Source organism: Methylotenera sp. (assembly GCF_030684185.1).
Taxonomy (GTDB): Bacteria; Pseudomonadota; Gammaproteobacteria; order Burkholderiales; family Methylophilaceae; genus Methylotenera.
In genome coordinates this window covers 1-57,671 of the sequence record NZ_JAUXOY010000014.1, presented here as the reverse complement: position 1 = coordinate 57,671, position 57,671 = coordinate 1, and the positions used below count along the sequence as shown (strand labels likewise).

At 44.0% G+C, this 57,671-nt stretch carries 51 protein-coding genes and 3 tRNA genes (1 of these 54 running past the window's edge); 18 read left to right on the top strand and 36 right to left on the bottom strand.

Features of this window, described 5'->3' with window-relative positions; genetic code table 11:
- From Q8J82_RS02840 to Q8J82_RS02815, 6 genes are all read right to left on the bottom strand, one after another.
- On the bottom strand, positions 1-3,033 hold the 5' portion of the coding sequence (locus Q8J82_RS02840; RefSeq protein WP_305327735.1) for a pilus assembly protein. 636 nt of this gene lie to the left of the window's left edge; the window shows 3,033 of its 3,669 coding nt (coding positions 1-3,033); the start codon lies at positions 3,031-3,033; its stop codon lies beyond the left edge, outside the window.
- Between the two features lie 21 nt (positions 3,034-3,054).
- Complete coding sequence (locus Q8J82_RS02835; RefSeq protein WP_305327734.1) at positions 3,055-3,663, bottom strand: hypothetical protein; 609 nt, start codon at positions 3,661-3,663, stop codon at positions 3,055-3,057.
- A 69-nt stretch (positions 3,664-3,732) separates the two neighbouring features.
- A complete protein-coding gene (locus tag Q8J82_RS02830) occupies positions 3,733-4,914 on the bottom strand; it encodes a PilW family protein (protein ID WP_304891728.1) in 1,182 nt (393 codons plus the stop codon).
- Between the two features lie 100 nt (positions 4,915-5,014).
- The gene (locus tag Q8J82_RS02825; protein WP_304891729.1) at positions 5,015-5,422 is read right to left on the bottom strand and encodes a hypothetical protein; all 408 of its coding nucleotides are present in this window, start codon (positions 5,420-5,422) and stop codon (positions 5,015-5,017) included.
- Position 5,423: 1 nt separating this feature from the next.
- Positions 5,424-5,966: a Tfp pilus assembly protein FimT/FimU gene (locus Q8J82_RS02820; RefSeq protein ID WP_304891730.1), complete on the bottom strand. Its 543-nt coding sequence runs from the start codon at positions 5,964-5,966 to the stop codon at positions 5,424-5,426.
- A gap of 13 nt (positions 5,967-5,979) precedes the next feature.
- The gene (locus Q8J82_RS02815; RefSeq protein WP_304891731.1) at positions 5,980-6,447 is read right to left on the bottom strand and encodes a type IV pilin protein; all 468 of its coding nucleotides are present in this window, start codon (positions 6,445-6,447) and stop codon (positions 5,980-5,982) included.
- A 264-nt stretch (positions 6,448-6,711) separates the two neighbouring features.
- On the opposite strand from Q8J82_RS02815, the gene Q8J82_RS02810 reads away from it, so the two are divergent.
- Positions 6,712-6,840, top strand: coding sequence for a lipoprotein (locus Q8J82_RS02810; RefSeq protein WP_304891732.1), 129 nt, complete (start codon positions 6,712-6,714; stop codon positions 6,838-6,840).
- A 54-nt stretch (positions 6,841-6,894) separates the two neighbouring features.
- Positions 6,895-8,148: a diaminopimelate decarboxylase gene (gene lysA / locus Q8J82_RS02805; protein ID WP_305252687.1), complete on the top strand. Its 1,254-nt coding sequence runs from the start codon at positions 6,895-6,897 to the stop codon at positions 8,146-8,148.
- Between the two features lie 92 nt (positions 8,149-8,240).
- On the opposite strand, the gene purU is transcribed toward lysA, so the two are convergent.
- Positions 8,241-9,125, bottom strand: coding sequence for a formyltetrahydrofolate deformylase (gene purU / locus Q8J82_RS02800; RefSeq protein ID WP_304891734.1), 885 nt, complete (start codon positions 9,123-9,125; stop codon positions 8,241-8,243).
- Between the two features lie 89 nt (positions 9,126-9,214).
- Between purU and ispH the strand changes: the two genes are divergently transcribed.
- The 4 genes from ispH (at position 9,215) to Q8J82_RS02780 (ending at position 12,528) form a co-directional block, all read left to right on the top strand.
- Positions 9,215-10,201 (top strand): 4-hydroxy-3-methylbut-2-enyl diphosphate reductase, encoded by a 987-nt coding sequence (ispH, locus tag Q8J82_RS02795; protein ID WP_304891735.1) that lies wholly within the window; start codon positions 9,215-9,217, stop codon positions 10,199-10,201.
- A gap of 94 nt (positions 10,202-10,295) precedes the next feature.
- Positions 10,296-10,748, top strand: a complete 453-nt coding sequence (gene nudB / locus Q8J82_RS02790; RefSeq protein WP_305327733.1) for a dihydroneopterin triphosphate diphosphatase — start codon at positions 10,296-10,298, stop codon at positions 10,746-10,748.
- Positions 10,749-10,787: 39 nt separating this feature from the next.
- Positions 10,788-11,915, top strand: a complete 1,128-nt coding sequence (nadA, locus tag Q8J82_RS02785; RefSeq protein ID WP_304891737.1) for a quinolinate synthase NadA — start codon at positions 10,788-10,790, stop codon at positions 11,913-11,915.
- A 169-nt stretch (positions 11,916-12,084) separates the two neighbouring features.
- Positions 12,085-12,528: an HIT family protein gene (locus Q8J82_RS02780; protein WP_305327732.1), complete on the top strand. Its 444-nt coding sequence runs from the start codon at positions 12,085-12,087 to the stop codon at positions 12,526-12,528.
- A gap of 14 nt (positions 12,529-12,542) precedes the next feature.
- Here the strand turns inward: Q8J82_RS02780 and Q8J82_RS02775 are convergent, their stop codons facing one another.
- From Q8J82_RS02775 to Q8J82_RS02750, 6 genes are all read right to left on the bottom strand, one after another.
- Complete coding sequence (locus Q8J82_RS02775; protein ID WP_305327731.1) at positions 12,543-12,854, bottom strand: ferredoxin; 312 nt, start codon at positions 12,852-12,854, stop codon at positions 12,543-12,545.
- Positions 12,855-12,856: 2 nt separating this feature from the next.
- The gene (locus tag Q8J82_RS02770; RefSeq protein ID WP_370868608.1) at positions 12,857-13,855 is read right to left on the bottom strand and encodes an energy transducer TonB; all 999 of its coding nucleotides are present in this window, start codon (positions 13,853-13,855) and stop codon (positions 12,857-12,859) included.
- 3 nt (positions 13,856-13,858) lie between these two features.
- On the bottom strand, positions 13,859-15,349 hold the full coding sequence (gene mpl, locus Q8J82_RS02765) for a UDP-N-acetylmuramate:L-alanyl-gamma-D-glutamyl-meso-diaminopimelate ligase (RefSeq protein WP_305327730.1): 1,491 nt from the start codon (positions 15,347-15,349) through the stop codon (positions 13,859-13,861).
- Between the two features lie 19 nt (positions 15,350-15,368).
- Positions 15,369-19,181 (bottom strand): methionine synthase, encoded by a 3,813-nt coding sequence (metH, locus tag Q8J82_RS02760; protein WP_304891741.1) that lies wholly within the window; start codon positions 19,179-19,181, stop codon positions 15,369-15,371.
- A gap of 108 nt (positions 19,182-19,289) precedes the next feature.
- Positions 19,290-20,813, bottom strand: coding sequence for a YifB family Mg chelatase-like AAA ATPase (locus tag Q8J82_RS02755; protein ID WP_305327729.1), 1,524 nt, complete (start codon positions 20,811-20,813; stop codon positions 19,290-19,292).
- On the bottom strand, positions 20,813-21,055 hold the full coding sequence (locus tag Q8J82_RS02750) for an accessory factor UbiK family protein (protein WP_304908114.1): 243 nt from the start codon (positions 21,053-21,055) through the stop codon (positions 20,813-20,815). The genes Q8J82_RS02755 and Q8J82_RS02750 overlap by 1 nt, the downstream gene beginning before the upstream one ends.
- Positions 21,056-21,236: 181 nt before the next feature.
- On the opposite strand from Q8J82_RS02750, the gene Q8J82_RS02745 reads away from it, so the two are divergent.
- From Q8J82_RS02745 to pqqA, 9 genes are all read left to right on the top strand, one after another.
- Positions 21,237-22,016 (top strand): TorF family putative porin, encoded by a 780-nt coding sequence (locus Q8J82_RS02745; RefSeq protein WP_305327728.1) that lies wholly within the window; start codon positions 21,237-21,239, stop codon positions 22,014-22,016.
- Positions 22,017-22,059: 43 nt separating this feature from the next.
- The gene (glnK, locus tag Q8J82_RS02740) at positions 22,060-22,398 is read left to right on the top strand and encodes a P-II family nitrogen regulator (protein WP_304892333.1); all 339 of its coding nucleotides are present in this window, start codon (positions 22,060-22,062) and stop codon (positions 22,396-22,398) included.
- 10 nt (positions 22,399-22,408) lie between these two features.
- Positions 22,409-23,827, top strand: a complete 1,419-nt coding sequence (locus Q8J82_RS02735) for an ammonium transporter (protein ID WP_305327950.1) — start codon at positions 22,409-22,411, stop codon at positions 23,825-23,827.
- Positions 23,828-23,958: 131 nt separating this feature from the next.
- A complete protein-coding gene (locus Q8J82_RS02730; RefSeq protein ID WP_304892334.1) occupies positions 23,959-24,264 on the top strand; it encodes a helix-turn-helix transcriptional regulator in 306 nt (101 codons plus the stop codon).
- A 23-nt stretch (positions 24,265-24,287) separates the two neighbouring features.
- Positions 24,288-26,420 carry a bifunctional acyl-ACP--phospholipid O-acyltransferase/long-chain-fatty-acid--ACP ligase gene (gene aas, locus Q8J82_RS02725; protein WP_305327727.1) on the top strand — a complete coding sequence of 711 codons (2,133 nt, stop codon included), beginning with the start codon at positions 24,288-24,290 and terminating at the stop codon, positions 26,418-26,420.
- Positions 26,421-26,443: 23 nt separating this feature from the next.
- Positions 26,444-29,275, top strand: coding sequence for a DUF2339 domain-containing protein (locus Q8J82_RS02720; protein ID WP_305327726.1), 2,832 nt, complete (start codon positions 26,444-26,446; stop codon positions 29,273-29,275).
- A gap of 2 nt (positions 29,276-29,277) precedes the next feature.
- A complete protein-coding gene (locus Q8J82_RS02715; protein WP_305327725.1) occupies positions 29,278-30,657 on the top strand; it encodes a DUF3999 domain-containing protein in 1,380 nt (459 codons plus the stop codon).
- Between the two features lie 40 nt (positions 30,658-30,697).
- Positions 30,698-32,041, top strand: coding sequence for an MFS transporter (locus tag Q8J82_RS02710; RefSeq protein ID WP_305327724.1), 1,344 nt, complete (start codon positions 30,698-30,700; stop codon positions 32,039-32,041).
- 172 nt (positions 32,042-32,213) lie between these two features.
- Positions 32,214-32,285, top strand: a complete 72-nt coding sequence (gene pqqA / locus Q8J82_RS02705; protein WP_012777389.1) for a pyrroloquinoline quinone precursor peptide PqqA — start codon at positions 32,214-32,216, stop codon at positions 32,283-32,285.
- A gap of 86 nt (positions 32,286-32,371) precedes the next feature.
- On the opposite strand, the gene Q8J82_RS02700 is transcribed toward pqqA, so the two are convergent.
- From Q8J82_RS02700 to thiS, 4 genes are all read right to left on the bottom strand, one after another.
- Positions 32,372-33,676, bottom strand: coding sequence for a murein transglycosylase A (locus Q8J82_RS02700; protein WP_370868623.1), 1,305 nt, complete (start codon positions 33,674-33,676; stop codon positions 32,372-32,374).
- Between the two features lie 61 nt (positions 33,677-33,737).
- Entirely contained in the window at positions 33,738-34,121 is a 384-nt protein-coding gene (gene apaG, locus Q8J82_RS02695; protein ID WP_304892339.1) for a Co2+/Mg2+ efflux protein ApaG, read from the bottom strand.
- 39 nt (positions 34,122-34,160) lie between these two features.
- Positions 34,161-34,943: a thiazole synthase gene (locus tag Q8J82_RS02690; RefSeq protein WP_305326449.1), complete on the bottom strand. Its 783-nt coding sequence runs from the start codon at positions 34,941-34,943 to the stop codon at positions 34,161-34,163.
- A 54-nt stretch (positions 34,944-34,997) separates the two neighbouring features.
- Entirely contained in the window at positions 34,998-35,201 is a 204-nt protein-coding gene (gene thiS / locus Q8J82_RS02685; protein WP_305327723.1) for a sulfur carrier protein ThiS, read from the bottom strand.
- Between the two features lie 310 nt (positions 35,202-35,511).
- On the opposite strand from thiS, the gene Q8J82_RS02680 reads away from it, so the two are divergent.
- Both Q8J82_RS02680 and Q8J82_RS02675 read left to right on the top strand, forming a co-directional pair.
- A complete protein-coding gene (locus tag Q8J82_RS02680; RefSeq protein WP_305327722.1) occupies positions 35,512-35,676 on the top strand; it encodes a hypothetical protein in 165 nt (54 codons plus the stop codon).
- Positions 35,677-35,786: 110 nt separating this feature from the next.
- Positions 35,787-36,536 (top strand): dienelactone hydrolase family protein, encoded by a 750-nt coding sequence (locus Q8J82_RS02675; protein WP_304892343.1) that lies wholly within the window; start codon positions 35,787-35,789, stop codon positions 36,534-36,536.
- Positions 36,537-36,602: 66 nt separating this feature from the next.
- Here Q8J82_RS02675 and Q8J82_RS02670 read toward each other — a convergent pair whose 3' ends face one another.
- The 15 genes from Q8J82_RS02670 to Q8J82_RS02600 form a co-directional block, all read right to left on the bottom strand.
- Positions 36,603-37,376, bottom strand: a complete 774-nt coding sequence (locus tag Q8J82_RS02670; RefSeq protein ID WP_305326510.1) for an MBL fold metallo-hydrolase — start codon at positions 37,374-37,376, stop codon at positions 36,603-36,605.
- Positions 37,377-37,534: 158 nt separating this feature from the next.
- Complete coding sequence (locus Q8J82_RS02665; RefSeq protein ID WP_304892345.1) at positions 37,535-37,723, bottom strand: type II secretion system protein; 189 nt, start codon at positions 37,721-37,723, stop codon at positions 37,535-37,537.
- Between the two features lie 176 nt (positions 37,724-37,899).
- Positions 37,900-38,583, bottom strand: a complete 684-nt coding sequence (locus Q8J82_RS02660) for a hypothetical protein (RefSeq protein WP_304892346.1) — start codon at positions 38,581-38,583, stop codon at positions 37,900-37,902.
- A 36-nt stretch (positions 38,584-38,619) separates the two neighbouring features.
- Positions 38,620-40,674 carry a type II secretion system protein GspD gene (locus Q8J82_RS02655; protein WP_305327721.1) on the bottom strand — a complete coding sequence of 685 codons (2,055 nt, stop codon included), beginning with the start codon at positions 40,672-40,674 and terminating at the stop codon, positions 38,620-38,622.
- 35 nt (positions 40,675-40,709) lie between these two features.
- Positions 40,710-41,186 (bottom strand): hypothetical protein, encoded by a 477-nt coding sequence (locus Q8J82_RS02650; RefSeq protein ID WP_305252748.1) that lies wholly within the window; start codon positions 41,184-41,186, stop codon positions 40,710-40,712.
- A 5-nt stretch (positions 41,187-41,191) separates the two neighbouring features.
- Entirely contained in the window at positions 41,192-42,418 is a 1,227-nt protein-coding gene (locus Q8J82_RS02645; RefSeq protein WP_305327720.1) for a type II secretion system F family protein, read from the bottom strand.
- Between the two features lie 2 nt (positions 42,419-42,420).
- Entirely contained in the window at positions 42,421-44,064 is a 1,644-nt protein-coding gene (locus Q8J82_RS02640) for a GspE/PulE family protein (protein ID WP_304908621.1), read from the bottom strand.
- Positions 44,065-44,339: 275 nt separating this feature from the next.
- Complete coding sequence (locus Q8J82_RS02635; RefSeq protein WP_304908620.1) at positions 44,340-45,083, bottom strand: hypothetical protein; 744 nt, start codon at positions 45,081-45,083, stop codon at positions 44,340-44,342.
- The gene (locus Q8J82_RS02630) at positions 45,083-46,906 is read right to left on the bottom strand and encodes a hypothetical protein (RefSeq protein WP_305327719.1); all 1,824 of its coding nucleotides are present in this window, start codon (positions 46,904-46,906) and stop codon (positions 45,083-45,085) included. Before Q8J82_RS02630 ends, Q8J82_RS02635 begins: the two co-directional genes overlap by 1 nt.
- On the bottom strand, positions 46,907-48,022 hold the full coding sequence (locus Q8J82_RS02625) for a prepilin-type N-terminal cleavage/methylation domain-containing protein (protein WP_305327718.1): 1,116 nt from the start codon (positions 48,020-48,022) through the stop codon (positions 46,907-46,909).
- 358 nt (positions 48,023-48,380) lie between these two features.
- Entirely contained in the window at positions 48,381-48,662 is a 282-nt protein-coding gene (locus Q8J82_RS02620; protein WP_305327717.1) for a hypothetical protein, read from the bottom strand.
- Positions 48,663-48,860: 198 nt separating this feature from the next.
- Positions 48,861-49,793: a type II secretion system protein gene (locus Q8J82_RS02615; RefSeq protein WP_305327716.1), complete on the bottom strand. Its 933-nt coding sequence runs from the start codon at positions 49,791-49,793 to the stop codon at positions 48,861-48,863.
- Positions 49,794-50,178: 385 nt separating this feature from the next.
- On the bottom strand, positions 50,179-50,811 hold the full coding sequence (locus tag Q8J82_RS02610) for a response regulator transcription factor (RefSeq protein WP_304909127.1): 633 nt from the start codon (positions 50,809-50,811) through the stop codon (positions 50,179-50,181).
- On the bottom strand, positions 50,786-52,069 hold the full coding sequence (locus Q8J82_RS02605; protein WP_305327715.1) for a histidine kinase: 1,284 nt from the start codon (positions 52,067-52,069) through the stop codon (positions 50,786-50,788). The genes Q8J82_RS02610 and Q8J82_RS02605 overlap by 26 nt, the downstream gene beginning before the upstream one ends.
- Before the next feature lie 171 nt (positions 52,070-52,240).
- Positions 52,241-54,112 carry a PQQ-binding-like beta-propeller repeat protein gene (locus Q8J82_RS02600; RefSeq protein ID WP_305326519.1) on the bottom strand — a complete coding sequence of 624 codons (1,872 nt, stop codon included), beginning with the start codon at positions 54,110-54,112 and terminating at the stop codon, positions 52,241-52,243.
- A gap of 367 nt (positions 54,113-54,479) precedes the next feature.
- Between Q8J82_RS02600 and Q8J82_RS02595 the strand changes: the two genes are divergently transcribed.
- Positions 54,480-55,964: a PLP-dependent aminotransferase family protein gene (locus Q8J82_RS02595; protein ID WP_305326520.1), complete on the top strand. Its 1,485-nt coding sequence runs from the start codon at positions 54,480-54,482 to the stop codon at positions 55,962-55,964.
- A gap of 382 nt (positions 55,965-56,346) precedes the next feature.
- Here Q8J82_RS02595 and Q8J82_RS02590 read toward each other — a convergent pair whose 3' ends face one another.
- From Q8J82_RS02590 to Q8J82_RS02575, 4 genes are all read right to left on the bottom strand, one after another.
- On the bottom strand, positions 56,347-56,874 hold the full coding sequence (locus Q8J82_RS02590; RefSeq protein WP_305326521.1) for a PepSY domain-containing protein: 528 nt from the start codon (positions 56,872-56,874) through the stop codon (positions 56,347-56,349).
- 445 nt (positions 56,875-57,319) lie between these two features.
- A tRNA-His gene (locus Q8J82_RS02585) sits at positions 57,320-57,395 on the bottom strand.
- Between the two features lie 18 nt (positions 57,396-57,413).
- Positions 57,414-57,490, bottom strand: a tRNA-Arg gene (locus Q8J82_RS02580).
- 101 nt (positions 57,491-57,591) lie between these two features.
- Positions 57,592-57,668 (bottom strand) — tRNA-Pro (locus tag Q8J82_RS02575).
- Positions 57,669-57,671 lie beyond the last annotated feature (3 nt).

Below are 57,671 nucleotides of genomic sequence, written 5' to 3'. Positions count from 1 at the left end.
TGACACCGTAATTGGTTGATTTGAGCCAAAAGCCGCTATTTTGATAGGTGCTGGTATAGTACTGGCATCTGAAAGATCTAAACGCCACACATTGCCCAACGCATCACCAGCATAGGCTGCATCTGCTAATGAGTCTCTGGCATCAGCAACAAATGCATTCACATGTGCCAAACCTGCATCGTTGGTGGTGGATCCTTCGCCAGTTGAAATGGTTTCCAGTAAAGCACCTGTCTCAGGGTTTACTAAGAAAAAGTATCCTTTACCATCAACGTTGTTATAGCCGGAAGTAAGAATCACTGTCCAGCCATATTTTTTTGTTTTAACCACTAACGGCGTATCGTATGTATAGCCCATATCCTTATGGGTAAACTCCCACAACACTTTACTGCTCAAACTGGCTTCGCTGGTAATGCCTGCAGGGTTAGTCACATCTAAGGCATAGTAAGCCTTGCCGCCTTTACCTAAACCGCCGATTAAAAGTGAATGCCAGGTATTATCGGAAAATTTTACGTCTTCAATCGCAGGTGTAGCATCTACATAATATTTATGGTCATATGAAGGTTTTGCAAGTGCCCCTATGCCATTATCATAAGGTGTATTGGTTGGGCCTTTAATGACAGCATTAGGCACATAAGCAAACAACTCGTTACCTCCAGTAGGCACACCGTTAAATGCATGTAACATACCATCATTAGCTCCCACATAAGCCACTGTTGAACGACCTGCATTATCGATTTTAAATTGTTGATAACCAGGATTAAACTCATCAGTATAAGGTGACCGTGGCGGACCAACTGCCACAACTTTAGAGTTCACAATATCACCCAGCACACTAGTACGTGTTCTAAAGCTTGCAGTACCTGACGAACCCGTATTACTTGCATCCCCACGCAAAAAATTCACTGCATTTGCCTGATCCGCAGGAATCGCAGAAAAGTTTGACAAGAGCGCTGCTGTCGTCAGATCAGCCGATCTAAATGGAATTCCTGCTGGTGATGGACAGATTTGAGTTCCATCAGCGCCTGGCACACAATTTGATGTGGCAATTTTTCTGGCAGTATTCCAGCCAGTACCTGCAGCTTGTGCATCTAATTTTGCCGATGCGTTCCATGCCACTGTTTCTACTGGTATATCCCCGGCAAAAGTAACGGTATTACCCACTACATTGCCTGTCCAGGTGTCCGCCTTGTAGCTTGTAGCAAAACTCATAGAGCCTGTTATAACGCTTGGGCTAGCCACGGCAAAGGTGTTAGATGAGCCTGACAACTTGCTTAAAATATCCGCAAAAGCTTTATCCAGGCCAGTTATCATGGCCGCAGGATTGTTGGCTCTATAGTAAGTATCAGGGTCTCCATCACCATTTTTATCCCATGTTGCTACAGGCAAAGCCACGGTTGGTCCTAAATATGGATCAAACCCTGTTGGTACATCAAAACCGCCGAATTTAGTCGCTAGAAAATACTGGCTGTTAGCCACAAACCCGCTTTCGAGCACGTCCAGCCAATAGGTGGTCACAGTCTGTTTACCTGCAAGGTCTGGTCGCATATCAACGGTATGCGAGTCAAACGCCAGCCCTGCCATTAGCCTGGTATTATTGGTTCCACTCCAATATCCGCCAATAGCACCTATACCTTGTAATGCGCCAACTCTATTTGTTGCTGTTCTGGCATTCACTGTGGTATCACCTGCAACTATTGCTGGCATTGCTGCTGAGGGTACCCCAGGCGTAGTACTGCCAGGCAAATTACCATCCACGTGGGTATTGGTATCTCCAACCCCAATAATAAAGTTGGCTTGACATGAATACGAGATAGGGTCATTCCAAGTGTTAATGACTGGAAAACCGTCAATTAATGTTAATCTTTCAGCGGCGGTATATTCAGCCATACTTGAATACGCTGGCACATTTCCTTGGTTCTTTAAATAGCGGATCGCTGTGTAATAAAGCTCACTAACTGGGTCATACTTCTTATAGCTACCTGACGTCAACCCAAATTTATTCAAGTAATTAATGACACCGCTATTTGGAACACCAGAAGCGGTAGCCGCAGCCGTGTCTGGGTTGGTGATGAAAACACCGGTATTGGCATCCCATTCTGGATTAGGGTTTAGAGTATCAGCAGAACCAGGGTTTGCTACCAATGGACCTAACGGTGCCATTTTCGCTCTAAGTACACCACCGTCTATTCGCCTATTCCTGTTGTCATCTACTGTTACAGGCGCTCTACCCGGATCATTGAGATAACCAAATGCTGCAAAATTCAATTTTTTTGAGTTTTTCTGAATCAGTCCTGTTGGTTTATAATTTGCGCCATACTGGGTGCAATTGTCTTCCAGCATGCCTGCCACGCACACGTTAGCCCGCGCATAAAACTCATATATATTGGCATTAGGCGGGGCAACTGGAATGGTGGCAACAGCGGTAGTGCCTATTTCAGTGCCTGCATTAGCAAGAGTGCCAGTATTGGTAATGCGGAACTTTTTACCAAGGCCAGCGATTCTTAAATTCACAGTCGTCCATGTAAAAGGTGTATACAAATTAGCATTTGCGGCAATTGATGGCGTGTTCACTGTGCCACCTTGCCCAGATGCAAACGCCTTTTCAAGCACCGTTAAACTTGCGGTGTCTACGCTTCTATGACCGCCTGTTAAGGCTTTTCTTAACGGGTCTATGGTCTGTGTTAGCGCGTAGTTAAGAAAATTACCGCTCCATGCTGATGCTACCGGACACTGATGATTAACTGCTGCAGCAGCTCTAGGCACAAAGTACCGTAGCTCTACATTTGTATCACCTTTATAGTCATAACATTTTTTATTATCAAAATATCCTATGTAATCAATCGCGTTATTGTAAGCACCGGTATAAGAAGACCCCAGCGCCGTAGGAAACTCTACCGACAAAGCAAGCGTCACATTCCCTTGTACTGAATTGCCCGTTAATATCGGTTTATCTGCTAAGTCTGTCGCCCCTGTTGAGGTCAACGGAAAAACCAAAATGGCTGATAACGTTAATTGTTTTATAAATTTAAACATAATATTCTCGATATAAACTAATTAAATTGTAAAAGTAGACTGCATAAATGCTTCTGTATTTTTAGGGCCGGTAGCTCGTAAACTGATTCTGTACACCACACCGTCTTCACCAGAAAGCTTACCTAAAATTTGCTTTTTACCACCACCTAAGTCAGTTCCAGCCTTGCTAATCGTACAATTACTTGGTGAAATTTCACCCGTTGCTAAACACATGCGGTCTATCACATAGCGAATGGTAATGCCTCCACCTGCATAAGTAATGTTGTTATTAGGCATAGCCGCATCAAAGGTGGTTGTATTGAGCAATATATTCGGAATACCCAATGCGCTACTAGGTTGAATTGTGGCGTAGTAATTGTCATTCACTACGCTATTCACTTGTTTTGAAGCACTGGTTGCTAAGACCCCTGATGTGAACTTGGTTCTAATGCTTGGCATGCTTCTTTCAGCCTGGTTTACAATATCTCTTTTAAAAGCCAAACTTCCTGAAATTAAAAGATTGGTATCTGTAGACCGAATTAAAGCAACACTGGCAATCAGCATAATCACTAATGCGACCAGTGTGATAAATAGCACCACCCCTGACTGCTTAGCGGCGCTTGGTAAATTAAATTTTTGTAGATTAGTCATAGTTAGTATTTTTAAAACTTGAATTTAAGTAATAAGTGCATGGCCCAATTAATTTTATATAGATACAGCCTATTTCAACATCAGTGTATTGCGTAACGGAATCACCGCTTCAAAACTACGATAGCGGAAAGTAACAGGGTTTAAATTTACAGTTACAGGTATTGTTGTATCCTCAAATAACTGCAATGTTGCAGCATTAACAGTTTGATTTTCTAGCAAGGATGTACGCATCACTACACCAATCTTAATGGCTTTAATTCTTTTTAAATTTGTAGCCGCGGTTAATGTGCCTGCAAGCAAATTAGCAGATGAAAACACGCCCGTTGGGGCAACCCACGTTAATGATGAGGTTGCAGGGCTGGTATCAACCCCATAAAGTGCGTGCATTTGATAAACTCCATCTACATAAACACTGGGGTTTGGGTCTGCGGCAGTTGCACTGATTTGTCTGCTCTGCATTAGGTCGTATTTCATCAACGTATTGTTTGCACCCACTGCAAACATATTAAGATTAGGCGCCTGCCCCAAATTAACGACCTGAGAAGTTGCAGTAAAGTCTGCAACAGACCGCGAGTTAATGGTAGCGGTGTAGTAATTTCCCGCTAAAGCAACATTGCTGCCACCAGCAGTTGGAATAAAAGCTGATGCGACTTGCTGCATCAAACACGGCAAAACGTTTGTGGCAGATATATCTGCCAGCAATACAACGTCATTGGCGCGAACGCCAGCATGATTGACTAATTTAAGCAAAGCTGTAGTGGGCGTATTTGAAAAACTAGTGGGTGATTCACCCAAACCCGCATTCCCTGACATGGTAACAATCACATCGCCACCTGCCCCTGCAGCACCATCATATATAAGCACTGGCGCTACTCTGATAGTGGTGCTTACTGTGTTAAAAGGTGCAGGGAAAGCTGTAATTGCCGGAGTAAGCTGCGTACCACTTAAAGCCATATCTAGCCTGCATCCAAAAGCGTAATCAGCTCCGACCTTATCGCCACCACTGGTAAAGCCACTACCTGCACTTCGTACAAGCTTATCTAATTGATATATTGCATAACTGCCAGCTTGATTGATGTCGTTTAATGAAGTGGTGGTTCTTTTTCTACCTTCATTAACGTTCAATACGTTATAAACTACTAACGACATAAGTAAGCCAATGACCAAACCCACCATAAGCTCAATGAGTGAAAAGCCCATTTGCTTTGCTGGTGGCTGCTTAAATAATTGTCTGTTGTCGAGGGTTTTCATTAAAATTTTATTCCTAAACTATCTCTCATCTATGCTTCTTAATATGACTCTTGTCTAGCTTTTATTGCTGAATCTTTATCGTTTACTGTTTGATTCTGCGTTATTGAACAAATACGCTAGTCTCATATTTGTTTACGTTATCCGTGCTGAGCTTAGTAGGTGCTTTCCATGTCACAACCACCGTTGCAAGGCCAGCAACCTCAGTTACATCGCCTGTGGCGTTAGACAATATGGAGTTTTGCACTTTTAACTTCCAAGCTGTTATATCTCCTGATATTGCGGCAGAGGCAATTGTGCTAGTTTTTTTAGCCCACATTTGCGACACCATGTCATTGGCTAAAATCGATGCTACGGCTCTATCTTGCGAGTTAACCGAGTTCTGAGTTGCAACTGTTTGCATGCCCACCAAACCCAATACACCAAAAGCAAAGAGTAGGATAGAAATCAACACCTCTAACAACACAGCACCTGAATTATTTTTTCTTAAATGACTATATTTATTATTCATATCAACACCCATCCGGCGCAGTAGCTATACTTTTACTTGGGTCACACATTCTGACGCTACCTGAACTAGAAACCACCACTCTTAAGGACCTTTCTCCTTTTGGATTAGCAATATCGTAAGTCACTAAACTAGTGCTGTTTGTCAGCCTGCCAATAGAGTTAAATCTAATTTCTGCAGCCGAAGCAGTCACAACAACACTGCCACCCTCACCATTCAACACTGCACCTTGTATGTAGCCATCAGCATCCGCCTGCGTTGGAACAACCACTCTAACACCCCAGTTACTACCCGTAGTTGAAGCTGCTGCGCTAGATGAGGGCTGGGCTGTAGTCACAAAAAAAGCAACCTGACGCCCTTTATTAACTGCCTCCACCTGAGCTATCCGGATACCATTTTGTAAGGATTCAGCGATCGTTCTGGTTTTAGAGTCTTGAATCCAGGTAGAAAAACTTGGCATTGCATATGCCAAAGTGATACCTAACACTGAAACTGCAACCATCAGTTCTATCAATGAAAAGCCTAAATTTTTACTTATTTTCTTCATATTCTTCTACACATTAGCAAGTTGCACCTTTTTTTGTTAGCCAACACGCTACAGGGGTGGTACCCCAACCAGTTTTTACTCCTGTAGTACTTTGGGTATTGGCTTGATCAATTGTGTATGTAAAATCAGCCACAAGTCCACTACCCGTGGCAGTAATGGTATAAGTAGTCGCTGTTAAGTTAGAGCATGCAAAACTGAACTTACCCGCATTTGCAATAGCGGCACATGGAGATGTAAAAGCGCCTACGGTTCGATAGTCACGGTTATCTTGAAAATGCTGCTCTAGCCTCGCCCGGGTTGCAGAGAGGGTGCTTGTTGCATCAGGTAAGCTAGCTCTTATTACGTAATCTGTATAACTTGGCATAGCAATTGATGCCAAAATACCTATTATGGCGACCACTATCATTACCTCAATTAACGTGAAGCCCCGCTGAAAAATAGCCGCCTGCCTTTTGAGTTGAATTTTTGCTTTGTAATACATTTTATTTCCCCTTTTTACTTACATGCATCATGCACAGGCTGTTTGTCAATGTCTAGCGACAGCTGATAGTCGGTGAAACTTGACGGATAAACGGCATGTTCTTGTTATTCCGCATCGTCAAATTAGCCAAAAAATTAAGCTCAAATCAAACCAAGCAAAGCAAAGCAAAGCTTTATGTTAAAATTTACCACGTTATAAATATTAAGTAATAAACATTACGCTTTAAACTTACCTTTGACGCAATCCTTTTGAGACTATAAATATATGCAAAAAAATACTGTTCGCATTTTGTTGTTTTTATCTATATGTTTTGTTTTAAATAGCTGCGGCACTAAAGGCCCTTTGTATATTCCTGAACAGCAATACCCGCAAGATACGCGTGCTAATAACTAGCAAATCGCTAATTTTACTTTCCATAAATACCACTCAACTTTATAAGCCACTTCTGTGAACTCTTTTATATTCAAAAATGATTCTTTACACGCTGAAAACGTGGCCCTTAACACTATTGCGGACACATTTGGCACGCCATGTTATGTGTATTCCAAATCTGCACTTGTTCATGCCTTTGAAAGTTTCAGCGCGGGTTTCAAGGGCAGTAATCACCTGGTGTGTTTTGCAGTTAAAGCTAATCCTAGCCTCGCTATTCTGAACTTGTTTGCTAAGCTTGGTGCGGGGTTTGATATTGTTTCTGGCGGTGAGTTGGCGCGCGTTTTAGCCGCAGGTGGTGACCCAAAGAAAATTGTTTTTTCTGGCGTAGGAAAAACTGAAGCTGAAATGCAGGCTGCACTCAATGCTGGCATTTTTTGCTTTAATGTGGAATCAGCTAGCGAGCTAATACGCCTTAACAAAGTAGCGAGCGACATGGGTAAGGTAGCGCCTGTTTCGCTTCGTGTTAACCCGAACGTAGATGCAAAAACGCACCCTTATATTTCAACAGGCTTGAAAAACAATAAATTCGGTGTGGCCTATGAGGATGCGCTTAATATCTACCTGCAGGCAGCGGCTATGCCTGGCATCTCGATACATGGCGTTGACTGCCATATAGGCTCGCAAATTACCGAACTGTCACCATTTTTAGACGCTTTTGATAAAGTGTTGCTACTGGTTGATGCACTTGAACAACATGGAATTTCTATTCAACACATTGATGCAGGCGGCGGTATAGGCATTTGCTATAGCGATGAAACGCCACCTGAATTTACAGATTACGCTGCAGCCATGCGCGCAAAACTGGGAAACCGCAATACCAAGCTGGTATTTGAGCCGGGGCGGGCATTAGTGGGCAACGCGGGCGTTTTACTGACAAAAGTAGAGTATTTAAAACATACTGAAAGTAAAAACTTTGCGATTGTAGATGCGGCAATGAATGACTTGATGCGCCCTGCGCTATACGACGCTTACCATGATATTAAAGCAGTTCAGCCGCGCAATGACGCGAATGCACTTACCTATGAAATCGTGGGGCCCGTATGTGAAAGCGGTGATTTTTTAGGCCACGACAGAGATTTATCCTTAGTGGAGGGCGATTTGCTGGCGATTATGTCTGCCGGTGCTTACGGCATGAGCATGGCGAGCAACTACAACACGCGTCCACGTGCGGCTGAGGTGATGGTGGATGGCGATACATGCCATTTAATTAGAAAACGCGAAGAAATTGCTAATTTATTTGCTTTAGAAAACATACTGCCAGAAACCTAAGTAGCCACCCTTCGATTTCGTTGCACTGCACGGTTGGTGAGTCCTTCGACAGGCTTGGTTGGTGAGCTTGTCGAACCACAGGGAGCATAAATCTAGTCAAAAATCACTGTTTTATTGGCATAAAGCAAAATACGATTCTCAATATGCCAGCTTACTGCTTTTGAAAGTACAATCCGCTCTAAATCACGTCCTTTTTGGATTAAATCTTCCACCTGATCGCGATGTGATATGCGGTCTATATCCTGCTCAATAATCGGGCCTTCGTCTAACACTTCTGTCACATAATGCGCTGTTGCACCAATTAGCTTCACGCCACGCTCAAAGGCGCGATGGTAAGGCCGCGCACCGATAAACGCGGGTAGAAACGAGTGATGAATATTGATAATCTGCTTAGGATAACGCGCGACAAAATCAGGCGATAATATTTGCATATAACGTGCCAGCACGATTAAATCAATTTCATATTGCGCGAATAAAGCGAACTGCTCGGCCTCTGCTGCAGCTTTATTGTCTTTATTTACCTGAATATAATGAAAATCTACGTTATAAAACTTGGCCAGCGCCTCAGTATCACGATGGTTACTAATAATTAACGGAATGTCGCAGACCAGTTCACCATTTTTATGCCTATGCAACAAATCGGCCAAACAATGGTCATATTGCGAAACCATAATCGCGACGCGCACTGGTTTTTGTGAGAGCTTTAGCTGCCATTCCATATTAAAGCGAATGGCAATTGCCGAAAACTGCTGCTGAAAATCAACTGGCAAAAGTGTAAAGCCCGCTAAATCCCACTCAACACGCATTAAAAACAGGTTGTTTTCGGCATCTTGGTGCTGATCTGCATGCAAAATGTTGGCATTGTGCTGATACAAAAAATCAGCAATCGCGGCAACAATGCCTTTGCTATCAGGACAAGTGATTAATAGTGTTGCCGTATTTTTAGCGGCAGTTTTTTTTGCGTTAATATTGTTCATGTTTCAGCACGCGTGAATTTAAAGCGCACCCTAATTTAGGTTAATATGTGCATTATACCTTAAGTGAATTTAATGAATAAAAAGTGTGTATGGTAGATAACAATTCAACAGAAAAAACTTCAGCCGATATTTTATTAGCCAACCCGCGCGGTTTTTGCGCGGGTGTAGACCGCGCTATTATTATAGTTGAGCAAGCGTTAGAAAAGTTTGGTGCGCCGATTTATGTACGCCATGAAGTTGTACATAACAAATTTGTTGTAGATGAATTACGTGCCAAAGGAGCTGTATTCGTCGAAGAGCTAGATGAAATCCCTACGGGCAGCACTGTAATTTTTAGTGCGCATGGCGTTTCTAAAGCAGTGCGCGCAGAGGCGGAGTCTAGGGGCTTAACTGCCTTTGATGCCACTTGCCCGCTCGTGACCAAAGTGCATATCGAAGTGGCTAAAATGCGTGCTGCCCGCATGGAAATCATCATGATAGGTCATAAAGGGCACCCCGAGGTTGAAGGGACTATGGGACAGATTGAGGGTGACCCAGCGAATGCAGGCATATATTTAGTAGAAACGCCTGAAGATGTGACTAAATTAACTGTTAAGAACCCACTAAAGCTTGCTTTTGTTACGCAAACCACGCTTTCTATGGATGATGCAGCGCAGGTAATCAATGCACTAAAGACTAAGTTTCCAGAAATTAATGCGCCAAAAAGTGATGACATTTGTTACGCCACGCAAAACCGCCAAGATGCGGTAAAAATTATGGCGAAGGATTGCGACTTAGTCATTATCGTTGGCTCACCGAATAGCTCTAACTCAAACCGCCTGCGAGAGGTGGCTGCAAATCAAGGCATTGAAGCCTATATGGTTGATAACGCCAGTTATTTAAAAGCAGAATGGCTTGTCGGCAAGAAAAAAATAGGCGTTTCAGCGGGGGCATCAGCCCCAGAAATACTGGTGAATGAAGTGATTGTTAAATTACAGCAACTTGGTGCCGGCCATGTACAAGAATTACAAGGTGTGATTGAAAGTGTCGTATTTCAATTACCTAAAAACCTAACGCAAGCAAAAAATAATATGTAGGAGCGGATTTATCCGCGATTATATTGCTTTGTTTCACCATGAATCGCGAATAAATTCGCTCCTACAAAAACCGGATGTATTTTGTACTAATCTCATGACAACCTATAAAACGCCAATCTCAGCCTTAGTGCTTATTCATACCTCTGATTTGCAGGTACTGATTATGGAGCGCGCTGATAAAGCAGGCTTTTGGCAATCAGTCACAGGCAGTATAGAAGGCGATGAAACGCCTTTACAAGCCGCCATTCGCGAGGTGTTGGAAGAAACCGGTTTAGATGCACTTGCTTATAATTTGCAGGATTGGCAGGTTTCAAACGTCTATGAAATTTACCCGCACTGGCGTCATCGCTATGCACCGGGCGTTGTTGAAAACACTGAACATTTGTTTGGCTTAGAACTACCTTCTGAATTAGCCATCAAACTAGCACCGGATGAACATGTAAGGTACGAATGGGTAGATTGGCGTGAGGCTGCTAAGCGTGTTTTTTCATGGACAAATGTAGATGCTCTGAGTAAATTAGGTGAACGACGCGGCTTAAAGTTGTAAACTATTGCTTTGAAGTGAAATGCTCATCAAGTAAAAACCATGCAAACAGAAACCATCAATACCAACACTGCAAAAAGTATTCCTATTAAATTTGAACGTTTTCAGGCGAGTGAAGATGCTGACTGCCAACGTCGCATCATTGCCGCAAAAGAAAAGCTTGGCAAACGCTTAGTAATTTTAGGCCATCATTACCAAAATGAGAGCGTATACCGCCATGCTGACTATACAGGCGACTCACTTAAATTATCACGCTATTGTGAAGATTTAGACGCTGAGTATATCGTGTTTTTAGGCGTGCACTTTATGGCTGAGGTGGCTGATATTTTAAGCCGCCCGGATCAAATTGCGATATTACCTGACCTTGCTGCGGGCTGCTCCATGGCGGACATGGCTAATCTTGCCAAAGTTGAACGTAGCTACCGCGAGTTAAGCAAAGTCCTTAATTTTGACGACACCATCACGCCTGTCACTTACATTAACTCAGCAGCAGACCTTAAAGCATTCTGCGGCGAGCATGGCGGCATTGTGTGCACCAGCACCAATGCACCAAAAATCCTTGAATGGAGTTTTAAACAACGTGAAAAAGTGTTGTTTTTCCCTGATCAAAACCTGGGCAGATGGTCTGGCCATAAAATGGGTATTCCACTTGAGCAGATGCCGATTTGGGATCCTGATCAACCGATGGGTGGCTTAACCGAAGAACAAATTAAAAATGCAAAAATCTTGCTGTGGAAAGGCCACTGCGCGGTGCATCAAATGTTTCGTTTGCAAAATATCACTAAATTCCGTGAAGATCATCCTGATGGCTTTGTGATTTCTCACCCTGAAGCGCCGTTTGAAGTGTGTTTGAATTCCGATTATGTTGGTTCAACTGAGTATATTCTTAAAACGGTTACAGATGCCCCACCCAACACCAAATGGCTGGTAGGCACCGAGCTTAACTTAGTGAATCGTTTAGCTGAGCAAATGAAACCGCAAGGTAAGTTGGTGCAATTTATGAGCCATGTGGTCTGCGAATGTTCAACTATGGCGCGTATTGACCCGCAACATTTGGCATGGGTACTAGAAAACTTGGTAGAAGGCAATGTAGTCAATCAAATCAAAGTGCCTGCACATGATGCCAAGCTTGCCAAGCTGACCTTAGATCGCATGTTGGCTGCTTCTTAGATCTCCCTTCGACAAGCTCAGGGAGCAGATTTTGGCGACATGTAAATATTTATAGAAACTTCGTTCCCTGTACCAGTGCTTGGCATCACCGCAGAATATATGAGCTAAAGCTCATTATTCATGCGAGAAGCTTGTCGAAGGGATGCAGCGTTAAATTAAAGCCTATTATATGAATAAAGAATCCTGCGTACTATGTATCCCATCCACTCACAAAATATTATGGCGGGATGATTTTTGTCGCGTGGTGTTACTTGGCGATACTGACTATCCCGCCTATTGCCGCGTTGAACTGCTCGAGCATGTAAAAGAAATGACGGATTTAACGCCACTTAACCGAGCGCGCATGATGAAGGTAGTATTTGCAGTAGAAACTGCGCTGCGAGAACTTGTGAATCCAGATAAAATCAATCTCGCCAGCCTAGGCAATAAAACGCCACATGTGCATTGGCATGTGATTCCACGTTTTGATAACGACAAGCATTTTCCCAATTCCCATTGGGGTGAGGTAATGCGTGAGAGCGCCGCTACCCCACTTAACGAACTCACCATAACATTACTTGCGGAAAAAATTAAGGCGCATATTCAATGCGCCTTGAGTACATCCGCAAGCTAAACAATAAAACAGCACTACACAACGAGCCGCTCTACTACTTTGCCATTGACTAAATGACTTTCAATAATTTCATCGATGTCATCAACATCAACAAATGTGTACCAAACCGCTTGCGGATAAACCACCAAAAGCGGCCCTTCGCCACAGCGGTCAAAACAGCCTGCTCGGTTAATGCGCACTTTATCTTTACCATTTAAACCCAATTTTTTGACGCTGGCTTTCATGTGGTCAAATGCGGCTTCCGCGCCTTTATCCATGCAGCACGCTGACCCGTCTTCGCGTTGGTTAAGGCAGAAGAATACGTGGTATTGAAAGTAGTGGGTCATATTCAATCCGCGCCTTTAGTCGCAAGCATATCTTCTTGTGTAAATGTCCAAGTACGCGTGATGCCCAAAATATCGGTGGTTTTTTTCATTTCTGGCGAAAATGCTGAATAGGGTGCCGCCATATTAACGATATCTCTAGCCGCTTTATCCAATATTTTCGAGCCAGAGCTTTTATCAATCACAATGCTATCAATACTACCATCGGACTTAATTGATACCGTCATGCGCAATTGGCCATATATTTTCTGCGCTTTTGCAGCCTCCGGGTAATTCATATTACCAATACGCTCCACTTTTTGTCGCCATGCATCAAGGTACATTGCATCACTCGCCTCTTTAGCACGTGCGCCCAAAAATCGTTTTTTAGGGCGCTTTTGATACTCGTCTTGCTGTTTTGCAATAATCGCTTCCAGCCTATCCATTTCTAGCGCCATAGTTGTTAAATCACGCATATTAAGCACTTTACTCGGCGACTCCTGGCTACCCATCTCGGCTTCTTTGGCGGCCGCTTTTTGTACTGGCTGAGACTCTACTTTGTTTGAAGAATTAAGTTGCGTCATTAATTCTTGGGCTTGTTTTTCAAGCTCAGCTACATGCTTTTGTTCTTTAGTTTCTTCTGCCGTTAGTTTGGCTGCTTTCTTCCCAGCCTTTACTTCGGCCATGGGCTTAACTGAAAACTCTGCCTTTTGCTGCTTAACAGCGGGTAAAGCAGTTTTCATTTTGCGATTTTGATCCGTATTGCCACCACGATCCAAATTGGCCTGCGCCAGCACATCGGCCTTATCTGGCGCAGTCAAAGTTTTGGAATTAACCAGCATCACTTCTAAAGTTGGTAAGTCATCTCTAAACTTTTTCAGTTCTGGTTCAAAGTGAATTGTCAAGATTGCCGCATGCGCCCATAGTGATAGCCAAATTGCAATAGTCATCACGCCCATTGTTTTTAACTTAACAATAAGCGAGGCCAACGCTTTAGCTTCCATCTCTTTAAGTTTATTAGCCAAGCTTCACTCTACTTGAAATTTAACTCGTAACGCATCTAATATTTTTTGATGCACACCACCAAAACCGCCATTGCTCATCACCAGCACATAATCACCAGCTTGTGCTACTTCTGTAATCGCTGCAACCATGATATTTAAATCTTCATATACCGTAGCTTTGTCTTTAATTGCCGAAAGCGCCTCAACTGCATCCCAGCCTAAATTCGCACCATAGCAAAAAACCAAATCTGCCTCTTGCAAACTGGCGGGTAAAGCGCTCTTCATTACACCCAGCTTCATGGTATTAGAGCGCGGCTCTAACACAGCCAATATGCGCGCGCCTGTTATTTTAAAAGCCCCCACTTTGCTTCGCAAGCCAGCCACTGTAGTAGTAATGGCTGTGGGGTGATGCGCAAAGTCATCATATACCGTGATGCCGTTCACTACGCCTCGGATTTCCATGCGGCGTTTTACATTTTTAAATTCTGTTAATGCAGCAATACTCACTTCAACCGCAACACCAGCATGACGCGCGGCGGCAATGCTCGCCAATGCATTCATGCGGTTGTGTTCCCCTAGTAAACTCCACGCAACATGGCCTTGTAATTTCCCAGAACTTTCATTTTCATTTCTATAGTACACATCAAAACTTCCATCACCTTGGGCATTGGCAGACTGCCAGTCTGTTTCCGTGCCAAATTTCTCGACTGGCGTCCAACAGCCTTTATCAATGACTCGTTGCAGGCTAGTCTCTTTGCCATTCATTACCACCAGGCCTTGCTGCGGAACGGTACGCACCAAATGATGAAACTGTTTTTCAATCGCGCCTAAATCTTCAAAAATATCAGCGTGATCGAATTCCAGATTATTTAATACCGCTGTGCGTGGGCGGTAATGCACGAATTTTGAGCGCTTATCAAAAAATGCTGTATCGTATTCATCTGCCTCAATCACAAAGAACGGTGACCCTTCGACTAGCTCAGGGCGAGCGACAAGCTCAGGGCGAACGACACCTTCTTTATTCCGTTCGTGGTGAGTTTGTCGAACCATAAGCGGCGGCACTAGCGACAGCCGAGCAGAAACTGAAAAATTTTCAGGCACTCCACCGATTAAAAAACCAGGTGCTAAACCTGCATATTCCAGTATCCATGCCAGCATGGATGAAGTCGTTGTTTTACCATGCGTACCCGCAACGGCTAGTACCCACTTACCTTGTAGCACGTTCTCTGCCAGCCATTGCGGACCAGAAATATAGGGTAAACCACGGTTGAGTATCTCCTCCATCAACGGATTACCGCGCGATACGACATTACCAATCACGTAGATGTCAGGATTAAGTTTAATTTGAGCAGGGTCGAATCCTTCAATAAGCTCAATGCCCTGAGATTCTAATTGTGTACTCATCGGCGGGTAAACATTGGCATCACAGCCTGTAACTCGATGCCCTGCCGCTTTTGCCAATACGGCAATGCCGCCCATGAATGTACCGCAGATACCTAAAATGTGAATGTGCATATTATTAATTCTAGTTGTTTTAAGATAGGTTTGGTGCAAGCCAACGTTCTAAATATTGCTTTGTCAGCCCTCTGCGTTTAGTCATATCAACCAATTGGTCTTCGCCGATTTTATCCACGCTGAAATACTTACTTTCTTTGTGTGCAAAATAGAAACCTGAAACCGCAGCGGCTGGTTGCATTGCAAATGACTCTGTTAGCGTCATGCCGATTTCATCGCATTGCAATAGTGCAAACATATCGGTCTTAACCGTGTGGTCCGGGCAGGCTGGGTAGCCAGGAGCAGGGCGAATGCCTTGATATTGCTCTTTAATTAAAGCGCCAACTTCTAGTTTTTCATCTGCTGCGTACCCCCACAAATCCGTACGAATGCGTTCATGCATGTATTCCGCAAAGGCTTCAGCTAGACGGTCAGCAAGGCTTTTGAACATAATTCCGCTGTAATCATCATGCGCATCAATGAAACGCTTTTCGATTTTTTCTAACCCTAAACCTGCGGTTACGGCAAACAGGCCGATGTAATCCGCGGCCAAACCTTTGGGTGCAATAAAATCACTTAGGCATTGGTTTGGCCTAGCAACACCATCAATCACAGGCTTTACGCTTTGCTGACGCATGCCGTAATAGGTGAAGGCGACTTGCTGGCGGCTTTCGTCTGTATAAATTTCAATATCATCGTCATTTACCGTGTTGGCAGGCATGAGCGCAATCACGCCATTAGCGGTAAGCCATCTGCCATCGATGATTTTTTTCAGCATGGCTTGCGCTTCTGCAAACACTCTGCTTGCCGCATCGCCCACTACTTCATCAGTCAAAATCGCAGGGTAGCTACCGGCTAAATCCCAAGTTTGGAAGAAAGGGCTCCAATCAATATATTTAGCAATTAAGTTCAAATCAATGTTCTTAAACACTCGACGGCCGATAAATTTTGGCTTAACGGGTGCAAATTCACCTTCAAAAGATAGTTTGGCTTTATTTGCCCGTGCTTCTGCAACGGTGTGCAGTGGTGTGCCTTTTTTGTTGGCGTGTTGGTCGCGTGCTTTTTGATAATCGGCTTGAATTTCTGCCAAATATGCGCCGCGTGTTTCCGCCGTAAGCAAGTTTTGCATGACGGTGACGCTTCTTGAAGCATCTGGCACGTACACAATTGGGCCTTCGTAATGCGGGGCAATTTTAACGGCGGTGTGCGCACGCGAGCAGGTTGCGCCGCCAATCAGCAGCGGCGTTTGTGCGTTCACAAAGTACGGGTCGCGTTGCATTTCTTTGGCAATGTAGGTCATTTCTTCTAAGCTTGGTGTGATTAAGCCGCTTAGGCCGATAATGTCGGCATTTTCGGCTTTGGCCATGGCTAAAATCTCGGCTGCTGGCACCATCACGCCCATGTTGACCACTTCAAAGTTATTGCATTGCAACACCACGCTAACGATATTTTTGCCAATATCGTGCACATCACCTTTTACGGTGGCAATGACCATTTTTCCTTTAGGCTTAGCAACCACGCCTGTACGCGCTTCTTCTGCGGCTTTTTCGGCCTCGATAAACGGAATTAAATGCGCCACTGCGGTTTTCATCACGCGGGCAGATTTCACCACTTGCGGTAAAAACATTTTGCCTTGACCGAACAAATCACCGACCACATTCATACCATCCATGAGCGGGCCTTCAATCACATGAATGGGGCGGCCTCCACTTGCTTCAGCCGCTGCGCGCGCTTCTTCGGTATCTTCTACAATAAACTCGGTGATGCCATGCACCATGGCATGACTAAGACGTTTTGCTACTGGTGTTGGTGCGTCTGATGTGCCGCGCCACTCTAACGTAGCTGCTTCTTTTTTACCGCCCGCCACCAAGGTGCTGGCAATTTCAATCATGCGCTCCGTTGGGGCGAGTGGGTTATTTGGGTCAATGATGCGGTTCAGCACGACGTCTTCCACACGTTCACGCAATTCAGGTGCGAGGTCATCGTACACGCCCATCATGCCTGCATTGACAATACCCATGGTCATGCCAGCTTTAATCGCATGATAGAGGAACACGGTGTGAATCGCCTCGCGCGCGGGGTCGTTGCCTCTAAAACTGAAACTTACATTAGATACACCGCCGGATATTTTGGCATGCGGTAAGTTTTGCTTGATCCAGCGTGTGGCTTCAATAAAATCCACCGCGTAATTGTTGTGCTCTTCAATCCCGGTAGCAATAGCGAAAATGTTAGGGTCAAAAATAATATCTTCTGGCGGAAAATTAATGCCAACAAGCAAATCATAAGCGCGTTTGCAGATTTCAGTTTTACGCGCATAAGTGTCGGCTTGGCCTTTTTCGTCAAACGCCATTACGATGACCGCTGCGCCATAACGATGACAGAGTTTGGCTTGGCGTAAAAACTCCGCCTCGCCTTCTTTCATTGAGATGGAATTAACAATTGACTTGCCTTGTACGCATTTTAGTCCGGCCTCAATGACGCTCCACTTGCTGGAGTCGATCATAATCGGCACGCGGGCAATATCAGGCTCGCTGGCAATTAGATTTAAAAAATGCGTCATAGCTTGTACTGCATCGAGCATGCCTTCATCCATATTAATATCGATGACCTGCGCGCCGTTCTCTACTTGTTGCCGCGCTACGCTCAAGGCTTCTTCAAACTGACCATTGATAATCATGCGCGCAAAGGCTTTACTGCCAGTTACGTTAGTACGCTCGCCTACGTTAACAAACAAAGATGATTCATCAATAATAAATGGCTCTAAGCCAGAGAGTTTGGTCACAGGCGCCTGAATAGGCACAAGGCGCGGCGGCAAGTCTTTAATCGCCTGGTAAATCGCATTAATGTGCGGTGGCGTTGTACCGCAACAGCCACCCGCAATATTCACAAAACCACTAATGGCGAATTCTTTTACAAGGCTGGATGTCACGTCAGGCGTTTCATCAAAGCCCGTATCACTCATCGGGTTGGGCAAGCCTGCATTGGGGTAAATACAAACGAACGTATCAGCGATTTTTGATAGTTCTTCTGCATACGGACGCATCAGCGTGGCGCCTAATGCGCAGTTCAAGCCAATGGTGAGCGGTTTTGCATGACGCACAGAATGCCAAAATGCCGTAACAGTCTGTCCAGAAAGAATACGTCCAGAAGCATCGGTTACCGTGCCTGAAATCATCAGCGGCATGGTGTAGCCTACTTCTTCAAAAAACGTATCAATGGCGAACAACGCAGCTTTACAATTGAGCGTATCAAAGATAGTTTCGACCATTAAAATATCTGCACCACCCACTACCAATGCTCGCGCCTGTTCCAAGTAAGCATTTACCAACTGATCAAAACTCACATTACGCGCTGCAGGGTCGTTTACGTCAGGTGAAATACTGGCGGTTTTTGGTGTAGGCCCCAGCGCACCCGCTACAAAGCGCGGCTTATCTGGCGTACTGTATTTATCGCAAGCGGCGCGTGCAAGTTTGGCAGATTGCACATTCATTTCATATACTAAATGTGCCATGTGATAATCATCTTGCGCCACACTGGTTGCGCCGAAAGTATTCGTTTCGATAATATCGGCGCCTGCAGCCAGGTATTGTTCGTGGATTTCCTGAATAACTTGTGGCTGAGTAAGGCTTAACAGCTCATTATTGCCCTTTACAAACAGTTCACGCTCACCTGCAGGGGCTTTGAAATCAGCAAAGCGGCTTTTTTCACCGGTTGGCGTAGCGCCTCGATAATCCGCCTCAGTCAGCTTATATTGCTGAATCATGGTACCCATCGCGCCATCTAAAATTAAGATACGTTTAATGAGTAAATCGCGCAGGATTTTTTCAGTGGCAGAAGATTTTTCTTGGTGCATAAGCAAGTTAGGGCAGTGTGAATTCAGATAGCTAATTATAGCATTGGCTCACAGGTCTTGCCTTCTATACCTACCTTCTGCCATACGACGTGGCGCTGTATTTCACGCTTAAATATCATTTTTTCGATATTGAATCGCTTCTGCAATATGCGCTGGCTGAATGTTAACCTCATCACTCAAATCGCAAATGGTACGTGCTACCTTTAATATACGGTGATACGCTCTTGCTGATAAATTAAGGCGTGAAATTGCGGTTTTTAAAAGCGTTAAACCCGCATCTGTTGTCTCGCAATAAGTCTCGATTTCTTTAGTGCCTAGCAGATGATTAGGCTTGCCTTGTCGACTCAATTGTTTTGCTCTAGCCTTTTCTACTCTAGCTCTTATAGCCTGCGAGTGCTCACTAACACTTGCCTTGGTTAGTTCATCTTCTTTAAGTGCAGGCACTTCAATGTGTAAATCGATACGATCTAACAGCGGCCCTGAAATTTTAGCTTTGTAGCGCGACACCTGATCTGGCGTACATCTACATTTATTATTGTGATGCCCTAAATATCCGCACGGGCACGGATTCATAGCGGCAATCAACTGGAAATTCGCGGGAAAATCAGCCTGCCTGGCTGCACGAGAAATAGTAATACGACCGCTTTCTAAGGGTTCACGTAACACTTCTAAAACTTTTCTATCAAATTCTGGTAGCTCATCCAAAAATAATACACCATGATGCGACAAGCTAATTTCACCTGGGCGCGGGATACCACCGCCACCCACCAATGCTACTGCGGAGGCAGTATGGTGCGGCGCTCTGTAAGGCCTGCGTTTCCAATTTTCTAGTTTGTAATTACCATTGAGCGATTGAATAGCAGCAGAATCTAACGCTTCAGACTCTGTCATCTCCGGCAAAATGCCTACAAATCGTGATGCCAGCATGCTTTTACCTGTGCCTGGAGGGCCACTCATAATGACACTATGGCCTCCAGCTGCTGCAATTTCCAGAGCACGCTTAGGCATACTTTGGGCTTTTACATCGCTAAAATCCGGGTAAGTGACTTCATTTACAAAATCGACTGGTGCTAATTGCGTTAATTCGGTATGGCCACTTAAATGCGCGCACACTTCAAGTAAAGAATTTGCCGGGTAGATAATGGCTTCTCGCACAAGCGCCGCCTCCGCTGCACTATTTTGAGGCAATATGAATGCACGCTTTTGTTGCATTTTATTATTCTGACTATTGCATGCATCGCGCACCATGCTGGAAGTCATGGCAAGCGCGCCGCGAATCGGCCGCAGTTCACCAGTAAGCGCCAACTCGCCTGCGAATTCATAGCGGGATAATGGCGCTGTTGGAATCTGCCCAGACGCAGCTAAAATACCTAACGCTATCGGTAAATCATAGCGTCCGCTTTCTTTTGGTAAATCTGCAGGAGCGAGGTTAACCGTGATACGCCGCGCCGGAAATTCAAATTGTGCTGTTTGCAAAGCCGCGCGCACTCGGTCTTTACTCTCTTTTACCTCGGCCTCAGGCAAACCCACAATAGTGAAGCTAGGTAATCCGTTTGCCAGATGCACCTCTACCACCACTTCTGGGGCCTCCATGCCATTTAAGGCACGGCTATATAAAACAGCTAAGCTCATTATTGATGCTTTTGCAGTGACTCTAACTCAGCTAACTTTGCCTCCAATTGGCTAAGCTTTTCTCTGGTATTTCGAAGCACCTCTGCTTGAACATCAAATTCTTCCCGAGTCACCAGCTCCATTTTGGTGAACGCGCTCTTTAATAGTGCATGCAGGTTCTTTTCAGCATCACCTAAGGGCGAGTTATTAACTACCTCTTTGATTTTATTAGATATTTCATTTAATTTTTCCGCACTCAACATATTGGTTCCTTAGTTTTTAATGGTTAGTTTATCAGGTTTTAGGTCATAAAGACAAAACTAGACATCAATTAAAATATACCTATCATGCTGATTATAAACATAATATTTGTTGGCACGCGCTTTGCTTATGTAACTTTGTATCGTATTTATTTATTCTTTACATTTATCAGGAGAAAGCAATATGCGTAAATCATTATTATCGCTGGCAGTTTTAAGTGCATTATCAGTTCCAACGTTATCTTTTGCTGAAGATGCAGCCCCTGCAACGGCCGAACCAACATCACCACATACATTTGCATACAATATTGGCTTATATAGCCAATACATTTTTCGTGGTTTAACACAAACCAATGAAGACCCAGCCATTCAGGGTGGTGTGGATTACACACATTCCAGCGGTTTTTATGCGGGCGCCTGGGCTTCTAATATTAGCTGGCTTAAGGATGTTGGTGCTTACGACAGCTCAAGTTTAGAGTTAGATCTTTATGGTGGTTACGCAAATACCATTGGTGAAACGGGTGTTGGTTATAACGTTGGCCTTCTGCAATACATTTACCCAGGTGATGAAGTAGCTGGCCAAAAGAAGGCTGAAACGACAGAATTTTATGGCAGCCTAAGTTATAAGTGGCTTGCCGCTAAACTCTCAGTTATAGCCTCTGACGGCGCCTTTGGTTTAAAAAATGCTGATGGTAGCTGGTATGCTGAACTTAATGGGAATTTTCCAATTCTCGAAACTGGAATTACTGCTAATCTGCATCTAGGTCGTCAAGAATTTAAGGGGCAAGGCACCAGTGACCTTGATTACACTGACTGGAAAATTGGCGCGACTAAATCATGGAGCAATGGCGTAAATGTAGGTGCTTACTACACTGACACCACTACTAAAGATTCAGCTTACACAATTCTTAACAAAAATATTGGCGACAGTGCATTTACTGTTTTTGTACAAAAAACTTTTTAATTCAATTTTGGCAGGTTAATTCCTGCATAACTAGGAGACACACATGAAATTTGTATCCGCAATTATCAAGCCATTTAAGCTTGACGAGGTGCGTGAAGCCCTTTCAAACATTGGGGTTCAAGGCATCACCGTTACCGAAGTAAAAGGTTTTGGTCGCCAAAAAGGCCACACCGAGTTATATCGCGGAGCTGAATATGTGGTAGATTTTTTACCTAAAGTTAAATTAGAAGTCGCGATTGATGACAAACTGTTAGACCAGGTGATTGAGGCGATTGAAAAATCTGCCTCCACAGGAAAAATTGGCGATGGAAAGATTTTTGTCACCAGTTTAGAACAAGCCATTCGCATCCGCACTGGTGAAACCGGTATAGAAGCTTTATAAGGGGATCATGATGAAAAAAATACTCTCGATGTTCGCTCTAGTCACCGCGCTAGGGCTTGGTTTTACTGCGAACACATTTGCAGAAGATGCAGTACCGTCAGTTGATGCAGCGCCTGTGGCAGAAATGCCTGAAGCAGCTCCAGCGGCTGTTGAAGCGGTACCTGCAGAAATTGCAGCAGCTGTAGCTGAGGTTGCTCCAACCGTAGACAAAGGCGATACAACCTGGATGATGATTTCAACCATTTTAGTTGTTTTGATGATACCTGGCTTGGCATTGTTCTACGGCGGTTTAGTGCGTAGCAAAAATATGCTGTCTGTGTTGATGCAGGTATTTGTCGTGTTTTCACTTATTTCAGTATTGTGGGCTATTTACGGCTATAGCCTGGCTTTTGGCAGTGGTTCAGGCCCAATCATTGGCGACCTCGGTAAACTCTTTCTAAAAGGTGTAACACCGGATTCACTTGCAGATACTTTCACTGCAAACGTCAAGATTCCTGAGATGATTTTTATTGCCTTCCAATGTACATTTGCTGGGCTTACTGCTGCTTTGATTGTGGGTTCTTTTGCTGAACGTATGAAGTTTAGTGCAGTATTAATATTCTCGGCAATATGGTTCACAATAAGCTATATCCCTATCGCTCATATGGTTTGGGGTGCTGGTGGATATTTATTAGGCCAAGGTGCATTAGACTTTGCTGGTGGTACTGTTGTTCATATCAACGCCGCAGTGGCAGGTTTAGTGGGTGCTTACATGGTTGGTAAACGTATTGGTTACGGCAAAGAGGCCTTAACCCCACACAACTTAACATTGACAATGCTTGGTGCTGCACTATTGTGGGTGGGTTGGTTCGGCTTTAACGCAGGTTCAAACCTAGAAGCAACAGGTGGCGCTGGTTTAGCATTAGTGAACACATTGTTTGCAACAGCTGCTGCGGTATTGGCATGGTCACTAGGTGAAGCGTTTACTAAAGGTAAAGCATCCATGCTTGGTGCTGCCTCTGGTGCTGTAGCAGGTTTGGTTGCAATTACCCCCGCTTGTGGTTCGGTTGGCCCAATGGGCGCAATTGCCGTTGGCTTTGCAGGCGGTTTCTTATGCTTGTGGGGTGTAACAGGATTGAAGAAAATGCTTGGTGCTGATGACTCACTTGATGTATTTGGTGTGCATGGTATCGGCGGTATTGCTGGTGCTTTGTTAACTGGTGTGTTCACAGCACCTAGTTTGGGTGGTACTGGTAAAGACGACTTTTCAATCGCTACTCAAGTAATGATTCAAGGTGAAGGTGTATTAATCACTATCTTTTGGTCTGGTATTGCAGCATTCATCGCTTATAAAATAGCAGATATGATTGTGGGTCTGCGTGTAACAGAAGAAGCAGAGCGTGAAGGTTTAGATACGACCTCACACGGTGAGCGTGCTTACAATTTATAATTGGCCAATCACTTAAGTTAATTTACAAAACTTTAAAACGGGCACCTAGGTGCCCGTTTTTATTTATAACCTTATCTAAATAATTTTATAAATCACTTGACACATAAAACTAAATAACTAATTATATAGTTATGAAAATAATTCAAACGATTCCAAATGAATGGCAAAATGTTGCTCACTTGTTTATTGCGCTAGGCGACGCACACAGGCAACGCATTCTATTATCGTTTGAAAAAGGTGAGCGCATGAGCATCCTGCAAATTGCAACAGCCTCCACCTTAAGCCGAACAGCGGTGACGCATCATTTAAAAATACTCCATCAAAGTGGTGCCTTGCAAAGTGAAAAGATTGGTAAAGAGGTGTATTTCTGGGTGAATAAAAGCTTGATTACTAGCGCAATAAATGATGTATTGCATTACATTGAAACTGAAATTTAAAAAATAAAGTTGGGGGAATATAAATGCTGGCGCAATTATTACGATTTATTTGCAAAATTCTGTTTCGCATTCAAGTACGCGGGTTAGAAAATGTTCCCGAAGAAAATAGACTGCTGATAGTCGCCAATCACGAATCTTTTTTAGATGGCTTATTACTTGGCCTGTTTTTACCAAAAAAAGCTACATTTGTCGTGCATACCTCAGTGCTTAAAAAATGGGCATTCAGACAAGCCTTGCGCTTAACGCCGCATTTAGCCGTAGACCCTTCTAGCCCATTGGCGATGAAAAAAGTCATTAAATTACTTGAATCCGGGCAAAACGTAGTGATTTTTCCAGAAGGGCGCATCACCTTAACCGGCAACCTGATGAAGGTATATGACGGCCCTGGTTTTGTGGCGGCAAAAACAAGTGCAACCATTCTACCTGTGCGTATCGATGGCGCGGCGGAATCTTATTTTGGGCGTTTATCAAGCCACCATCCAAGAAGATTGTTGCCAAAAGTCATACTCACCATCATGCCTACTACCAGCATTGCCATGCCTAAAGCCACGCACCATGGCTTTCCCACAGGCAAGCAACGCCGCCGTATTGCAGGTGAAGGTATGCGTAGCGTGATGCAGAAAATGTTATTCCAGGCGCAAAAAAGCCGCACCTTATTTGAATCATTTTTAGATGCAATGGATAAGTTTGGCGGTAATTACAAACTCATTGAAGACATGAATGAGACCGAAGAAACTTACCAGGATTTATTGAAAAAAAGTCTCGCGCTTGGTCGAATCGTCACTAAAGTGAGCAGTGCCAACGAAACAGTTGGCGTCATGATGCCTAACATCACCAATACCGTTGCACTTATTTTGGGCATGAGCGCCTTTAACCGCATTCCTGCCATGATTAATTACACCTCAGGCACCGCAGGCATGCAAAATGCCTGTATCGCAGCCAATGTAAAAACGGTGATTACCTCGCATAAATTTATTGAAACAGCCAAATTAGAAAGCGTGGTTGAGGGTTTAAAAGACCTCAATATCCTTTATTTAGAAGACTTACGCGCAAATTTTGGTGTGGTTGACCGTGCATGGTTGATTGGTTACGCACTGCATTACCCGCGTGCCGCTATGGAGGTAAACAAGCCCGATGAACCTGCGGTGGTGTTATTTACATCTGGCTCAGAAGGCAAACCCAAAGGCGTAGTGCATTCACATAAAAGTATTTTGTCCAATATTTCACAAATCATGGCCGTGCTGGATTTCAACCCTACCGATAAATTCATGATGGTGTTGCCAATTTTTCATGCCTTTGGTTTCACTGGCTCCATGCTGCCTGTATTAAGCGGCATAAAAATTCACCTTTTTCCCTCGCCGCTACAATATAAAGTAATTCCAGAAGTGATTTACGACCGCGGCTGCACGGTATTTTTTGCCACCAGCACATTCTTGGGAAATTACGCCAAATTTGCACATCCATACGACTTTTATAAACTCCGCATTGTTGTTGCAGGGGCAGAAAAGCTCAACGACGAAGTGCGCAAAACCTATACTGAAAAATTTGGCATTCGAATTTTAGAAGGGTACGGCGCCACTGAATGCGCACCGGTACTTTCTGCCAACACACCCATGGCCAACTTTAACGGCAGCGTAGGTCAATTCGTACCAGGACTGGAGCACAAACTCGAATCCATACCCGGCATAGATACTGGCGGATTACTGCACGTACGCGGCGAAAATGTCATGATGGGTTATTACCTATTTGACAAGCCCGGTGTACTTAACCGGCCTGAGGATGGCTGGTATAACACGGGCGACATTGTCGAGGTAGATGCACAAGGTTTTATCCATATTAAAGGCCGTGTAAAACGTTTTGCCAAAATTGCAGGAGAAATGGTTTCTTTAGAAGTGGTTGAGCAAATCGCCAACACCGCAGCGCCAACTTGCATGCATGCTGCCAGCACGCAAACCGATGTGCAGCGCGGCGAAAACATCATACTGTTCAGCACAGACAGTAAACTGAAACGTGAAGACCTGCAAATCGTTGCCAAAAACCTGAATCTGCCTGAACTTGCGGTTGCGCGAAAAATCATCGTGCTTGAAGAACTGCCATTACTGGGCACAGGCAAGACCGACTATGTAACGCTTAAAAAAATGGCAGAAGCTACTTAAATAAAAATTTAAAGGAGTAAATCGTGGCATCATTATTTTTAATGCTGGGCTTATTGGGGGTTGTCGTCACTATTGGCGGTATTGTCAGCTTTTTCTCCCTATTCACCTCCAACAGCAAAGATACGAAAATTCGGGATATTGAGCGTGAAACCAACAAGCTAAGCTCAGAAATCACGCGATTAAGCACGCGCCTTGATGTCCTTAAAAAATCACTGGATAAACAAGCTCAGCAAGCACCAACGCCACAAATAGCAGCGCTAAAAGTGTCTGCTCCTGCGATTGTCGTCGAGCCTGCTATTGAGGCTGATGAAATGACTGTCTCGCAAGCATCGCTTGTGTCAGAAGATGATTTAACTGCCCAAGCCTTAGCGGCGGCTGACGCTGAATCAATGCCCTCCGCAGAACCAATGCAGACAAACACCAATACCGGTCAAACGAGTACAAAACCACCGACACCAGTGGCTATAAAGCCTGTCTATACTAGACCGCCAATCAAGCCTGCTGAGCCAAATTTTATTGAACGCGGTATTACTTATGCAAAAGACTGGCTATTTGGCGGTAATACTTTAGTGCGTTCCGGCATTGTAATTTTGTTTATTGGCGTTAGCTTTTTACTTAAATACGCGGCAGAGCGTACGCAAGTGCCCATTGAATTGCGCCTAATGGGTATCGTGTTAGGCGGCATAGCTTTGCTGGTGGTAGGCTGGCGCTTACGTGATAAACGCCCGCAATATTCATGGGCGTTGCAGGGTGGCGGTATTGGTATTTTATATCTGACTATTTTTGCCGCACTTAAACTTTATCAGCTTATACCCGCAGGCCCGGCTTTTGCCTTGCTTGCGATTGTAGCCTTCTTATCAGCGTTTATTGCAGTCAAACAATCAGCAATGCCGCTGGCGATATTAGGATTTACCGGTGGCTTTTTAGCACCTGTTCTCACTTCAACTGGCCAAGGTAGCCACGTTGGTTTATTTAGCTATTACTTGGTACTTAATTTGGCGATTGCTTTTGTGGCGTTTCACAAAAGCTGGCGTCCGCTTAATATACTAGGCTGGGCGTTCACCTTTATTATTGGGACTTTGTGGGGTGCTAAAAACTACACTCCTGAACATTTTGCGACTACCGAACCATTCCTGATTATTTTCTTTTTACTGTTCACTGGTATTGCTGTCTTATTTGCGCATCGCCAAGCCACCAAGGCAAGTGATTATGTAGATGCTACGCTGGTATTCGGTACGCCACTAGTCGCCTTTAGCCTGCAATATGCGCTATTACGCGATTCGCATTTCGGCCTAGCCTACAGTGCGCTCGCGCTGGGAATTTTTTACATAGGATTAGCATGGTGGGTACTTACCCGTAAACGCGAAACCCTTAAATTTCTTGGTGAATGCTTTGTCGCCTTAGGCATAGGCTTTATCACGCTCACATTGCCGCTGGCCCTGGACGGACGCTGGACATCAGCCGCGTGGGCAATTGAAGGTGTGGGCTTACTATGGGTAGGCTTAAAACAAAAACGCACCTTCCCTGCACTCTCTGGTTTGGCATTGCAATTACTTGGTGCAGGGGCGTTTGTGTTCGGCTGGGGTTTAACAGGGCATACAGGTATTACCAGCCAAAATATGTTCTTAGGCGTTGGCTTTATTGCACTAGCGGGCTGGGCTTGTGGCGCGTTACTCAATGCGTATCGCCCCAATAAATTGGACAGCTTTAGCATGCCGTTAGCGTTTTGGGGATGGCTATGGTGGGTCGCTTCCGGCTTAACAGCAATTGACGAAATGATGCCAAGTAAAACTTTTGCACATGCAGGGCTTATTTTTGTAGCCTTCACCAGCTTGCTATTGCCGTTTGTTGCGCATAAATTCAAATGGCAAAAGCTGGCGTCACTTACGACATTATTATTACCTGCCATGGTGATTGCTGTGTTTTGGGAAGTCATTACCTCTTTATTCATTAGCAATTACTCGATATTTGAACACTATGGTTTTATTGCGTGGCCGTTAGCACTTGCTAGTTACGCATGGCTAATCTCACGCAATTTTGTACCTAACAAAGCATGGCTGCGCGCCCCGCTGTTATGGCTAATGGCAGCCATTGGCATCATAGAATGGCAACATCAATTTGGGCAATATGTGCGAGAGTCGCATGTGTGGGGTGACATCGGCTGGGGTATAGCCCCTATGCTAATTATAGGTGCAGTGACTTACTGGCAGTTTTCAAAAAATCAATTGAGTGGCACAAAGCTCGACAGCGCCCGCACCTGGGCTTGGGTGGGCAGCTTGCCGCTCATGGCGGGTGTTATCTTATGGTATTTGTTTATGTCGCTTAATTCTAGCGGCAATGCAGCACCGCTGCCTTATATCACGCTACTCAACCCGCTTGATATTGCGCTGGCAGGGGCGTTGCTATTACTGCTCATCTGGCAGCGTGCAGTCAGCAAGCATTTAGGCAAACTGCAACACATCAACCCCATATTAGCGGGCGTAATGGCTTTTGCCTTGCTAAACGGCATGTTGTTACGCACACTGCACCACTGGGCAGGTACGCCATTTCAGTGGGCCTCCATATTCACCAACTCCACAGTGCAAATGTCGTTCACTTTCTTGTGGGGCATCACCGCTTTCGCACTCATGCTACTTGCGCACAAACGTGCACAACGTCAACTTTGGATTGTCGGTGCGGGGTTAATGGGCGTTGTCGTTGCTAAATTATTCCTGCTCGATTTAGCGCAAACGGGCTCGGTAGAACGCATCGCCTCATTTATAGGCGCAGGGCTAATGTTGTTGGTCATGGGTTACTTTGCACCCATTCCACCAGCAAATAAATCTACGCAAGCAGCTAACTTAGTTAAGGAATAACAATGAAAACTACTCACATCCTGTTAGCGGGTTTATTAACCGCACTTACGCTTGCTCCCACGCCGGTGATGGCGGCAAGCTTCAAACTGGAAGCATCGGGTAGCGAACCGTTATATCAAAGTCGCTTGCCTAAAGAAGTGTATCAATATAGCCGAAGCGCCGGCCTGCAAGACCTCACCATCACCAATGCCGCGGGCGAGCAGGTTCCATATGCATTGCTACCATACGAGACTTTGCACCCGCAAACCATCACCACACTAGACGTTAAACCGCTCGTAGTTTTACCAATTAATGACAGCGCACTAACAAGCCCTAATGAAAGAAACTTTACAGTAAAAGTCCTGGAAAACAGCAGTAATTCCACGCAAATAAGCGTCAATTCAAATACGCAAATTACGGACTCAAAAAATATTTATCTGGTGGATGCAGGAAAAAAACACCCGCCACTTCAGACATTAAGTGTTGAATGGATAGACGGAGAAAATGCATTATTACCGTTAGATGTTCAAGCCAGTAATGACTTGGAAAACTGGTCAGATGTGGGGCATGCAGTATTGCTAAAAACATCGAATGATGGAAAAGTCTTGCTGCAAAACTTGATTACTCTAGACTACGCAACAGAAGCACGCTATTTGAAATTAAGTCCTTCTGAAGGAAATGGCAAGCTAGTACTGACTAAAATAAACGCTGAATACAACAGCGTGCGCTCACTCACTCCAGATACTCTCTGGCACGATGTACAATTTTTACAGCGCGAACTAGACACTAAAAAAGGTGTGATTAATCTCGATTTTGAATCGCTGGGGCGTTACCCAGCCAGTTATTTACGCGTGCATTTACCACAAACCAATACCATCACCAGCGCCAGCATCTTAGTGCGAGACAGAAATGACGCGCCATGGCAGTATTACACCACAGCCTCGCTTTACCGCATGGATAAATCCGGTAAAAGTTACACCAACCCTGATGTTTTACTTAATGCCACGGCTGCACGTTATTGGCGCCTACAATTTAACCAGTCTGGCGGCGGCATAGGCGCAGAAAACCCTAATTTATCATTAGGCTGGCTACCTCAAACGGCAGTGTGGAACGCACGCGGCGCAGCACCATTTAGCTTACAGGTTGGGGAAGATCAAAAATTCATCAACACGGTTGATATTGCCCAACTGATTCCTGATTACAAAATTGAAAATGTTTTACAGTTAACAAAAGCAAGCCTTACAGCTGTAGTAAGTGCTAACAACCTACCCACCGGGCAAACCGCGAACGCATGGGTAGCGCCCATAGATTATAAACGGTGGCTGTTGTGGGCCGGCTTGTTTCTAGGAGTATTGCTTTTAGCAGGAATGGCCTATTCACTTCTTAAAGCTGATAGAAAATAATAGATAAATTATCATTTAGCGTGCTACCAAGAAGGAAAGAATGAGCACCCAATTTCAACTCATGACTGAGCAGCGGTTTCGCCCATTTTTTTTCACGCAGTTTTTAGGGGCATTTAACGACAATGTATTCAAAACTTCGCTCATTACACTGGTTGCTTTTCATGCGGTTAGCCTGACAACAATAGATGGCGGCACACTTGCGACGGTACTGCCAGGCTTGTTTATTTTGCCGTTTTTTCTATTCTCGGCCACCACAGGGCAATTGGCAGATAAGTTTGAAAAATCGCAAATTATTCGTTATGTAAAAGTTTTTGAAATCGGCATTATGTTGTTTGCCAGCGCAGGTTTTTTTCTGCATAACATAGGGCTGCTGGCAGCAGCGTTATTCATGATGGGCATGCACTCGACAATTTTTGGCCCGGTTAAATACTCATATTTGCCGCAACACCTAAAAGAAACCGAGTTAATTGGTGGTAACGGCATGGTAGAAATGGGTAGTTTCGTGGCTATTTTGCTTGGGCAAGTGCTGGGTGCCTGGCTTGCCATACAAAACAGCCATGAAATCATCACCAGTATCGCCATTATTGCCATTGCGGCACTAGGTTACTGGACTAGCCGTGGCGTGCCAAATTCACCCGCAGCCGCGCCAAATCTAAAAATCAACTGGAACCCAATTACGGAAACGTATCGTAACGTTAAATTTATTTGGCAACATCAAACTATTTGGCTCGCCATCGTCGCCATCTCCTGGTTTTGGTTCTATGGCGCAACCTTGCTCGCGCAGTTTCCAAATTTTGCTAAAAATGTACTCTATGGGGATGAAAGCTTGTTTATTTTATTGCTCTCTATCTTCTCGCTGGGAATTGGTATCGGCTCGCTCATGTGTGAAAAACTCTCTAAAGGTAAAGTTGAGATTGGCCTTGTGGTGTTTGGTGCGATAGGCTTAACACTATTTGGAATAGACTTATATTGGTCAGGTACCAGCGTCCATGAAAGCCTCAATAACAAATACTTGCTGGATTACATGGCCTTTGTGAGCATACATCATGACATGCACGGCAATATTATTTTCACCTACTGGCGCTTACTGGCAGACATCGCGCTGATAGGATTTTTTGGTGGTTTATATATCGTACCGCTATACGCACTGATTCAAACCCGCTCAGAAAAAAGCCACCAATCGCGCATCATTGCCGCTAACAACATCTTTAATGCGCTATTTATGGTAATTTCAGCGGCATTTTCAATCTGGATGTTCAAACAGGGCTACAATATTCCAGAGCTTTTTTTAACAACCGCAATACTCAATGCACTGGTAATAATTTACCTATGTATCCGCCAACCAGAGTATTTAAAAACATTTGTTGCCTGGATGAAACCGTAGCCGTTCAAAAACAATATCCAATCAAAATAAAATAATCAATCTCATGATATTCATTAGCCTTGTTTAATGACTCATGTCATGTTGTTAATCTCAGTTAGGCTTATAGTTCATACACGTTAATCAAATGCTTTAAGCAAATGTGATGCGAACTAAACTAAAAAGGAGAATTATTATGTGGACAACACCAGCAGCTACTGAAATGCGTTTCGGTTTTGAAGTAACAATGTACGTAATGAACAAATAGTCTGAATAAATCAAACTATATAAAAGGGTGCTTATAGCACCCTTTTTGTTATCCGCAGATTACAAAATTTTTATGTAAAAGTTTCTCTATTTAAATACAAACTCTTTTGGTAACAACACCCAAATTTTTCCTGACTGCTTCATTGCGCCTGCCTTAGCGCCTGCATCATTACCTGCACCCCAAAAGAAATCGGCACGAACGCCACCCTTAATAGCACCGCCAGTATCCTGTGCCATCATCAAGCGCTTTAAGGGCTTAGTGTTATTGGGCTCTGTGGTTGATAAAAATACTGGTGCACCTAGCGGCACGAATTTTGGATCTATGGCTACACTACGTTCACCCAAAATAGGTACACCGAGCGCGCCGAGCGGACCTGGCAAACCTGCCGGTAATTCCCTAAAAAAAACATAACTAGGATTGCTGTTGAGTAATTCACGCAATTTACTAGGATTATTACGTGCCCAATTTTTGACACCTTGCATTGAAGCCTGCGCCAGCGTCAACTCGCCACGTTCAATTAACAAACGTCCGATTGAGTTGTAGGTGTGACCATTTTGGTTTGCGTATCCCACATGTACTTGTTCGCCATTTTCAAGCAGCACTAAACCCGAACCTTGAATTTGCAAGAAAAACACATCGATAATATCGTCGATATAAATAAATTCCTTACCCTTAACTGGCGATGTCTCCGATTCAATTTCTGCACGATTATAATAGGGCACCAACTTATTACCGACTAGCCTGCCACGTACGCGTTTATATTTAAGCTCCGGGAATAAGCTGTCTAACTCAACTGTGATTAAATCATTTGGCGGTTGATATAAAGGGTTAGAATATTTAGCAGATTTTGTGCGGCTGCCTTTTAATATCGGTTCGTAATAACCAGTAATCAGACCATCTTCAGTACCATCGACATTGGTGGTTTTATACACTGAAAAGTTTTGCTTGAAATAAGACTGTACCGCGTCCAAATTAGGCCTGTTGGCTGTTTGACTATTAAGCTGGGCCGCGACGCCACAGACTTTTTGCCACATTGGCTTGTTCACTAATGTAGAACAACTTTGCATCCAGGCAGGCCAGGCCAAACTTAAATTATCCTGATTTATGCCGTCGATATCTTCCCATTTGGCTGCTTTTAATAAACCATAGTCTGCTATTTTTAATTCTTCGGCTTTTAAATCTACCGACTTAACCTCGGCAGCTTTCGGCTCTAAAGCAATTTTGCCTGCTTCTATAACTGGAGCTGGCGCTGATGCAGCATTTTTACTTGCATCACAGTTGCACTTGGCACTTGGCGGCGCTGGCGGACTCACTTTTAAACTTTTACTTGCGCACGAGCTTAAACCGCACAATGATATTGCCAGCAAAATAAGTACGGTTATCTTTTTAATCAATTGATTTTTTCACTTAATTTAATCAGATTTAATAGTTTTAATGGCACCTAGCGACATACTAGTGCAACACTCTAGGCATCGTGAGTGCAAAAGGCTTAATTATCACATCAAACTGTGTGCCATCATCTGCCACCATTTGGTAAGTTCCGTGCATTTCCCCCATAGGGGTAGTTAGAACCGTACCGCTGGTATATTCAAAATGCTCGCTTGGATTCAGCAAAGGTTGCGCCCCGACTACGCCTAAACCTTTGACTTCTTGCTGTTCGCCATTCGCTTCCACAATAATCCAATGACGACTGATTAGCTGTGCAGCCACATTCCCTGTGTTAGCTATTTTTATATGATAAGCAAAAGCATAACGATTTCGCGCGACATCTGACTGGTCTGGAATAAACTCCACTTCAACTGTCACGGTGCATTCATAATGTTTGGCGCTGGTCATTTTAATGTTGTCACTTTACATTATCACTTTATATTGCCCCTAGGCAATTAAACCAGCAGTTGGAGAACTTGGACTGGCGGAATACAGTTTTTTAGGCATACGGCCGGCTAAGTAAGCATCGCGGCCTGCTTCCACGGCCTTCTTCATCGCCCCTGCCATCAGAACAGGATCACGTGCCGCAGCGATTGCAGTGTTCATCAGCACTCCCTGGCAGCCAAGCTCCATAGCAATCGCCGCATCTGAAGCTGTACCAACACCCGCATCGACCAACACTGGGATATTGGCATTTGCAATAATGATTTGTAGATTCCATGGATTTAAAATGCCCATGCCAGAGCCAATTAATGAAGCGAGCGGCATCACTGCGCAGCAGCCAATCTCTTCCAGCTGCTTAGCAATAATCGGGTCGTCTGAGCAATACACCATCACATCAAAACCATCTTTTACCAATGTCTTCGCGGCGGCTATGGTTTCTATCATATTTGGGTAGAGGGTATTCGGGTCTCCCAGCACTTCTAATTTCACCAGTTTGTGACCATCTAACAGCTCACGCGCCAAACGCAGCGTACGCACAGCTTCATCGGCAGAATAGCAACCCGCCGTATTAGGCAAATAGGTAAACTCTTCCGGGGGCAAAAAATCTAAAAGTGACGGCTCACCCGCAGTTTGACCAATATTTGTACGGCGAATAGCCACAGTGATAATTTCAGCCCCGCTAGCATCAATCGCTGCTCGTGTTTGGGCAAAGTCCTGATATTTACCAGTACCCACCAGTAAACGTGAATGATAGGTTTTATCTGCAATTTTTAATAAGTCTGACAACTTTTGTATCCTCTTAATAATGCTTCAACAAACGCTTAGTCGCACTGACGGCCGTTACCCGCCACCGACAGCACCGACAATCTCTAATTTATCACCATCAGCCAACTGCGTATCTGCAAACTGGCTACGCGGAACGATTTCACCATTACACTCAATGGCAAGGCGCTTGCCCTCTAAATCAAGGCTTTTTACTAAATGTGCAACACTAAAATTTGTTGCGTCAAAACTACGTGCTTTACCATTGATGATGAGTAGCATTGTGGGTTATTAAGCTTAAAAATTAATCAATCCAGCCATTAAAGAAGTCAACTCAAATGTCGTTACTATCTTATGCAGGCAAGTGAATCTAAAGCACCATTTTACGAAAATTGTAGTGTGCTTAGCAAACCTTATCTCGATTATTTAGCTGTCATCCTATTTATCTTGGTGTGCGTTGTTGTAAACAGTTAATGAATAGGCTTGCAATTAAGTAATTTCATTAATACCAGCTTTAATTTTTAAATTATTTATTGTCGAATCTACCCTGAAACAAAATTTCAGCCGATTTAACTCCCAAAAGGAAAGAAACATGCAAATTGCAACACAACAATCATCAAACTTAAAAGCGATTAAAACCACTAAAGTCTCAATCGATAAAACCAAACCGTTAGCAATAGTTAAACCTGTCGCGACCGAACTTGCAAATGAAAGCAGCCTGCAGCGTTTGCTGGCTTCATGTTGCGATTGCGTTTAGATTTCTAGCCCCCATAAAAAATTTGACCAGTTTACTAATGCTGTACAACGCGTTGTAGCGTTGTACAATACCTAAATTACCATAGTTAAAGCTAATTTAGAAAGTAAGCAATGAAAATTCAAAGCCAGTCCGCAGACATCCTCACCCCTACCGGCGTAATGCGTACTTATATTCACCGCCCGGTAGATGGCAAGCCAAATGGTGGAAATAAGTATCCTGCAATTTTGTTTTATTCAGAGATTTTTCAGCAAACTGGCCCTATTGAAAGCGCCGCTAAAATTATGGCAAGTCATGGCTACGTTGTACTAGTGCCTGAGGTTTTTCATGAGCTAAACCCTATTGGTACGGTACTGGGCTATGACGATGCAGGCCGAAACAAAGGCAATGCGGACAAAGAAACTAAGGACGTCCAAGCTTACGATACCGACAATGTGGCAATCATCGAATTTATAAAACAACAAACATGGTACGACGGCAATATTGGCGCGATGGGCTTTTGTATTGGCGGCCATTTAGCATTTCGTGCAGCATTGCAGCCAGAAGTTAAAGGTACTGCATGTTTTTATGCCACCGATTTAAATACGCAGCTTATTCCTAACAAACCTGGCCAGCATAGCATGGACCGCCTAAATGAAATCACTGGTGAAATGCTCATGATTTGGGGTAAACAAGACCCATACATTCCAACGGCTGGGCGTGTAGATATTTATGCAAAAATGACTAACGCCAACCTGAACTTTACTTGGCATGAGTTTAATACGCAACATGCCTTTATGCGTGACGGCGATGACCGTTATGATGCCCAAACGGCGTTATTGTGCTATCAACTCGCACTTAATTTATTTAGCCGAACACTGTAATAAAACACTCAAATAGAGGCCTTTTGTGCGATTGCGACTGATATTACAGTCCGCGTATATAGTCACTTAAGGTACTCTATAATTATCCTGCGTCATTAAATCTATGCCGCACTCAAGGTTTTCTACCCACGATATGAATTGATCAACCATAGGCTTACCAACAAACGAACGCCCATGTTGGGGTACGATGGACTCAATATCCAGAGTGCGTGCCATATTTGCCCAAAAACGACAGGCCTTATTAGAAGTCATATACCGCCTGTGAAACGGCAGCATGGTTGGCAAATGCGATGCAAAATCAGTCACTGGTTCTGCCGCAAGATCATGGTGAACTAAAGAGGCACCAAGGTCTCCGGAAAACAGGATTTTACTGGTGACATCGTAAAACTGAAAATTGCCTTCGGAGTGTAAAAAGTGTGCGGGAATAGCTTTAATAGTCGCATCCCCTAGCTTTATATTCATGCCTTGATCGGGGATTCCGATAATACGATCCTCAGTATTGCCAACACTACAAAAGTGAGGCAAAAAGCGTTCCCATATTGCTGGTGCAAGCACTTTACATTCAGTGCCCACCAACCATTTATTGATTGAAGCCACAATGTCCGGGTCTTGATGCGAAGCAAAAATATAGTTCAGTTTACGGAAATGAAAGTACTTTCCCATGCCCATCATCAAAGCGTTATAAGTCATGTTGCCGCCAGGGTCGATTAAAGCACCATGTCCATCACTAACAATCAAAAACTGGTTGGATTGTACTGCGGCCTGTGATTTATCTGAATCAGACAAATCACTAAATTTTACGCATATGTGCTTGCCATTATTAAACAGTTCATTAGCCATAAGGCAAGATTTCCTTTAGTATTATGACTAAAAATTAAAATGTAAATTATCGTTAAATCTACCTAATCACACTTGACTCAAGTCAATCCGAAGTCAGATTAAGTTAAATTAGTTTTAATACGCTAAAAATGTTATTGAGTCGCGCATACGGCTAGCCTTTATTTATCATCTGCGTATTTAGCCGTTTGGATTCTAGCTTTAATCTGCTGCAAATCCGTAGTTTGTTGATAATTTGCAATGGCAATCTCTACTTCATCGGCCATGTTTACTGTATATGCAGTTACAGATGAAATAATTGTTAATGAGCATAGAAGCTCAAGGCTGGTAATTCCTCTTTGTTTAAACATAATGATGATCCTTTAGTGTTTTTGCTTCGATAACGACTTTAGTACTTAAGTTATCGGCAAAATCCGCTAAAGCTTTAGTTTGAAAGGTTTGCTTTAAGAAGGAAACTGGGGGCTATTTTTCATAAAACCTAAATATCTATTCTGTTAGTTTTGGATTTGTAGAAAATTTGATATTACTAACGACATTGGCGCCGGTTTTTACCTTTACATCCTTCAAACAGCCACGCCTCGCCTTTTTCAATGTAATAGGCATCGGCGTTTAGCATCACGTAGCGGTCAGCATGAATAATTGACGTGCTAATTAATAATTCCACACCGGTTTCACCTGGATTTTTGGCATTATAGTAATCAGTACCGCCCGCTGCAGCAACGGTTGCCAAAACCGTGCCTGCCGATGCGCCGTAACGCAGTGCATCACGTAGTACCCAAAAACCTGCTACGCCAGCCGTGGCCATGCCAGGCTTATAGCCATAAGCCTGCGGGTCGAATGACGAAGCATGACGAATTACCTGTGCCTCGAAGCCAACCTCAACCGCGCCTTCCTTTTTAGCTGAAACCACAAACCCTGCATCAAGCAAGCCTGCAATCATATATTTACGAAAAGCACGGCTAAACTCTGTGCTTTCGTTATCAGTGACATATAAAGGCTTATCTTTAACAAATGTCTGTTTTACTAATGCCAATCTTGTTTGCTCAACAGCATCAGCAGCAATCACCCCCCAGTGCTGGGCAGCCATTACCTTTTTCTGCTTGGTTGCAGAAAAGTTTTCGGCTTGGGGTATAGAGGTTGCACAGCCTGTTAAAGATAGCGCTAAAATCAATACGCCTAAGCTCGGTAATTTCGTTTTCAATAAATTCATCTCAACATTCCTTCAACTTTATATTCTAATTTTCTCTTACCATTCCTGGTCTGAAATTGGCTCGATAGCATCTCTCGTTACATTTTCAGCTTCTAGGGAATTTGCAATAATGTGCGGAGTAATCAATAACAAAAGCTCGCGTTTTCCTTTTGTTTTCGCTTTACGTTTAAATAACTCACCGACTAAAGGTATATCACCTAAGATTGGGACTTTTTGCTCCTCTTCACTTTCCGAGCTGTCAATCAAACCGCCAATGGCAACCGTTAAGCCATCTTTTGCCACAACTGTGCCTTGTATGTTTGAAGTTTTTACTGTATCTACATTGAATCTTTGTACAGTTGAACCAACTACGACAGGAATAGAACTTGAACCAGGCAGTATTGAGGATGAGTCTTGCTGAATCATCAAAGTTACGGTTCCATTTGCATTAATTTTTGGCATGATTTGCAGGGTATTACCGACGTTTCTTATTTCAGTCACAGGAATAACCGCAGGTGCACCAACAGAAACGGAGTTAGCTCCGCCCGCCACCGCATCAAACCCCGTGGTAATTACCTGCTCTGAGCCGACGAATACGCGGGCAGGTTTATTATTAGTCGCCAGTAAAATGGGGGAGCTTAATGTGTTGATTTTATTGTTTGTTTGTAATAGTTGAATACGCGCCCGAATTTTGTCATTCATAAACTGATATACAAAAGTACCCCCTTCCAACGCAAAGTTACCTAGCCCCAATATGTTCCTAACCCCGCCTACTGCAATATCCCCACTACGAGTCAAAGTCCCAGTACCACCTCCGGAAGTGGTATAAGGAGTGGTTTCAGAAATGCTATCTGGCTTAGTACTATGTAGTGGATTTCTATCTTGATCTGTCAATGGCCCTTGTACCGCAGTACTGTTGGGAATGTAATCAATATCAAACGCTTGACGATAGGCATCTCCTACTTCTAATGACAATATTTTCATCTCCAGCAGCACTTGCTGCGTGGGTCTATCCATTTGTTTAATCAATTGATCTATATCGCTAATAGCAAGCGTATCGCTAGTGCGTACAATCACAAAACTGTGTTCACGATTTAGCGTCACAAAAATTGGTTGCTCTTGCGTAGATAAATCTCTAAGCATTTCTGCCGAAATAGTTTTATCGTCATTTTGTGCTTTTAATTGCTCCTCCAACCTGGAAATCTTTTCAACTGATAGTTTTTCTGTAATCACAACCCGATTACTGCCATCTTCATTGTTTCCGTCTGCACTCCCACCCGCTTGGCGATTATTATTCTGGCGCGAGCTATTCAGGCTTGAGTTATTACCCCCAATATTTCTAGTCGTCGCTGATGCTGCACCCGCAGCTCCAAAATTGCCCATAGTTGTGTTGTCTTCAACCCCGATGGACAGCCTCACTCTTTTGCCATATAAATCTTTGATTGCATTGGCAATAATGATGGGGTTAGGGTGCAATATATCGAACACTCTGGTAACATCGTCACGATATACCACCATATCGCGCTGATATTCATCGGTACTCATAATGCGATAAGTTTTGCTGATTTTATCCTGCCTGTACCAAAGCCCGCTATTCTTGCTAATAGTATCCAGCGCATCTTTAACTGTTATGTTTTGCAAAAACACCGTCACGGTTTTTTTTGCTGCTTCTTCAGTCGCTACTATGTTTAAACCTGACATATCTGCCAGCGCGCGCGCCACATCTACCATATTGGCCTGCTTAAACTCCAGCTTGCTGATAATTGCATTTTCAGCGGTGGTCGACGATTTTTTAAGTGCCGCATTTTTAGGTGGAGTAGCTTTGGCGGCTATTTTTTTATTACGTGTTTGATTGGCTTTTTCAGTGTTCAGGTTTTGAGTTGCCGGTGTAGCGACTATCACGCTTTCATCTGGTGCAACACCTAGCACAGGTTCTACTGGGGTAATCAAAACACCATTGTCACTATAAGCTTGAATTGGTAACAAAGCAGTTAGTGCAACACCTAGAACCGCCAATTGCAGACACCATCGCGCGGATAGGCGTGATTTCTTAGTTACCATCATTTTATTCATTCTTGTTTTATCCAAAATCTTATCTAAAGGTTTATTCATTGCTAACATACCCACCAAAATAATCACCTAATTACTTAACGTACAACTATCACTTGATTCACCTGACCAGATTGCACTTTTACGCCATTGGCACTGACCCCGATGATTTTTAAAACACTATTCTGCCCCATGGCCTGCAAGCCTATTTCATCGCCTTCACTCACCAAATACACGCCAACACCTTCAACATCCAGCAGAGCCGCCGCTTTTTTATTGCTTTTAGTCACAAAGCCTTTTAGTCGCATTTTTGGCACTGCCTGCGCCCCATAACCCGGAATAAAGCCTTGTGCGTTACTTGCCCTTTGTGCGGCTTGCGCACCTACTTCGCCATACATTTTGTCGCTGGTGGTAAAGGGGTCACGCTGTATTCTGCCGTTCTGCTGATTTTGGCCGTTACCGCCGTAATAGCCTGAAAAGGCATCGGCCGCCATGACGCTGGTGGATATAAAAAACAGCAAACCAGCACTACTAATCACACCCAATACAGTTTGATAAAAACTAGTAATTTTCAAAATCTTTAACCTTTCGACACCAAAGAAAACATGGCCTGAAAAAACGCGTAATACACAAAACCAACAATTCCGCCTATCACCAATATCATGGCAGGCTCTATCATTGCGCTCATGCGCTTTACACCTACCTGCAACTGCATTTCATAAAACACGCCAACTTCTTGCAACACTAAGTCCAGCGTTCCGGTTTTTTCACCCACAGCAGTCATCTGTATCACTAATTCCGGAATAGCAGGATGCTTTAAGCTGGAAGCCAAATCGCGCCCTGTTAAAATTTGGTCGGCAGCTAGATACAACTTGGTAGAGATAAGGCGATTGGCAATAACCTTGCCGCATATTTTGAGCGACTCATACGCAGTTAAACCGCTACGCAACATCATAGAGAGCGACCAGTTAAACTCTGCCATGGCCCCATGCGAAAGCAGTTTGCCTATTACGGGGATTTTCAATAAAAAACCATCAATTTTCAAACGCCCCAATGGCGTGTTGTAGGCCGTGATTAAAACAACCACGCTCAAAATAAAAGCCGCTACAAAAAATAGTCCGTATTTGAGTGCAAAGTCTGAAGCGTCGATTAAAAACTGGGTAGAAGCCGGTAATTTTTTGCCTTTGCCCTGAATAAACTTAGCGAATGTCGGAATAATTTTAACCACTAAAAAAATCACTACGCCTATCGCGGCAACCACTACCACTGATGGATAAATCATGGCATTGATGGTTTGTGATTTAAGCGCGGCTTTTTTCTCAAGGTGATCCGCCAGGCGGTTTGCCACCAAGTCCAGCGAACCTGTACTTTCACCTGCCGCCATTAAGTTAATGGCGATGGCTGGAAATACCTCACTATGCTTCTCCATAGCTTTTGATACCTGGCTGCCATTTTCAATATCGCTCAGCATTTCACCAATGACCAAGCGTAAGCGCCCGCTTGAAACCTGAGTCTGAGAGAGCTGTAAAGCTTGCATCACAGGCAAACCTGCACGCAACATAAACGAAAGCTGCTTAAAGAAAAAAACCAATTGCGTTTTAGAAACTGAACGGTACTTATTCAGACTTGAAAAATTAAACTCTTTCGACAATCCACCCTCTGCCTTGCTGGTTTCTGCGCCAATTTTAATCACATACAGCCCTTGCTCTTTTAAGGCTGCTGACGCCATATTGGTATCCAAGGCCTGAATGCTGCCTTTTCTTTCTTTACCTGCACTATTGATAGCGGTGTATTTGAATTTTGCCATCGTTAATGCCTTTTCACTGCAACGCTTTGCAGTTCAGCAATGGTGGTAATACCAGCCAATACTTTTGCAGTGCCATCTACCCACATCGGGCGTAATCGCTGTGGGCCTGCACGCTGCTCCAGCTCTTCTTCACTACAGCCTTTGGCCACCAGTTTACTAAGCTCTTCATCAAACCATAATGTTTCAAACAAGCCCAAACGCCCGCGATAGCCTGAACCTTGGCAAAAAGCACAACCTTTTGGCTCATAAATTTGAGCTTCCGTTTCTGCTGGTAAGTCTAATAGATTTTTTTCTTCATCGGTTGCAGCATGGCTGGTTTTACAATGCGAACATAACTTGCGCACCAAACGCTGTGCAATCACCGCATTCATGGTAGAACCAATTAAAAACGGTTCACAGCCAATGTCGATTAAACGCGATACCGTACCTGCCGCCGTATTGGTGTGCAGGGTAGAAAATACCAAATGACCCGTCATCGCCGCTTTGAGCGCGGTATCGGCGGTTTCTTCATCGCGGATTTCACCCACCATCAGCACATCGGGGTCGTGCCGCAATAAAGACCGCAACGCACTGGCAAAGGTAACTTTTGCCCCTGTTTGAATTTGAGAAACCCCTTCCATCACATATTCCACCGGGTTTTCTACCGTCATAATGTTAATGCTGGGCGAGCTAATTTCGCGTAATGCCGCAAATAGCGTGGTGGATTTACCGCTACCCGTAGGGCCTGTGAGCAAAATCATACCGAATGGTTTTCTGATGGCTTTGTTGAACATCAGCATATCCGGCTCAGACATGCCGATTTTTTCTAAGGTTAAATCCTGCGCATCCTGCCCCAGCACGCGCATAGTCACACGCTCACCCAGCCGCGTTGGCGCGGTGGCCACGCGCACGTTAAACTCGCTATCAATCGGCGGTGGCAAGTAATAAGACATGCCGCCATCTTGCGGTTCGCGCTGCTCGGCAATATCTAAATTAGCCAATACTTTAATGCGTGAAATAAGCCCGTTAGCCACGGTTGTATCATGCACACTATCAGTTACATAATCTTGCAACTCGCCATCTACACGTAAACGTACGCGTAAACCAAACTCATCCTGCACCAAATGAATATCAGAAGACCTACGCAAATAAGCCTCTTTAAAAATACTATCAAGCAAGCTTACTAAATCCACCTCAGCTGCCGCTGTTGGCAAGCCACTAGGTGCGGCAGCTTGACTGAGGTACGCGCGATTGATTGCCGCATTAAGCGTATTAGGCTCTGCCACGGCCACGCGCAACTGACTGCCTAAAATACGTCTAACTGTTTCAATGCTGGCGCGGTCATCTGGGTCTGCTGTGGCTAACAATACACCTGGCTCATCATGCAGCAATGGCAATAAACCTTTACGCCTAACCAATGCCTGCGGAATTTTTTTTAATAATTCAGCATCAGGCTTGGCTTGCGCATAATCTACAAATTTTAAACCGCGCATTTCGGCTACAGCACGATATAGCGCACTGACAGGCAAGCGGTAGTGCGCCATAATCGCATCCAGAATATCAATACGCTTACGGCGCGATTCTGTGCGTAACTGGTTAAGCACATCCGCCTCAATCAGCCTCTGCTTAAGCCCCGCTTCTATGAGTTGTTCAGTGTTTAATGCCATGATTTAAAGACTATTGAACTAAAATTTTTGCACCAAAGCTCGCTGTTCCCTGAGCCTGCCTGTCCTGAGCTTGCCGAAGTGGTCGAAGGACCCACGTTCCCTGAGCTTGTCGAAGGGCTACAGGAACTAATGGTAACTAAATCTCCGCCGCCCTTCGACAAGCTCAGGGAACGGCTCGACAAGCTCAGGGAACAGCTAGTCTTGACCAGACTAAAGAGGAGGTTGAGGCGAGGAAATAGTTGTATTATTAGATTAAAGGTCATCAATTTAACCTGCTAAATCGCAATAATCATACGTGCGGTAATCGGCTGTGGCATACCTTGTGGCGGGGTTTGAATCGCCACATCAATATCCAGCTTCACAATGGTGGCTTGCCAAGGCATGGTACGTACAGACTGAACGAATTTTTGCAAATCTGCAAAACTACCCTCAACACTAATACGCTGAAAAGGCCGTGATGTTTCCAGCTCGTTTACCAAGCGGTAAATCAGCTCGCCTTCTTTAGGAATGCCGCCGCTGGCAGAAGCTGCCGCAGCACCACCCGCTTGCTGCGCTTTTTTTTTGGCTTCTCTATCTAATTTTCTTTGACCTCTTTTAGATATTTTTGGCTTATTGGCTTGATTAGCCGTTTCGCCATCTTTTCTTTGCACCAAATAAGGCACGTTTTCAATCACTCTCACCCCGGATGCACGAGCCGCTTCAGATATTTTTAATACCATTTCCTGGCTATCAGTTGGCGCAAGATTTTTTTCCAGTGCTTCAAGGTTAGCGCGCACATTCACCATTACATTTTCTAAATCTTCCAGCTTGTCTTTTAAATCTTCAGTATCCTCCGTAGGCTCATCAGGAAAGTTCGGATTTTTAATTTTGTCTTGATTAACTTTAACGGTGGCTTGCAACTCGGCTAATTGTTTGGTCTGCGGCACAAATCTAAGCAACCCATAGCCCCCCGCGACAAATGTAGTAATCACAATAAAAATAAGTACCTGCTCGCGACTGCTGATTTTATCGAAAGCCATTATTGAACCTCCTTAGCTGGGGCTGGTATAGGGATTGCAACTCTGGCATTACCGGTAGCAGCGGGTAAAGCTTTGTTAGGCGACGATTTGCCGGTAGCCCAAGCTTTATCATCCAGCGATGTGGCGCTAAAACTCACCGAAGAACCCATTAAACCTAATCGGCCAGTTTGGCTGGACACCGTTACATCTTTCAATTTATAACCTAACGGATGCACCGCCACCTGAAGGGTTTTTACAAATTCTTGTGCAGATTTATCATTTAACGACCAGGCATTGATAGTAAAACCATAAATCGGGTCTTCAGCAATTCTATCTATCACCACATCATCAGAAATCGACCGATCTAATGCACTAAGAAAGGAAATAACGGTTTGATTGCGCTTGGGTAAATCCGCAGAAAGTAAATTTGCTGCTGCCTGTGTTTCTTTTTGCTCAGCTTGCAAGTCTTTGATGCTACCTTTAAGCTTTTTAACTTCATCTACTTTAGCTTGCACCCTTGCAATGGCATCATCTATCACTTTCAGGTCTTTGCTGACGCGCTCATTTTCAGATTCAATCAGACTTTGCCGCACCTGCAGCACCACTTCAGCCAAACCAATAGTAAGCAACAAAGCCAAGCCTGCCAAAAAGGCACGCACTTCCAAACGCTGCAACAGGCCAGGCTGCGGGTTGCTAACAGGCACACCTGCCACATAATGTGCGCCTTTCATTTTAAACATGTGGCGTGCGGCGCCCAGCATGCCTACACTGACTAAATGCGTTTGGCGAGCCAGCGTTTTAATCGGCAGTGACACCACCGCCTCTAAATTGCTGTGTAACTTACTGGCTTCAATTTCATTGTTAGATACAGAATCAACCAGCCACACCGCATCCAATTCAGCGGCTTCAAGCGAGTGATACGTTTCGGCAATATTCGCCAGCGTGTCTTGTAAGGTGCTGGGCTGAATATGCAAGCTAACAATGCGGTTGCCCGCAATATGAACACCCGCGATAACGGTTTCATAAACCTCAAGCAATAACTGATGTTTTAAATCCTTATTAGCTAAATCCGGCATGCTGGCAGCACATCCAGCCAACGGATAAAGATATTCCAGCTTGATTTGATGCGCCGTAAAAGCCGCCTGCCACTGGCGCAACAGGCTTTGATTCACACCGCTGGCCAGCCACTGATACATATTTGCACTGCCCGTATCATCGCTAGCCAACAAACCCTGTGCAGACCAGCCGCATTTAACTTCATCACCTGTGGATTGAAACCAGCTTTGAATATCTAAACACTTTTGCAGCTGCGCCTGATTGATATAGCCCATTTCAATCGCCACCTCGCCAAAACGCTTATAGGTATAAGTTTTATTGGGGTCTACATGATGGGTATTATTGCTGTAGCTTTGCTGGCTAATCACATCGTCTACATGGTCAGCCGTCATAAACCCAAGTGCCACCAACAGCCTGCCCAAAGCCAAGGTGCTTAAATGCTGGGTAATAAGCGGCTCTAGCTCCCAATCAATTTTTTCTGCCACTTCGGCAGGGGCCAGCTTGTTTTTTTGCGGAATTGGTAAATCCAGCATCGCCAGCAACACCGCTGGTGTCAGCAAAATTGCATGCTTGCCCACCCAGCCCTGCTCACGCACGTGCTTTACCACCTCGGCCACGGCAGCATTAAAGTCCAGCAAGGCAGAGCTAGCCTCAAATGTGCTGGTGACTTCATCACCATGCCGCACCACCACCGCAGCTCTTAACCCTGCGTGGTCAACCTCGCACACTAAAACAGAATTAACCCGCTGTAAAAACGGGAGCTTTTCAACTAAATCATTTAAACGCATTTAAGGGGTGTCCTGGGTGTTCCAATAGATTTTAATGGTAGGCGTAGCACTGGGTAGCATAGTAAAGTAATAAGGCTTAACATCAGTGTCTTGTTCAGAGTCGCAGTTGCCGTCATAAATAACATCTGGCTCAGTGGTGGGGGTTGCTGGGTCATCCGTACACCAGACTAGCGCAGCGTATTTACCCAAAGGCAAATATGGCGGGGGAGTAGGGGCAGTTGGAGGGCTGTATGTGATGCTTGTGCTAACTGGCACTGGTGGCGTAGTTGTTGGCAAATCAAATAGGACATTGCTTACTTGTTCATTATTTTTTATAAAATCCGCAGGAGAAGTCGTAACGTTTGCATCATCTTGGAAATAATAAATTCTAAGCTCCAGTGCGGTTTGCGCAAATAATGGTGCTTTATTAAAGTGAATTGTAAATTGAATGGTAGGCGGTGTAGGTAATGTGCTTAGTTGCCAGTCGCTGGCATACACCGTATTGATGCCAGCCTCTGGGTAATCCGCTTTATATTCTGTACCGCCGACAGCATTATCAAATCCCAAACTTTGCACGGCAATAGCACTATGTGCAGGTGATGTGCCTGTTAACGTCACCGCCCAATCAAAATCGAGGTCCGCTGTTTCTGTGGCACTCCAGCCATCTTTAAAATATTTACTGCCGCCCGTATATAAATACGGGCCACGCCAGCCTGCACCAAGGGTTAAAGGTGTGCAAGGATTAGGCGTACAACCAGCAATAGGGTCGTAGAGTGCAAATTCTGCCCAGGCAGGCTGTACAAAATCAGGTGTTAATGGGTCATTATCATCATCATAATCTTTCACCATAAGCTCTGTTAAATTACGTGGCAACCTGCCCATATCGGCCACATAGCCACTTAACATAGGCTCGCCGTTTAAGGTGCGTGAGGTATCCCCAATAATCGCCTTGCGAATTTCATCCCAGCGCTTTTCAGTCACTTCTTGGCGTTTTACGCCTTGGTCTTCAATCATCAGGCCAGTGATAGACATCGCTACTAATCCCAACAAACCGATGACCACCAACAGCTCTAGCAAAGTAAAGCCCAGCTGGCGTTGATGTTGGCGCTTGGTTTTGTTTGTTTGAATTTTCGGCATCAATAAGCCTTTACAAAAATATTTTTAAATAAAAAATGCATCAACGCTCTCACACTTACCGTTCCCTGAGCCTGTCGAAGGGGCTGTGCCGTTTTGGTAGATTTCCCTTCGACAGGCTCAGGGAACGATTCGACAGGCTCGGTTGGTGAGCTTGTCGAACCACAGGGCACGACTCTACAGGCTACACTCCCTACCGTTCCCTGAGCTTGTCGAAGGGGCTGTGTCGTTTTGGTAGATTTCCCTTCGACAGGCTCAGGGAACGATTCGACAGGATCGGTTGGTGAGCTTGTCGAACCACAGGGCACGACTCTACAGGCTACACTCCCTACCGTTCCCTGAGCTTGTCGAAGGGGCTGTGTCATTTCGGTAGGTTTCCCTTCGACAAGCTCAGGGCACGACTCGACAGGCTCGGTTGGTGAGCTTGTCGAACCACAGGGCAAGACTGGCGTGTTGTTGTTTTTAGTCTTGTTTTTAGTTTTAGGCTAAGCTGTAAATCCGCAGCCAAAATCGCAAGGGTTTTTACCGTGGAATACATAAGCTGTAGCTTATTATTCACAGCAAAACCCAAAAAACGCAAAAAACCACGGCGCTGTTTAGCGGCATGGCGGGCATTGGGCTTAAGCTCAAACATCACAGACATTATTGTTTTTGTACCCTCTTCTTTTTAGCGATTACTTTTACTACCTAGTCTTTGTCTTTTAATCACTACTTTTTATAACCACCATTTTTACAATACTGCCTTTAATTATGGGGCTTACACATTAAAGAGACAGCGCTGCAAAACAGCACTGTCTCTTGTATTACGCTTTCAATCTATATCGATTTAATTACCAATCAATTATGGATTTTGTTTAGCGATGTTTTCGTCAATTACGTTGCCAGCAGTGTCCACTACAGCCAATAAACGTGGTTTAGCAAATAATTCATCTACAGTAATATCACCATCTTCAACGCCGTCATTTTCACCGTCACCACCTACATGGAACAATGCAACGTAACGTGCATAGTTTTTAGCTGGGTTGATGTCTTTGCTAACAAAAGTAGGTGCAGTTGCAATAGCCACTGAAGCGTTATTAGTGCTATGAGCCGCATCGTGACCGAAACCTAAAGCCAAGACTAGATGACATTCGTCTGCACCAAGGTAATCATTGATTACGTTTTGACGTTGGCCATCAGCTGCTGTAAATGCATCACCGTTTAACTTAGTGAAAACAGCTGGTGCAGCACCATTAATCTGACATGCAGCCGCACCAAATGTTGGCAAGATTGAATAGAAGTTAAAATTACCAAAGTCATCTTCAACTACGTCAGTACCAGCAGAAAGACCAAGTGCACCTTCATTGTGTTGCAAGTTAGGGTCTACATTGGGTGTTAAACCAGGAATTATACGTGTTTGCAACTCTGTAATACCTACAGATACAAAGCCTGCATCAAATTTAGTTTTAAATGCACCAGCAGCAGGAGCTGTCATTACACCAAATGCTGCTTGTGTTTTAGTGTGCAAGAAAGTTGGCGTTGCACCTGTTGTAGTAGATAACATATCCCATTGATCCGGGTAGTTTAATGTCACGGCTTTATAGTTACGAATCGCACGGTCTGCACCTGCTGTGTTGTTGGCAGCTGCTGTGGCTTGTGCGTTATCGCCAACACCTTCATAAGCGACTAATGCGCCTACTGAAAGAATCGCTAATAGTGTAATCACCACTAATAGTTCTAACAGCGTAAAACCCTGTTCTTTTTTCACAATTTTTTTCATGCTTAAGTTTTTCATGTTTGCTTCTCCTGATTATTGATGTCTAAAATTTTTTTAAAAAATTTACTAAAATATTCCTACTACTTACTTACCCGCTTCATTTAGCAGATAAGACATCATAAAGTTGCTCACTTCTTTTTCTTAATAGGAAAAAACCACTGTAACTACGGGAAAAACTCCCGATGTGATTTTCCAGCTTGTTTTTAATCGCCAGCCAATATCACTCCCTATAAAAATTATTCGCTTTTAACCCAGATTTTCCATTAGGCTAAAGATCCCTCCCCCTTGCAGGGGGAGGGTTAGGGAGGGGGTCGAAACGTGGCAATGTTGCTGCTCTACCCCCATCCTAGCCTTCCCCCTGCAAGGGGGAAGGAACGGTTCGGTTCTAATGGAAAATCTGGGTTTAAACTTTAATCACCCCAGACCGAATAGCCAGCATGACTAATTGTGCGGTGTTTTCTATGCCAAGTTTTTGCCGTATGCGCGCTTGCACGCTTGTCACAGTTTTATAGTCAATATGCTGTTGCTCTGCCAACGCTGCCAGCGGCACACCTTGAGCTAACAGGGTGAATGTTTCAAACTCGCGCGGGGTGAGTTTTTTAAGTAAATTACCTGTGCCTTGCGACATTTGCAATGCAACCTTATGTGCAACTTCTTGCCCGATATATTTACTGCCGGCGGCAATGGTTCGCACGGCTTGTATCAGTGCCTCTGGCGAGCAGGACTTTGAAAGATAGCCGCGTGCGCCCGCCTCAAGCGCGCGTGAAGGAAATACGGCGTCATCGTGCATGCTGAATATCAGCACTTTTGCATGTTCGTTTTGGGCGCGTATGCGTCGCAAGGCTTCAAGCCCACCCATGCCCGGCATGGAGATGTCCATAACGGTGACATCCGGTTGCAGTTGTTCGCAAAGCCGATAGGCTTCTTCACCGGTATCGGCTTCTGCAATAATTTTAATATCAGGCGCAGACTGCAATAAATGGCGATAGCCTGCGCGCACTACGGTGTGATCATCTGCTAACAATACGTTTATCATCTAAATTCATATGCCCCATTAAGCCCTGAATACGCTCGCTCATACCAGCCAGACCATAGCCCTGCGTTGCCAGTGTTGTATCAAAACCAACACCATCATCTTCGATTTTAATGTAGATATATTGCGCATCTTGCGTAACACTTACAGCCACCTGACGCGCATTGGCATGCTTTACGATGTTGGTTAAACACTCCTGTACCACTCGATATGCCGTAATGGATACTGCTTCATCTAGCACGCCTAAATCTTTAGTAATATTGTGAGTCAGCCTGACATTTCTGCTGCGATGACGCCATTGGTGCATCAACTCATCTAAAGCTAAACCAAGCCCAAGCTCATCCAAAACACGCGGGCGAAGGCGCTGTAAAATCTCACGGACCATATCCATCATCTGACGCGTAACATCACTGATGGCTTTTGCGCTTTCTTTTGCACCTGACAACTTCTTGCCGTTTAAAATTGCACTGGCATCCATATGAATAGCCGTTAAATACTGACCGATTTCATCGTGTATTTCACGTGCTAAGTTTTTACGTTCGTCTTCTTGCAAACGGATAACCTGCTGCGTTAAGCGATGGTTATTTTGCGTACTTTTCTGCAACGTATCTGCCATCGCATTAAATTTTTGGCCGATTTCCTGCAGTTCCACTTGTTTAAAATCGGGCAACCTATTGCTGAATAACCCATGCTGCATTTGCGTGAGTGCTTCTACAATTCTATCGACTGGTTTGAATGTGTATCGCACCGCAAAATAAACTAACATATTGATGAGTACAAAAAATATTGCCGCTAAACCTAAAATCCAGATAGTGTCACCCCAAACTTCAGCAATCTCATAACTCGGATCAGGCGTGATGACCAACTGTCCGACATAACGCCCGCTCAACATAATTTTTCTAGTGTGTTTACTCAGACCCGCGCCTGACAGACCCATGGCATTAGTAAACCATTTTGGCGGGGCATTATTTTCTAATCCCTGTTGCTTACTGCGGTTGCTTTCACGCAGTTTGCCGTTCATGTCATAAAACTCTATTTTCAGGTGTCTGATATTGCCTAAGTTTTGCAACCTGAAAATAGAATTACTCTCGGCATTGTTAATCCAGCCAAAATCAGAGGAATGTTGCAATATTTCAGCATCTAATAAATGCAAAGCTAAATTGGCGGTAGACGTTACCTCAGCGCGAACGTCTTCACTGGCGTTTTTCACAATAAAAAATGCACTCGCGCTTAACAGCAGCAGCAGAAGTCCAGTAATCATCAAATTCAATTTAAGCTGAAGGCTCATAATCAAGGTTATTTTGAAAGACTTGCATAGAATGGCGACTATCCACCACTAAAAATAATAAAACGCCCCGACGAATCGAGGCGTTTTAATATAACTACCTTGTATTAGTTACAACTTAATCTTACTAAAAACTGTAAGGTTAAATTATAGGCTAAACACGTTCAATGCACCGCCGCCAGGAGCCGCGTTGTATTTAACTAGTTCTGCATAACCACCCGCAGCGCCTAAAGCGTCTGTTGGGTTAGTCATACCAAGGTTCATCGCTACACCAGCCCAGCCACCGATACCTGATAGCACGCCAACGTATTGTTTACCTTTGTTACCGTAGGTGAATGCATTACCAATCACGCCAGAACCTACTTGGAATTTCCAAAGTTCTTTACCAGTTTTATCATCCACCGCTTTAAACCAACGATCTAACGTACCGTAGAACACTAAACCAGTAGCTGTTGTTAGTACACCACCCCAAGCAGAGAATTTCTCTTTGTTGTACCATACTTTTTTGTTGGTCATTGGGTCATAAGCAGCAAAGCCACCCATCACACCGTCAGGACCCGGGAACATGGTCAATGTAGCACCAACCCACGGTTGACCAGCAACGTATTTAGACTCAACCGGCTCGTATGTCATACATACGTGGTTAAGTGGTGAATACATTAAACCCGTTTTTGGTGAGTATGCAGCTGGTTGTTGATCTTTAGTACCCAATGCAGCCGGGCAGATGCCTTTAGCATTGTAATCTTGGTGCGTTGACGCATTTGGTGTTTTATTAGGCACACCGGTTTTTAAATCAACACCAGTGGCCCAGTTCACGAATGGGTGTACTTTTTCAGCAGCAACCAATTTACCTGTACCAGCTACCCAAGTGTAAGCGAAACCGTTACGGTCATGGTGCCATGCATAAGTTTTGCCGCCTTTGTCGAACAAGATCACTTCATTCACACCATCGTAATCCCACTCATCATGTGGAGTCATTTGCATGCCCCAACGCGCCATACCTGTATCTACATCACGCGCAAATACAGACATAGACCATTTGTTGTCGCCTGGACGTACATCCGGATTCCAAACAGAAGGGTTACCAATTCCGTAGAACACTAAGTTTGTACGGGCATCATACGGAAACCAGCCCCACACAGAACCACCACCATGTTGCCAGCCATCTTTAACCGCCTGTGGTTTTAACCAGGTACGTGTACCCAATTCTTTTTCGCCAATTTTCAATTGATCATGTGGCAATGGTTTGAAAGAACCGCCAATTTTGTTACCGCCGTTTACGTCTTGGTAAACTGACAATGCACTGTACTCAGGTGTATCTTTATTAAAGCCTTCGCCGATTAACACTTCAGCATCAGGGCCTGTTGAGTAAGCTTTCCAAGCTAATGAACCGTCTTTGATGTTGTATGCCGCGATAAAGCAACGTACGCCGAACTCAGCACCTGAACAACCTGTAAGCACTTTATCTTTAATGACGTGTGGCGCGTTAGTGTTAGTAGCGCCGACTTTTGGGTCTGTATTTGAAACAGACCAAACCTTAGCGCCTGTTTTAGCGTCTAAAGCCACCAAGTGACCGTCATTTTGTTGCAAGAAAATTTTTCCATCACCAAAACCCATACCGCGACTTACGTTATCGCAACATAAAACAGCTTGTACTGATGGGTCTTGTTTTGGGAAATATGACCAAACGATTTTTTGATTGTCGTTTAAATCAAGTGCATATACGTTGTTTGGGAATGCTGTATGTACATACATCATGTTACCAACAACTACTGGTGAACCTTCGTGACCACGGTTTACACCGGTTGCGAATGTCCAGGCAGCTTTAAGGTTTTTGATGTTGCCTTTATTTACTTGCGCTAGCTTGCTGTAGCCTTGGTTGTCGTGCTGACCACGTGGGTGAGCCCAGTTGTTTGCGTCTTTCATTGCTGCTTCTTGGTCAGCGGCTGCTGATGCAATCATTGGCATTGCCAAGGCTGCGCTTACCGCTAGTCCTAATACTCGTTTTTTTGTAAACATAGTTATCTCCAAAGATAATATAAAAGAGTGAAGTAAATTAACCTCAATTTGCTCACATAAAACTGGCACTAGGATGACAGGCAATTGATTCAACCACGTAATAAATGCATACAAATATGTACGCTTTTTAAATTTAATTGTTTCAATTTGTAAACGAATGTAACTGTATATAAAAAAACCGCCTTTTAGGCCATCCAGTTTTTTAATTCATGCTGGTCCACTTAATAAATTCAGCAGCTACTGAAAATTTTGGTAATATTCTCGACTTGGGTTCTCCTAGTATCCATTAAGCGTAATTTTCTGAACGAAATCACTTACTCAGAAAAAATTATGTATCACCAATATGCTGACTGGATAGGAGATGGCTATGCTAAGACCGTGGGAACTCAACGTCGATATTGCGCGTGAATCAGGCACCGCAATTCATGTGCAAATCGCACAAAAAATCATCGGCGATATTCAAAGTGGGCGCTTCACACCCGGGGTGGCACTTCCGGGCACACGAGATCTTGCCAATAAAATCAAAGTTAATCGAAAAACAGTCATTCAGGCTTATGACGAACTAATTTCTGAAGGCTGGCTGATTAGCGAGAGCAAGCGCGGAACATTCGTCTCTCCCCGGGTCCTTACTGTCAACCATCAGAACAAACCACCGCTAAAAATTCAGCATCGGGCATCACTCCCCCTCAGTAAAGAGGTAACACCTATTCTAAGCAAGCGCCAGGAACATGACTTTATCCACTTCAGCGAAGGACTACCTGATGTTCGATTATTGCCCTTTGAAATGCTTTCCCGTGCAATGCGACATGCATTGATTTTTTCTGCAAGAAATAATAAATCAGCCTACGGTGACCCTAAGGGCTCTATGATTTTACGAGAAGCTATTCTTCAAATGCTTAATATGGAGAGAGGGCTTCATGCAAATATTGAAAATTTATGCATCGTCCGTGGCAGCCAAATGGGCGTTTTTTTAACAGCGAGAGTTTTTATAGAAACTGGTGATTGTGTCGTTGTTGAGCAGCTCACTAACCCGCTTGCCCGCGAAGCATTTAAAAGTTGTGGTGCTAATATTGTGAGCGTCGCACATGATGATGAAGGAATAGACGTAGACAATCTGGAACTGCTATGCAGTCAGCATAAAATACGCGCGGTTTATGTCACTCCACACCATCAGATTCCCACTACCGTATGTATGTCGCAAGAACGGAGAAAGAAGCTCCTGGCACTTGCAGAACAATATGATTTTTTAATTATCGAAGACGATAGTGATTATGAGTTTAATTTTTCTCAAAAAGTTACCCTACCTCTTGCCAGCATACAAAAATCTAATCGCGTCATTTATATTGGCTCGCTTTCTAAAGTATTGGCGCCTGGTTTTCGAATCGGCTATATCGTGGCACCTAAAGAAATCATTCACCAGTGTGCAAACCAAGTCACCTTGATTGACCGTCAAGGTGACATTATTACAGAGTTAGCAATTGCGGAATTGCTGCATACGGGTGAAATAAAAAGGCATAATTTACGTACCCTAAAGATTTACGAAGAGCGCAGCACTTTCATCTCTAGCCTTATACATAATGAGTTAAGTGAGTTTGTGAGCTTTCGAGTGCCAGATAGCGGCTTAGCCATATGGCTTGAAATAAATCAAACAATCGATATGAATATATTAATCAGTGATGCGGAATCAGAAAAAATAAGCATATCAGCTGGCGTAAATTTTTCAGCTTCTAACTACCAGATTCCCGCCATCCGACTTGGCTTTGCTAATTTGAATAATGATGAAATTCGCTCAGGCATTAAACGCCTTAAAGCTGTTTTTTTGAATCAGCAAACTAAATTGTTACGAGCATGACGTTACAAGTGAATAAAGTAATATTTTTCAAAGTTGGTGGTTGTATACAACCCTGCTGGTTGCTTATAACCAAAATCTTCAAATAATCACATTAAATAGAATTGGCAGGAAACATAAAAAATACAATATATTCAAATGGTTAAGTAGATATTAATTGACTATATAAACTTGGCACGTTTGTAGCATATGTAGTATCAGGGAATACTATCACTAGGACTTTTTACTGTTACATAATTTTAAGGGTTGTGCGTACAGTAAACTGGATAGATTCCTCACTTAAGTTTTGTTAATTCGCATGTGTTAAAAAGTAGAAAAGGCGCCCTGTGGCGCCTTTTCTACTTTACCGCTATCGTAATTTTTTTAACAAAAAATGTTACAAAAATCACTCTTTACCAATTTGATAAACCTCATAACTAGCCTCTACAATCTTGCCTGTAGTTGCATCAACTTCAACTTTAATTTCTTCTCCATCAGCTTCAAGTATATCGAATTCATAAGAGGCTTTACCATCTGATTCAAGTTCATACTCTGTTTCAACCACAGTACCCGGGTGCGCCGCTAATGCGGTTGCTTTAGCTTCAGCCTCAGTCACTTTAGCCAGAGCGATGAATCTAGCATCATCGGCTTTAACTTCCTCTTCAATCTCAGTCACTTTGCCTGTTTTAGCATCACACTCAATATCCCATGCTTTACCATCAGCTGATTCAATATCAAATTCATAAATTCCTGTTTTTTTCTCAGATTTGAATTCAACTTTGACAATCTTGCCGTCGTGTTTACTAAGTGCTGCTTTAACGCATTTACCCAAACTGTCATAAGACTTAGGCTTGATTGTGTCATGCCCAGCCACTGCTGTGTTTGCAAAAAATGCTGCTGCTATTAGGGTAGCGCCCATTGTTAAACGAAACATATTAATCTCCAAATATTAATGTCAATATAAAAGCAAAAAACTACATGCTAGGCCATGCCAATTTATCACTGATAATATTTTACCAAATAATATATAGGTGATTGATTTTTTACATATTTGTAACATTTTTGGTTGTATACAGCCAATTTCAACACATACTTAACGAGTAAAACCTATAAAACGGCCAACTTATAAACCCTTGAGCTGCCCACATAATTAGCGCCTCAGACACTTCAGTCAGCGCATCGTGCTGGTCCGCACTTAACTCATGTCTAAAATGCCTTTAGGTATTCGTTGGTCGGGCTAGTGTTGCTACTCGTCTGTGAATAGTGTTCGTGGTGGATATGAGATTTTGTATTGATTAAATTCGGTTACAAAATAGCTACGAAACACCAAAACCTCTAGGTGTAAAAAAGCCCCACTGCACTGTGAGGCTTATAGAATATGGGGTGGCTGATGGGGCTCGAACCCACGACAACAGGAATCACAATCCTGGACTCTACCAACTGAGCTACAGCCACCATAGAGACTTTAATGCATGGTCTGCCCGACAGGAATCGAACCTGTAACCCCCAGCTTAGAAGGCTGGTGCTCTATCCGGTTGAGCTACGGGCAGATTGTGGTTACAAGGCTTTATATGCCAGATATAAAGCTATTCGGGCTGACTTTCATCTTTATTTGTTGATGATTTACGAAGCAATTCAACAAGTTAAAATTTGGTCGGCGTGGAGAGATTCGAACTCCCGACATCCTGCTCCCAAAGCAGGCGCGCTACCAGGCTACGCTACACGCCGAAG

Excerpts from the sequence above, each read along its gene's own strand:
- Q8J82_RS02835 (WP_305327734.1), bottom strand. The coding sequence starts at position 3,663 with ATGACTAATCTACAAAAATTTAATTTACCAAGCGCCGCTAAGCAGTCA.
- Q8J82_RS02830 (WP_304891728.1), bottom strand. The coding sequence starts at position 4,914 with ATGAAAACCCTCGACAACAGACAATTATTTAAGCAGCCACCAGCAAAG.
- Q8J82_RS02825 (WP_304891729.1), bottom strand. The coding sequence starts at position 5,422 with ATGAATAATAAATATAGTCATTTAAGAAAAAATAATTCAGGTGCTGTG.
- Q8J82_RS02820 (WP_304891730.1), bottom strand. The coding sequence starts at position 5,966 with ATGAAGAAAATAAGTAAAAATTTAGGCTTTTCATTGATAGAACTGATG.
- Q8J82_RS02815 (WP_304891731.1), bottom strand. The coding sequence starts at position 6,447 with ATGTATTACAAAGCAAAAATTCAACTCAAAAGGCAGGCGGCTATTTTT.
- Q8J82_RS02810 (WP_304891732.1), top strand. The coding sequence starts at position 6,712 with ATGCAAAAAAATACTGTTCGCATTTTGTTGTTTTTATCTATATGTTTT.
- purU (WP_304891734.1), bottom strand. The coding sequence starts at position 9,125 with ATGAACAATATTAACGCAAAAAAAACTGCCGCTAAAAATACGGCAACA.
- ispH (WP_304891735.1), top strand. The coding sequence starts at position 9,215 with ATGGTAGATAACAATTCAACAGAAAAAACTTCAGCCGATATTTTATTA.
- nudB (WP_305327733.1), top strand. The coding sequence starts at position 10,296 with ATGACAACCTATAAAACGCCAATCTCAGCCTTAGTGCTTATTCATACC.
- nadA (WP_304891737.1), top strand. The coding sequence starts at position 10,788 with ATGCAAACAGAAACCATCAATACCAACACTGCAAAAAGTATTCCTATT.
- Q8J82_RS02780 (WP_305327732.1), top strand. The coding sequence starts at position 12,085 with ATGAATAAAGAATCCTGCGTACTATGTATCCCATCCACTCACAAAATA.
- Q8J82_RS02775 (WP_305327731.1), bottom strand. The coding sequence starts at position 12,854 with ATGACCCACTACTTTCAATACCACGTATTCTTCTGCCTTAACCAACGC.
- mpl (WP_305327730.1), bottom strand. The coding sequence starts at position 15,349 with ATGCACATTCACATTTTAGGTATCTGCGGTACATTCATGGGCGGCATT.
- metH (WP_304891741.1), bottom strand. The coding sequence starts at position 19,181 with ATGCACCAAGAAAAATCTTCTGCCACTGAAAAAATCCTGCGCGATTTA.
- Q8J82_RS02755 (WP_305327729.1), bottom strand. The coding sequence starts at position 20,813 with ATGAGCTTAGCTGTTTTATATAGCCGTGCCTTAAATGGCATGGAGGCC.
- Q8J82_RS02750 (WP_304908114.1), bottom strand. The coding sequence starts at position 21,055 with ATGTTGAGTGCGGAAAAATTAAATGAAATATCTAATAAAATCAAAGAG.
- Q8J82_RS02745 (WP_305327728.1), top strand. The coding sequence starts at position 21,237 with ATGCGTAAATCATTATTATCGCTGGCAGTTTTAAGTGCATTATCAGTT.
- glnK (WP_304892333.1), top strand. The coding sequence starts at position 22,060 with ATGAAATTTGTATCCGCAATTATCAAGCCATTTAAGCTTGACGAGGTG.
- Q8J82_RS02735 (WP_305327950.1), top strand. The coding sequence starts at position 22,409 with ATGAAAAAAATACTCTCGATGTTCGCTCTAGTCACCGCGCTAGGGCTT.
- Q8J82_RS02730 (WP_304892334.1), top strand. The coding sequence starts at position 23,959 with ATGAAAATAATTCAAACGATTCCAAATGAATGGCAAAATGTTGCTCAC.
- aas (WP_305327727.1), top strand. The coding sequence starts at position 24,288 with ATGCTGGCGCAATTATTACGATTTATTTGCAAAATTCTGTTTCGCATT.
- Q8J82_RS02715 (WP_305327725.1), top strand. The coding sequence starts at position 29,278 with ATGAAAACTACTCACATCCTGTTAGCGGGTTTATTAACCGCACTTACG.
- Q8J82_RS02710 (WP_305327724.1), top strand. The coding sequence starts at position 30,698 with ATGAGCACCCAATTTCAACTCATGACTGAGCAGCGGTTTCGCCCATTT.
- apaG (WP_304892339.1), bottom strand. The coding sequence starts at position 34,121 with ATGACCAGCGCCAAACATTATGAATGCACCGTGACAGTTGAAGTGGAG.
- thiS (WP_305327723.1), bottom strand. The coding sequence starts at position 35,201 with ATGCTACTCATCATCAATGGTAAAGCACGTAGTTTTGACGCAACAAAT.
- Q8J82_RS02680 (WP_305327722.1), top strand. The coding sequence starts at position 35,512 with ATGCAAATTGCAACACAACAATCATCAAACTTAAAAGCGATTAAAACC.
- Q8J82_RS02675 (WP_304892343.1), top strand. The coding sequence starts at position 35,787 with ATGAAAATTCAAAGCCAGTCCGCAGACATCCTCACCCCTACCGGCGTA.
- Q8J82_RS02670 (WP_305326510.1), bottom strand. The coding sequence starts at position 37,376 with ATGGCTAATGAACTGTTTAATAATGGCAAGCACATATGCGTAAAATTT.
- Q8J82_RS02665 (WP_304892345.1), bottom strand. The coding sequence starts at position 37,723 with ATGTTTAAACAAAGAGGAATTACCAGCCTTGAGCTTCTATGCTCATTA.
- Q8J82_RS02660 (WP_304892346.1), bottom strand. The coding sequence starts at position 38,583 with ATGAATTTATTGAAAACGAAATTACCGAGCTTAGGCGTATTGATTTTA.
- Q8J82_RS02655 (WP_305327721.1), bottom strand. The coding sequence starts at position 40,674 with ATGAATAAACCTTTAGATAAGATTTTGGATAAAACAAGAATGAATAAA.
- Q8J82_RS02645 (WP_305327720.1), bottom strand. The coding sequence starts at position 42,418 with ATGGCAAAATTCAAATACACCGCTATCAATAGTGCAGGTAAAGAAAGA.
- Q8J82_RS02640 (WP_304908621.1), bottom strand. The coding sequence starts at position 44,064 with ATGGCATTAAACACTGAACAACTCATAGAAGCGGGGCTTAAGCAGAGG.
- Q8J82_RS02635 (WP_304908620.1), bottom strand. The coding sequence starts at position 45,083 with ATGGCTTTCGATAAAATCAGCAGTCGCGAGCAGGTACTTATTTTTATT.
- Q8J82_RS02630 (WP_305327719.1), bottom strand. The coding sequence starts at position 46,906 with ATGCGTTTAAATGATTTAGTTGAAAAGCTCCCGTTTTTACAGCGGGTT.
- Q8J82_RS02625 (WP_305327718.1), bottom strand. The coding sequence starts at position 48,022 with ATGCCGAAAATTCAAACAAACAAAACCAAGCGCCAACATCAACGCCAG.
- Q8J82_RS02620 (WP_305327717.1), bottom strand. The coding sequence starts at position 48,662 with ATGTCTGTGATGTTTGAGCTTAAGCCCAATGCCCGCCATGCCGCTAAA.
- Q8J82_RS02615 (WP_305327716.1), bottom strand. The coding sequence starts at position 49,793 with ATGAAAAACTTAAGCATGAAAAAAATTGTGAAAAAAGAACAGGGTTTT.
- Q8J82_RS02610 (WP_304909127.1), bottom strand. The coding sequence starts at position 50,811 with ATGATAAACGTATTGTTAGCAGATGATCACACCGTAGTGCGCGCAGGC.
- Q8J82_RS02605 (WP_305327715.1), bottom strand. The coding sequence starts at position 52,069 with ATGATTACTGGACTTCTGCTGCTGCTGTTAAGCGCGAGTGCATTTTTT.
- Q8J82_RS02600 (WP_305326519.1), bottom strand. The coding sequence starts at position 54,112 with ATGTTTACAAAAAAACGAGTATTAGGACTAGCGGTAAGCGCAGCCTTG.
- Q8J82_RS02595 (WP_305326520.1), top strand. The coding sequence starts at position 54,480 with ATGCTAAGACCGTGGGAACTCAACGTCGATATTGCGCGTGAATCAGGC.
- Q8J82_RS02590 (WP_305326521.1), bottom strand. The coding sequence starts at position 56,874 with ATGTTTCGTTTAACAATGGGCGCTACCCTAATAGCAGCAGCATTTTTT.